We start from the raw sequence: 57,671 nt of genomic DNA on the forward strand, positions 1-57,671 counted from the left end.
AGCGCATCCTTGGTAAGGATGAGGTCCCCAGTTCGATTCTGGGTATCAGCACCATTAAAGAGAAAGCCTCCCTGAAAAGGGAGGCTTTTTTGCATCTGTCGCTTTCTAAAAAATCCCCTCATATTCCATATCGCCAATACTTTCCTCAGTTTGTGGCCAGCCCTGTTTTTCTGCTAATTTGAGTCCCAATATGTTACTCATTTGACTGCTATTGATGGTTTTATCCAGATATTTAACCATGATTGATTGACGCAAAACGTTTTACATGTAAAATCCGGCGCGTTTTGCCTATTACGTGGAGAAAGAGCATGGCGCAGGATAACGAATACTGTTTGGGGGCGGTTCCCGCCAAGGGGCGCAAAGGTGTGCTGTCGCTGATGCTGGTGATGCTCGGCCTGACCTTCTTCTCTGCCAGCATGTGGACCGGTGGTGCGCTGGGCACCGGTTTGGTGTTCGATGATTTCATCAAGGCGGTACTGCTCGGCAATTTGCTGCTGGGTATCTACACCGCATGTCTCGGCTATATTGGTGCTTCAACCGGTCTCTCTACCCATCTGCTTGCTCGTTACTCGTTTGGGGTGAAAGGTTCCTGGCTACCATCCCTGCTGCTGGGCGGTACTCAGGTCGGCTGGTTTGGCGTCGGCGTTGCCATGTTTGCGCTGCCGGTGCAGAAGGCGACCGGCATTGATGTGAACTGGCTCATCGCCATTTCGGGCATTCTGATGACAGTGACCGTCTACTTCGGGATCTCCGCCCTGATGGTGCTGAGCTTTGTGGCGGTACCGGCCATTGCATTGCTTGGCGGCTACTCGGTCTGGCTGGCGGTGACCTCGACCGGTGGCATGGCTGCGTTGCAGCAGGTACAACCAAGCAATCCCATCGAGTTCACCACGGCGCTGACCATGGTGGTCGGTTCCTTTATCAGTGCAGGAACCCTGACCGCCGACTTTGTTCGATTTGGTCGCAAACCCTGGGGCGCCGTCATGATTACCATGGTGGCGTTTTTTTTGGGCAACACTCTTATGTTCGTCTTCGGTGCAGCCGGCGCGGCGGTGACAGGGCAGGCCGATATCTCGGAAGTGATGCTGATGCAGGGGCTGCTGATCCCCGCCATTCTGGTGCTGGGCCTCAATATCTGGACCACCAACGACAACGCTCTCTATGCCTCCGGCCTCGGTTTTGCCAACATTACCGGTCTCAAGAGCAAGCCCCTCAGCGTGATCAACGGCCTCGTCGGTACCGCCTGTGCCCTCTGGCTCTACAACAACTTTGTCGGCTGGCTGGCCTTTTTGAGTACGGCAATTCCGCCGATTGGTGGCATTATCATCATGGATTTCCTGCTCAATCGTGAGCGTTACCGTCAGTTTGCCGATCAGCAGTTCGAGACGGTGCGCTGGCAGGCACTGGTAGCAACGGCAGTCGGGGTGGCTGTCGGCAAGTGGCTGCCGGGCATAGTGCCACTCAACGCGGTATTGGGCGCCGCCTTCACCTATTTCATTCTGGTTCGCCTCACCCAGCGGCCGGTTCTGGTACAGGAAGCTAGCAAATGCTGATTCAACATATTCGTTTGGCCGATCGGGAAGGGTTGTGGCAGATCCGCTGTCAGGATGGGGTCATCACCGCCATCGAACCCCATGACGAGCATGCCGTCGCCGGTCGGGTGCTGGACGGGGAGGGCGGTCTGGTCATCGCGCCCTTTATCGAGCCCCATATTCACCTCGATACCACCCAGACGGCGGGCGAGCCGAGCTGGAACCTCTCCGGCACCCTGTTCGAGGGGATCGAGCGCTGGGCCGAGCGCAAGGCGCTGCTGACCCATGAGGATGTAAAACAGCGTACCATCCAGACGCTGAAGTGGCAGATCGCCAACGGCATCCAGTTTGTGCGTACTCACGTTGATGTCTCCGATCCCAATCTGGTCGCGCTCAAGGCGATGCTGGAAGTGCGGGAGGAGATGAAGGAGTGGGTGGAACTGCAGATCGTCGCCTTCCCGCAGGAGGGGATCCTCTCCTACCCCAATGGCAAGGCATTGCTGGAGGAGGCGCTCAAACTGGGGGCCGATGTGATCGGTGCTATTCCCCATTTCGAGTTTACCCGGGAATATGGGGTCGAAAGTCTGCACTACATCTTCGATCTTGCCGAGAAGTATCAGGTTCTGGTCGATGTGCACTGTGACGAAATCGATGACGAGCAGTCCCGTTTCATCGAGACGCTGGCAACTCTGGCCTACGAGCGGGGTATCGGCCATAGAGTCACCGCCAGCCACACCACCGCCATGCACTCCTACAACGGCGCTTATGCTTCCCGCCTGTTCCGTCTGCTCAAGATGGCGGATATCAACTTCGTGGCCAATCCGCTGGTGAACATTCACCTGCAGGGGCGGTTCGATACCTATCCCAAACGCCGCGGCATTACCCGGGTGAAGGAGATGTTGGAGGCGAACATCAACGTCTGCTTCGGTCACGACGATGTATTCGATCCCTGGTATCCCATGGGCACTGCCAACATGTTGCAGGTGCTGCACATGGGGCTGCATGTCTGCCAGATCATGGGTTACGAGCAGATCAACGATGGGCTGAAGCTGATCAGCAGCCACAGCGCCCGCACCCTGAATGTGCAGGATCGATATGGTATCGAGGTGGGCAAACCGGCCAATCTGTTGATCCTGCCCGCCGAAAACGGCTTCGATGCGGTGCGTCGTCAGGTGCCGGTGCGTTACTCGATCCGCCACGGCAAGGTGATTGCCGAGACCCGGCCGGCCCAGACCGAGATCGTGTTGGGTCAGCCTGAGCCCATCGATTTTCGTCGCTGAGTTTTCAATCAGGCCGGATGGCGATTAGTTCCCTCGCTGGGCACAAGGGCCGCCATTGCGACATAATGGCGGCCTTAGCCTGAGGGAGTGATGCCATGCAAGCCTGGTTCTATGTTGCGATTGGCGGCGCTTCGGCGCCTTGACCTGCTTCTCCTCCTTTTCCCTCAAGCTCAGTGGTACTGGCCCGACACGATGCCTCTCTGATGTCGCTGCTCAATATCGGTCTCAATCTGTGCCTTTGTCTGGCCATGCTCATGCTCGGTATGCAGATGGTTGCGAGCCGGGTTTAAGGTGTCCGCACGCCATTGGCTCTGGTAAACTGGCGGCCATTCTTTGTTCTATGGGTGTTTAAGGGATGTCAGAACAAGCTACGACAACGCATTTCGGCTTTAAAACCGTGGCCGCGACCGAGAAAGAGACTCTGGTGGCAGGCGTCTTCCATTCGGTGGCAGCCAAGTATGATCTGATGAACGATCTGATGTCGTTCGGCATCCACCGCCTGTGGAAGCGCTTCACCATCGACTGCTCCGGCGTGCGCAAGGGACAGAAGGTGCTGGATCTGGCCGGTGGTACCGGCGATCTGACCGCCAAGTTCTCCCGCATCGTTGGCGAAACCGGTCAGGTGGTGCTGGCGGATATCAACGACTCCATGCTGAAAGTGGGTCGCGACAAGTTGCGCAATCTGGGGGTCGCCAACAACGTCTCCTACGTCCAGGCCAACGCCGAGGCGCTCCCGTTCCCGGATAACCACTTCGACATCATCACCATCGGCTTCGGCCTGCGCAACGTCACCGACAAGGACAAGGCACTCGCCTCCATGTTCCGGGTGCTCAAGCCGGGCGGTCGTCTGCTGGTGCTGGAGTTCTCCAAGCCGGTCAGCGAAGTGATCGCCAAGCTGTACGATCTCTACTCCTTCAAACTGCTGCCGAAAATGGGCGAAATCGTCGCGAATGACGGCGAAAGCTACCAGTATCTGGCTGAATCTATTCGCATGCACCCGGATCAGCAGACCCTGGCCGGCATGATGGAGAATGTTGGTTTCGAACAGGTTGAGTACTTCAACCTGACCCAGGGCGTGGTTGCCCTGCACCGCGGTTACAAGTTTTAAGGTTGCCTATGCCGATGGATGCCATGGTCACCGCTGTGATCGAAACCAGCCTCAACCAGTTGCTGGGGCTGGACAAAGAGAGCCCGGAGCGGCTGCGCAAGCTGGCAGGTAAGGTACTCAAGCTGGAGCTGCGCGAACTCAAGCCACTCTGGTTTGTCTTCTCCGAGCGCCGGCTGGATGTGCTGGCCAGCTATGAAGGGGAGGCGGATGCAGTGCTGAGCCTCTCCCTGACCGCTCTCGGTCTGCTCAAGGAGCCCTCCGCCCTGACCCGCTATATCCGCGAGGAGAAGCTGGATCTGAGCGGTGACCCCCAGCTGGTGCAGGCGTTCAGCGTGCTGCTGGGTGAGCTGGATATCGACTGGGAGGAGGAGCTCTCCCGCTATACCGGCGATGTCGTGGCCCACACCCTGCTGCGCGGTGCCCGTCAGGCGCGTCGTCTGGTCGGCCGCGAACTGTGCCGCAGCCAGCGTCAGCTGGCGGAATATCTGACCGAAGAGATCCGCCTTGCCCCCGGCCCGCTGGAAGTGGCGAGCTTCAACGATGATGTCGAGGTGCTGGCCCAGCAGCTCAAGGCCGTTGAACTGCGGCTGGCTCGACTCGAACAGCAGGTGGCCTGATGACCCCGAAAGAGTTCAAACGCCTCTATCGCATCATCACCATCCTGCTGGAGCGGGGTATCGACGAGTTGGTGCCCGCTCGCTATCAACCCTGGCCGGGTCGTCTGGCCCGTCGTTCCCTGTTCTGGCTCAAGAACAAGCAACCTGATCTCAGCCGTGGCGCTCGCATCCGCCTCGCCTTCGAGGCGCTCGGCCCCATTTTCATCAAGTTTGGCCAGATGCTCTCGACCCGGCGTGACTTGCTGCCGCCGGACATTGCCGAGGAGCTGGCCCTGCTGCAGGACAGGGTGCCCCCCTTCTGCGGTCAGGCGGCGCGTCAGCAGATTGAGCGCAGTCTGGGTTGTCCTATCGAGACCCTGTTCGATGACTTCGACGAGACGCCGTTGGCGTCCGCCTCCATCGCCCAGGTGCATACCGCCCGGCTGAAGGAGAGTGGCCGCGAGATCGTCATCAAGGTGATCCGTCCCGACATCGAGCCGGTCATCGACGCCGATCTGCGCCTGATGCGGGCGCTGGCCCGTCTGGTAGCGCGCTTTGTGCCCCAGAGTGCGCGACTGCGCCCCATCGAGGTGGTGGAGGAGTATCGCAAGACCATCCTCGACGAGCTCAACCTGATGCGCGAAGCGGCCAACGCCATCCAGCTGCGGCGCAACTTCACCGGCTCCGAGGCGCTCTATGTGCCTGAAATCATCACCGATCTCTGCCGCGAGCAGGTGCTGGTGATGGAGCGCATCTACGGCATACCGGTCTCCGATATCGCTGCGCTGGAGGCCAACGGTACCAACATGAAGCTGCTGGCCGAGCGTGGGGTGGAGGTCTTCTTCACCCAGGTGTTCCGCGACAGCTTCTTCCACGCCGATATGCATCCGGGCAACATCTTCGTCTCCTATGAACACCCGGAGAACCCGCTCTGGATCGGTATCGACTGCGGCATCGTCGGTACCCTCAACCGGGAAGACAAACGCTATCTGGCGGAAAACTTCCTCGCCTTCTTCAACCGCGACTATCGCCGGGTGGCGGAGCTGCACGTCGAGTCGGGCTGGGTGCCGGCAGATACCAAGGTGGACGAGTTCGAGTTCGCCATCCGCACCGTGCTGGAGCCCATCTTCGAGAAGCCGCTCTCCGAGATCTCGTTCGGTCACGTGCTGCTCAACCTGTTCAACACTGCGCGCCGCTTCCATATGGCGGTGCAGCCGCAGCTGGTGCTGCTGCAGAAGACCCTGCTCTATGTCGAGGGACTGGGCCGTCAGCTCTATCCCCAGCTGGATTTGTGGCAGACCGCCAAGCCGTTCCTCGAAAACTGGATGCACGAGCAGGTGGGGCCCAAGTCGGTATTGAATGCCATCAAGGAGAAGGCGCCATTCTGGGCGGAGAAGCTGCCGGAACTGCCCGAGCTGGTCTACGAGACCCTGCGTCAGACCCGCCATCAGCAGCACCACTTCGACCAGATGTTTGCCGAGTTTCGGCGCCACAGTCGTCGCCAGGGGCAGGCACGCTACCTCTTAGGGGTGGGAGCCAGCCTGCTATTGGCGGGTGTATTCTTGCTGACCCAAAAACAACACATCGAGTGGGGACAAATTAGCCTCACCGGTGCCGGGATCTGCTGGCTGCTTGGCTGGTTGCGAACCCGTTCCCATTAAACAAAAACCGCGCCATCAGGCGCCTGCTCTGGAGAGAAAGTCATGGGTGGTATCAGTATTTGGCAATTGTTGATCATCGCAGTCATCGTCGTACTGCTGTTCGGTACCAAGAAACTGCGCGGGATCGGTGGCGATCTGGGTGCGGCGGTCAAGGGGTTCAAAAAGGCGCTGGCTGATGAACCAAACGATACCAAGCAGCAGAACGATGCCGAGTTTCCGCCGAAGCAGCTGAACGAAACGGCTAACCAGAACGCCGAGACCGCCAAGCAGAAAGACAAAGATCAGGCCTAAGCCATGTTCGATATCGGTTTTTGGGAGCTGGTGGTTATCGCCGTTGTAGCGTTGGTGGTGCTGGGGCCGGAACGGCTGCCCAGCGCTATCCGCACGACGACGCACTGGATCCGCCTCATTCGCTCCACCGCCAACTCTGTCAAGGCCGAGCTGGAGCAGGAGCTCAAGCTGCAAGAGCTGCACAACGACCTGAAGAAGGCCGAACAGCTGCAGATGAACAACCTGAGCCCCGAGCTGCAGGAGTCCATCGAACAGCTCAAGGCGGCGGCCCAGTCGGTCAACCGCCCCTATCAGGTCGAGAACGAGATCCGCCCCCCCGTCGCAGAACCTGTGGCTCCCGTCGAGCCAGTGGCTCAGGTTGCCCAGGTGAATGACGAGGTGCCGCCGGTCAACAGCCAGCAGGAGCATGAAGTTGTGAACGAGCCGGTCAGCAAAGGGGAGGTCAAGCCATGAGCCAGGCAGAACAACCCCTGATCAGCCATCTGGTGGAGCTGAGAACCCGCCTGTTGCGGTCGGTGACGGCCATCCTGCTGGTCTTTCTGGCGCTGATCTACTTCTCCAACAACATCTACGACTTCGTGGCGCAGCCGCTGCTGAGCCAGCTGCCGGCAGGCACCAGCATGATAGCGACGGATGTGGCGACCCCCTTCCTGACGCCAATCAAGCTGACGCTGGTGGTCTCCTTCTTCGTGGCGATCCCCTATCTGCTCTATCAGGCCTGGGCCTTTATCGCCCCCGGACTGTACCAGCATGAGCGGCGCCTGATCATGCCGCTGGTGGTCTCCAGTGCCCTGCTGTTCTACGCGGGGATGGCGTTTGCCTACTACGTGGTGTTCCCGCTGGTATTCGGCTTCTTCACCAGTACCGCCCCCGCCGGGGTGACGGTGGCGACCGACATCGCCAGCTATCTGGATTTCGTACTGACCCTGTTCTTCGCGTTCGGGGTGGCGTTCGAAATTCCGGTGGCCACCATCCTGCTCTGCTGGACCGGGGTAACCAGTCCCAAGAGCCTGCGGGAGAAGCGTCCCTACGTTATCGTCGGGGTGTTTGTGGTCGGCATGTTGCTGACGCCGCCCGATGTATTCTCCCAGACGCTGCTCGCGATCCCCATGTGGGGCTTGTGGGAGCTGGGTCTCTTCTTCGCCCGTTTCTACGTGAAAGAAGAGAGCGAAGAGAAGCAGGAACAGACTGAAGAGGGGAGCTAAGGCTCCCTTCCTCTTTTCATGCTCCCGTTCGAGGCGTATGGTAAGGCCCCATTCGGTAGATGGTTTTCAAATACCTGATATGTATTCCTTTTGTCTGGAACTCCTCATCCCATGATCGATATCGGTTTAAACCTGACCAGCAGCCAGTTTGCCGGCGAGCAGGCTGAGCTGGTGGCCCGCGCCCGTGCCGCCGGAGTGGAAGCGCTGATCCTGACCGGTACCGATCTGGACGGCAGCCGCGAGAGCGCCGGGTTGGCCGCCCGCTGGCCGGGCTACTGCTTCTCCACCGCCGGGGTCCATCCCCACGATGCCAAGAGTGTCGATGAGTCGACCCTGCCCGCCCTGCGCGAGCTGGCGGCGCTGCCGCAGGTGGTGGCCATCGGCGAGTGCGGCCTCGACTACAACCGCGATTTCTCTCCCCGTCCGGTGCAGGATGCGGTATTCGACGCCCAGCTGGCGCTGGCCGCTGAGCTCGGGATGCCGGTGTTTCTCCACTGCCGCGATGCCCACGCCCGTTTCATCGAGATCTTGCGTCCCTGGTTGCCCAGACTGCCGGGAGCCGTGCTGCACTGCTTCACCGGCTCCGACGAGGAGCTGGATGAGTGTCTGGCGCTGGGGCTGCATATCGGGGTGACCGGCTGGCTCTGCGACGAGCGCCGCGGCCAGCTGCTGCGCGAGCAGGTGGCTCGCATTCCGGCCGGTCGCCTGATGATCGAGACCGACGCCCCCTATCTGGTGCCGCGGGATCTGAAACCGCGCCCGAAACGCAACGAACCTGCTTTTTTGCCGCACATCGCCCAAGTGGTGGCGGCCTGTCGTGGTGAAGCGCCCGAGGCCTTGCTGGCCCACACCCGGGCCACCTCCGCCGCGTTCTTCCAACTTCCTCTCCAGGAGTGATTCATGGCTACAACTCTTCCGGGCGCCTTTCCGGGCCGCCGCCTGCGCCGTCTGCGCAAACATGATTTCAGCCGTCGTCTGGTGCGCGAGAACGTACTGACCGTCAACGATCTCATCTATCCGGTGTTCGTGCTGGAGGGGGAGAACCGTCGGGAAGCCGTTCCCTCCATGCCGGGGGTGGAGCGTCTCTCCATCGATCTGCTGCTGATCGAGGCTGCCGAGCTGGTGGAGCTGGGTGTGCCTGCCATTGCCCTGTTCCCGGTGACCCCGCTGGAGAGCAAGAGCCTGATGGCGGAAGAGGCCTACAACCCGGACGGACTGGCCCAGCGCACCGTGCGTGCCCTCAAGGCCCGCTTCCCTGAGCTGGGGGTCATCACCGATGTGGCGCTCGATCCGTTCACCACCCACGGTCAGGACGGCATCATCGATGACGAAGGCTATGTGCTGAACGACATCACCACCGAGATCCTGATCAAGCAGGCGCTCTCCCACGCCGAAGCCGGGGTCGATATAGTCGCGCCGTCCGACATGATGGATGGCCGCATCGGTGCCATCCGTGCCGCACTGGAAGAGAACGGCTTCATCAACACCCAGATCATGGCCTACTCCGCCAAGTACGCCTCCTGCTACTACGGCCCGTTCCGCGACGCGGTCGGTTCTGCCGGCAACCTCGGCAAGAGCAACAAGGCCACCTATCAGATGGATCCGGCCAACAGCAACGAAGCCCTGCACGAAGTGGCGCTGGATATTCAGGAAGGGGCCGACAGCGTGATGGTCAAGCCGGGCATGCCCTATCTGGACGTGGTTCGTCAGGTGAAGGATCAGTTCGGCGTGCCGACTTTCGCCTATCAGGTCAGCGGCGAGTACGCCATGCACATGGCGGCGATCCAGAACGGCTGGCTGAAAGAGAAGGAGACCATCATGGAGTCCCTGCTCTGCTTCAAGCGGGCCGGGGCCGATGGCATTCTCACCTATTTCGCCAAGCGCGTAGCGCAGTGGCTGATGGAAGATGCCCGTTAAGCTGGGTTGAAGAGAAAAACGAGAGGGGGAGCCGATGGCTCCCCCTCTTTGTTATGGCTAGCTGATTACAGCTTGATCCAGGCATCGCTCCAGTGGCTGCCGGTACCCGGCGCATAGTGACTGGTCGAGCCGCCACACCAGCCGCTGTAGGGCCAGGGTTTGCACTCGTAGTCGCCACCGGCATTGCTGACCCGTTCGCCACTCTGATAAGCGGTGCCCGCAACATAGGCCGGGTAGTTGCCGTTACCACCGTCACTGTCACCACCCGGAGCCTGTTCCACCAATGCCAGGGTGAAGCGGCGCTCGAAACCCTGCTTGCTCCCCTCTGCCATGCCCGCCAGCAACAGCTCGTAACTGCCTGCCGTAAGACCCGACTGCGTCAGCTGCAGGGAACCCTGACCATCGATCAGGGCGCTGCCGGTGGCGACCGGATTGCCATCTTGCAACAAGGTCGCGGTGACGGTCACCGGGTTGGCGGAGGTCAGCGTCAGGCTAAAGTCGAGCGCGCCGTTGACGATGAGATATTCGGCCGCCAGATCGGTGACGGTGAAGTCACTGCTGCTACCGGTCGTGGGCAGGATGAAGTCCCCGCTCAGGTAGGTGAGACCGGTCCAGCCAGAGCTGGTCAGCCAGTGCTTGCCATTGGTCTGATAGACGTTGGGCAGCTGGGTGCACTGGTTGTTGTCATTGACGAAGCCGATACCGTAAAAGCCCGCCACATTCTTGTAGCAGAGCTGGCGACCATTCTGGTGCAGCACCGGCTGAGCCAGCTTGCCCTTGTGGTGGAGTGACAGCCAGTCAAACTGGTTGATGGCCGAGACCAGCGGCACAAACTGGCCATCGGGCTGACGATAGCGGATCAGGGAGCCGGCATCGCAGAGCAGACCCTCAGCCCGCTGTTCGACGTACCCGTAGTACTGTTCGCCATCCTGGAAGGTGAACCGGCAGAGATTGCCTTTCTCCGACTCTTTGGGGATCCATCCCATCAGCAGTCGCTCCTGATTGTTCAGGGCCGCCAGCTGCCCAACACTGAAGTCGCTGCCGTTGGCTACCCAGCCTTGTGGCATGGTGGAGAATTGCATGAAGTAGTGGTCGGTATAGTACATGTGGCTGTCAGCGCGGTGCTTGCGAGCCCCCTGGCTGACCGAGTTGTAGCGATAGATGTCGTTTTCCGGCTTGTGGAAACCGTTGAGATCATCGTCCAGATAGGGCAGGTCGCCCTTGCGGATATGGTAGTTGGCCATACCCGTCATCAGCGGATGCCAGCCGTGGCTGCCACGGGCAAACGCGCTCTCATGGCTGTAGGACTTCCCATCGAAGCCGTGGCCAAATTCGTGGGCAATGATGCCCCAGCTGCCGTAGTAGTGGCTGACAAAGTTAAAGGTATCGACCCCGGTGATGCCACCACTCCCCAGCCCGCCCCCCATGGCGGTGATCCCCAGGTTGAGGTAGGGGCGCTTCATCAGGCTGTGGTAGTAGTAGTCATAATCGGCTGCCGTAAAGATCCCGTTCGGCACATAGCTGTTGCCGCCATTGCCGAACATCTCGTAGCCGTTCACCGCCTTGAAGTTGTACCAGACGTGTTTGAACTCCTCGGTCGAGACCATGTAGGCCAGGTTGGTGGCGATGATCAGCCACTCGCGGGCGTAGAGGGCATTGATGGGGCGCCAGGAGCCGCTGGTGTTGGTGGCGAAGCGCACGTTCCAGCTTGGCTTTAGGCGTGCCAGCTTCTGGGCAAACGGATCCGAGTTGGAGCTGAACCTGTGCTCGAACTGGGCAGGCAGATTGATGCTGTTGTCGAGCAGGTTGTTGAGATCAAACACGCCATCGCGGCTGGCGCTGTTGAAGCGTCCCTGCTCGCCAAAGGCGCTCAGTGGCAGGGTGATTTGGGCATAGGCGGGCAAGCGATCGAGCTGGCCCAGGATCAGCCACTTGTTGATACCGTTCAGGCGTGACTCGATATTGATGTCATGCAGCTCTCTGGCGGCATAGTTGGTGATGCGCACCGTGTCGTTATCAAGCAGCTCGGTCTTGACCAGCGAATTGATGTTGACCGAACGCTGGGCGCGATCGATCAGCACCTCGTAGGGTTCGTCATTGCGCAGTATGTAGCTGACTGCGGCCGGCATCAGCTGATCGAAGATCAGCGGGCGAGCCGGCAACTGCTCGTCGGCCGTGAAGCTGATCTCCTTGCTCAGCAGCTGGTTGAAACCCAGGCCGCGCTCGTTGGCGGTGACAAGCGCCGAGCCCGCCAGCTGGAGATCTTTCAGTGCCGCCACGGGCTGCTGGTTGATCTCCCGGACAGTAAAGGTCGGGTTCTTGAACTGAAAGTCGTTGGCGATCAGGGTATCGACATCATGCCATTCGATGCGGTCCTTGAAGTTCACCACCAGTCGATCGCCATCCATGTCGATTTTTTGCAGATTGCTGTCGGCGATCACCTGCTCAGGCGCCAGCGGGGTGTTGCTGGCGATGGCATCAGCCAGTTTGCGCAGGTCATAGATGTAGTAGTTTTTGCCGGCGGTGTGGGCCAGCAGATAGTCACCCACCTGATGGAGTTGCACCAGACGGTGGCTGTATTTTCCTTCAAAGGCGAGCCGACCGGCGATGGGGGTCTTGAGGCTGTTCTCCGGCGTCACATCCTGCTGGCGGTAGACCTTGATCTCGCTCAGCGCATCGGCCACCAGCACGTAATCCTGATTGGCAAAGACGGCCTGGGCGCGGTGCAGGCTGTTGCTGCCGGAATCCCGACCGGTTCCCAGGGTGGTGACATGGCGATGTTCATCGGCCAGATCGAAGATATCGACCCGGTGCGAGTAGCGCGAGACCACGTAGAGCAGGTTGTTGCGGACAAACAGTTCGCTGACCTGGTTGTAGGTCGTGGCACTGCCGGTTTCGGTGCCGCGGATCTCGCCAATCTGCTGGCGGCTCGGGATATCGATAATGGCCACATGGCCCGGATTACCGTTCTGGCTGACATAGAGTCGATCCTGATAGCGCTCGACCGCCGTGATCAGGCTGGCGTCCAGCCCCAGCTGGCCGGCCGTCAGCTCCTCGCCTTTGTCCAGATATTGCAGCGAGGTGGCAAACGAGTTGACGCTGCAGGAGCTGGTCTCCATCACCACCCGGGTGCGTTCGCCATTCTGGATCTGGCCGTGGGGGAAGTACTCCAGCAGACAGCCGTTGCCGTAGTCATAATTGCCAAAGTGCTTGTTGACCGCTACGACCCCACCGTCGTACCAGGTTAGCTCCCACTCCTCATCGAAGAAATCAAAGACGTTACGAATGGCTGTTTCGTCGAAAAAGTGGGGTTTGGGCAGATCGAACAGGATGTGGTTATCCGCTGTCAGCGGGTAGAGCAGGCCGTTGATGGCAAGGTGGCGTTTGCCATCCTTGATGATCACGTTCTGTTCGTCAGCCGCATTTTGATGCAGTGCGGCGAGGCGCGCCGTCATCTGCTCGTAGTGCTCCTGATAGGTTTTTTTGAAATAGGCTTGTTCGCGCTCATCGGCCACGACATGGGTCGACAGCAGCAGACCGAGCAGGGTGGCAAGCTTGGTGGTTCTTGGCATGGTGATTTCCTTATCCTGGTTGTTGTTGGATGTTTTTTTGTGGTTGGCAAGCATGTAAAAAGAGAGGGGGGCGATAACCCATCCGGGTCAGCGAATCCTGCCCATCGGCAGCGTGGCCGACGGGCAGGATTTGGGGGCGGGGGCCTCTCGGCCCCCGGTAGTGGTTGGGGCAAGGTCAGAGCTTGATCCAGGCATCGCTCCAGGCAGTGCCGGTACCCGGCGCATAGTGGCTGGTCGAGCCGCCACACCAGCCGCTGTAGGGCCAGGGTTTGCACTCGTAGTTGCCACCGGCATTGCTGACCCGATCACCGGCCTGATAGCTGGTGTTGGGGGCGTAGGCCGGGTAGTCACCCTCGCCACCGCCGCTGCTCTGCTCGGTCAGCGCAACCGGGAAGCGCTGTACCACCGGCTGTTGGCCATCTGCCAGACCGTTGATCACCACTTCATAGCTACCATCGGTCACATTGCTGCCCTGCAAAACCAGCGCGCTGGTGCCGTTCACCAGACTGGTGGTGTTACCATAGCTGCGGCCGTTCTGCTCCAGCGTGGCAGAGATCTGCACCGGGTTGGCGGTGGTGATGTTGAAGCGGATGGAGACCTGACCGTTAACTATGGTGTAGTCGGAACCCATGGCGCTGACAGTGAAGTCGCTGCTGCCGATCACCGGCGGCTTCTCGCCACCATCGCAGTCACTGTCCCCCTGCAGACGCCAGACTCCCCACTCGCCGGTTGTGCCCGGCTCATCGTTCTGGGTCCACCACTCGGCGCGCCAGCTCTTGCCGTTGTGGCTGACGATGTCGCCGCTGACGTAGGTCTTTTTGGCATCCCAGCTGTTCTGACAGATGGCGCCCTGCTCCCTGACGGTCACGTTGCGCAGCTGGGTTACCTGCTGGTTGGCACTGTCGCTCACCTGATAGGTGAGGGTGTAGCGGCCGACCTTGCTGCTGTCGACGTTGCCGTTGACCTGAATGTTGGCGGTCAGATCGCCATCTTCCTCGTCGTGGGCGCTGACGCCAGCCATGGCGTTGAACGGCGTGCCGAGCTCGATAGTGGTGTCCGCAATACCGGTAAAGACCGGCTTCATGCTGTAGACCTCGACGGTACGCACCTGTTCGGTGACGTTATTGTCGCGATCGCTCACCTTGTAGGTGAGGGCATAGAGACCGATGCGCAGGGTATCGACGCTCCCTTCCACCTGGATCTGACCGGTCAGATCGCCATCTTCCTTGTCACTGGCGCTGACGCCGGCCAGCGGGTCAAAGCGGATGCCGTGCTTGACGCGGGCATCGCTCAGGCCGCTGAACACCGGCTTGCCGTTCTCGTCCGGCGGGGTGATGTTCTGATCGTGGATGAAGGGGCCGTAGCTCTTGATGAAGGCTTCGTTGTAGGCCTGACCGGCCGCGTTGCGACCCATGTCCCAGTTGATGGACCAGGTCATCACGCCGCGCAGGGGCTGACCCTGGCTCTTCAGTTTGTTGAAAGCATCGAACAGATCCTGCGGATTTTTGACGTAACCGGTGGCGGCAGCATCGATATTGGTCGGGATACCGAATACCAGCTTGTCGTGGGGGATCTTGTAATAGCCGCGGCTGCCGTTGATCAGCGAGTCCGCCATGTAATAGATGAACTCCTCTTTCAGGGCATCGTTGTTCTGGGCGATCCAGCCTACCCCGTCGATCCAGATGCCGTCGCCACCCTGGTTGTAGAACTGGGGATTGATCCAGTCGTAGTAGCCTTCCAGCGCCCGCAGATAGGGGGTATAGAGACCGCTGGCGGTCAGGTAGGGGAACTCGGGCGCCATGGTGATGAGGAAGTTTTTCCCCTGGGTGCGGTAGTGATCCTTGACCAGCCGCAGGGCAGCCGGGATCACGGTCTGGTTGTTGGCGGCAGTGATGGCGGACTGCTCCAGATCGATGTCCAGACCGTCGAAGCCATAGGTCTCCACCAGACGGATGATCTCGTCGGCGAAGGCCTGCTCCTGACCGGTACGCAGCTCGATGTGGGCATCGGCGCCGCCCAGCGCCAGCAGCACGGAGCGGCCCTGGCTGTTCAGCAGGGCAATTTGCTCGATAAACTGGCTCTCGCTCATGCCGGTTGCCGGGTCGAGCTTGAAGGTGGGGATGGGATCGCTGCCGTACACCTTCATGAAGGAGACATCGACCACGTTGTATTGCGGATTGACCTGGTCGAGCTTGACGCAGGGGGCGGTACCGCCCTGATAGCCAGCGCCACCGCACCAGTTGTGCCAGTAACCCACTACGACACCGGATTGGGGATTGACCATGGCCTGACCGGCCTGCGCCATGGGGGCGCCCATGCCGAGCAGACAGCCCAGCAGGGATAACTTCAATTTGTTCATCTTGATATCTCCATACAGTACAAACGGAGCGTCCAGCTATGGCCGAACGCTCCCGGGGGCAGCCCCGCTGTCATAGGAAATTTCCCTTAGACCGGTGGCTTTGCGTCGTGCCCTTTCGGGTCACTTTGCCTTTTTCACCCGTTCTCCGTGCGGCACGGAGAATCAAGTGACCTGAGTAACAGGCTGCTTATGATATGCACTTAAAAACAAATTAATCAACGTATGTGCATGATTTGTTTTGGTTATTAACTTGTTGATTAGTTATTTTTCAAGCATGGAAAGGGCCGGTGATACGCTGCTGTAACCTACTCTTTTGTCGATTGGATTTGGTCTGCTCCCTTGTGGTTCGAGAGTTGAAAAAGCCGCAAAAAGAGCAAAAAAGTACCGATTATTCATGCTGTTGCCGTCCAGTATCTGGCAGAGAGGTGTTTGAGCTCACAAAGAGGGGAAAACAGTGCTGACAGGTGGATTGAAGCTTGATTATTGCGTGACTTGGCCACATGTTAGAGAACCATGAAGAGCTGCTAAAGCGGTCTGTTCAAGACCAAACAAGAGGTAACCGGGATGAATAACCCTTTGCTGTCAATGGATTCGCTGCCCCCTTTCAGCCAGATCCAGCCTGATCATGTACAGCCCGCCGTGACGCAGGCCATCGCCGATTGCAAACAGAAGATCAAGGATGTGCTGGCGCACGCCGAGCCCCACACCTGGGACAGCCTGATCGCCCCGCTGGAAGAGGTCAACGACCGTCTGGCGCGGATCTGGTCACCGGTCAGCCACCTCAACTCCGTGCTCAACAGCGAACCACTGCGCGCGGCCCACGATGCCTGTCTGCCGCTGCTCTCCGAATTCCAGACCTATGTCGGTCAACACGAGGGGCTCTATCAAGCCTATCTGGCGCTCTCCGAGAGCGATGATTTCCCGCGGCTTGGCGGCGCCCAGCGCAAGGAGATCCAGAACACCCTGCGCGATTTCCGTCTCTCCGGTATCGGTCTGCCCGCCGAGGCGCAGCAGCGCTACGGCGAAATTCAGGCCCGCCTCTCCGAGCTGGCTTCCCGCTTCAGCAATAACGTGCTGGATGCGACCCAAGGCTGGCACAAGCTGGTGGCCGATGAAGCCGAGCTGGCCGGTCTGCCGGAGAGCGTGCTGGCGGCGGCTCGCCAGATGGCCGAACTCAAGGGCAAGGAGGGGTGGCTGTTCACGCTGGATATTCCCTCCTACCTGCCAGTGATGATGTATGCCGACAACCGCGAACTGCGCGCCGAGATGTATGAGGCCTTCACCACTCGCGCTTCCGATCAGGGGCCCAATGGCGGCAAGTGGGACAACTCCGCCATCATGACCGAGCTGCTCACCCTGCGCAGCGAGCTCGCCAGGTTGCTGGGCTTTGCCAACTATGCCGAGCTGTCGCTGGCGACCAAGATGGCCGACAAGACCAGTCAGGTGGTGGATTTCCTCACCGACCTGGCGGCCAAATCCCTGCCGCAAGGCAAAGCAGAGCTGGAAGAGATCCGCACCTTCGCCGCCGAACAACATGGCCAGAGCGAGCTGGCGGCCTGGGATATTGCCTACTACGCCGAGAAGCTCAAGCAGCACAAATTCTCCATCTCCGACGAGCAGCTGCGCCCCTACTTCCCTGCCAACAAGGTGGTGAAAGGGTTGTTCGAAGTGGTCAAGCGGGTGTTCGGCATGAAGGTGCGCGAGCGCCTCGGCATCGACACCTGGCATCCGGATGTGCGCTTCTACGACATCTTCGATAGCGAGGATGAGCTGCGCGGCAGCTTCTATCTCGACCTCTACGCTCGCGAGCACAAGCGGGGCGGAGCCTGGATGGATGTGTGTCTGGGTCGTCGCTACCGTCAGGATGGGTCGCTGCAAAAGCCGGTCGCCTACCTGACCTGCAACTTCAACGGCCCGGTAGATGGCAAGCCTGCGCTCTTCACCCATGACGAAGTGGTCACCCTGTTCCACGAATTTGGTCACGGCATTCACCATATGCTGACCCGGATCGATGTGGCTGGCGTGGCCGGTATCAACGGCGTGGCCTGGGATGCGGTGGAGCTGCCGAGCCAGTTCCTCGAGAACTGGTGCTGGGAGTCGGAGGCGCTGGCCTTTATCTCCGGCCATTACGAGACTGGCGAGCCGCTGCCTGCCGATCTGCTGGAGAAGATGCTGACCGCCCGTAACTTCCAGGCGGCGATGCAGATGCTGCGCCAGCTGGAGTTCGCTCTGTTCGACTTCCGTCTGCATCAGGAGTTTGACCCGGCCAAACCGGATCAGATCCCGGCACTGCTGGATGAGGTGCGCAGCCAGGTAGCCGTGATGACGCCGCCAGCATTCAACCGCTTCCAGCACAGCTTCTCCCACATCTTTGCCGGCGGTTATGCGGCGGGCTACTATAGCTACAAGTGGGCGGAAGTGCTCTCTGCCGATGCCTTCTCCCGCTTTGAGGAGGAGGGGATCTTCAACCCGGCGACCGGCCAATCCTTCCTGCAGAACATTCTGGAGAAAGGGGGCTCGAAGGAGCCGATGGAGCTGTTCCGTGCCTTCCGCGGCCGGGAGCCAAAGGTCGATGCGCTGCTGCGCCATAGCGGGATTGCTGCATAACCTTTATCCCCGCCGTAGCGGTGAGCTTCAAGCAGATACGCTTTTGCGGCATAGTGGGATCAAGGCGTGATTTTTGCCATAAAAAGGGACCTTTTGGTCCCTTTTCTCATGCCTTTTTAATATCTTGCTGAATGCATGTTTGCACTGCCCGCGCCTCTTAAGTAGAGTCGTGTTCTACATCTTCAAGGAGAGAAAGCCCCTTGCCATGAGGCGAGCACTCGATTCCGTCTATCAAATCATCTCCAGTCTGGCTCATTCGAGTGGTCAGGGATATTTCGATACCTTTGTGAGTGAAATCGCCGCGGTTGTGATGGCTGATGTCGTCCTGATCACAACATGGGAACCAAACGCTGCCCAGTTCAGGGCGCAGGCCGCTTATCCCTCCTGTCTTGAACCCGAATCCCTGCAACTGCCGCTAACCGGCTCGCCCGATGCCATCACCTGGCATGAGGGAGAAGCCTGGTTCAGCGACCGTCTGCTCCAGCTCTTCCCCCATGTGCCCCTTGCGCAGGAGTGGCAGCCGCAGGCCTATGCCGGCATTGTGCTCAAGAATGCCGATGGCGAGCCCATCGGTATCTGCAGCCTGCTCTATCGCCAGCCGCAGGCCAACATGGGCAAGGTGATGGGGTTGCTCAAGCTGCTGGGGCCGCTGGCTGGCCGCGAGCTGGCCCTCCTGCTGCAGCGCGCGCAGCAGCCGCTGCCCGATTCGCCCCATATGCTGCAGAGCATGCTCTCCCATGCGCCGGTCGGGATCGGCAAGCTGGATCTTGCCGGCCGCATCCTCTGGGCCAACCCGGCCATCGAGAAGATGCTGGGATACCCGCTCGACGAGCTGCTCCATCGCACCATCTCCGACATCAACCATCCCGAAGACTGGATGCGTAGCGCCGAATACTACGAGCAGCTCTATCGTGGCGAGCGCAGCAGCTTCACTCAGGAGAAGCGCTACTTCTGCAAGGGCGGGGAAGTGCTGTGGGGGCGGGTAACGGTGACCCTTATTCGCGATGCTATGCAGCAGCCGGATTATCTGATGGTGCTGCTGGAGAATATCGATCCCCTCAAGCGCCACGCCGAGCAGCTCAAGCTCTCCCACCGGGTCTATGACAACCTCTCCGAGGCGATCCTGGTGTGTGATGACGACAGCCGCATCATCTCGGTCAACCCGGCGTTCGAGCAGATCACCGGCTACAGCAGCGAGGAGGTGTGCGGCCAACGCCCCAGCATCCTCAAGTCCGGCCTGCACGATCAGACCTTCTATGCCGACATGTACCACGCGCTGGAGCGGGTGGGGGTGTGGCGCGGCGAGGTGTGGAACAAGCGCAAGAACGGCAAGCTCTATCCGCAGCAGCTGATGATCAGCACCCTGCGAGAAGGTGGCAAGATCCAGCAATATATCGCCATTTTCAGCGATCTTTCCCAGACCAAGCTCGCCGAACAGAAGATCGCGGCACAGGCCAACTATGACAACCTCACCAGCCTGCCCAACCGCTGGCTGTTTGGCCGCTGTCTTGGTCGTTTCTGCGAGCGGGGCGAACGCTTCGCCCTGATGGTGCTCGACCTCAACAACTTCAAGGCGGTCAACAACAGCATGGATCACCATGCCGGTGACGCCCTGCTGCGGGAGGTGTCGGATCGATTGGTGAGCCGGGTGCGCACCGAGGATCTGGTGGCCCGCATCGGTGGTGACGAGTTCGCCTTTCTGGTGCCGGGCATAGTGACCCGCCGTCAGGCAGAGGTGTTTGCCAAGCAGGTGATCGGCAGCTTTGCCCGCCCCTTCATGCTGGCGAACCAGCACCTCTACGTGACGGCGACTGTGGGGATGACCCTCTGCCCCATCGATGGCAGCGAGAGCGACGAGCTGCTGCGCAACGCCGAGCAGGCGCTGTTTGCGGCCAAACGGCAGGGACGGCTGATCGGCACCTACTGCTCCTCCATGCGCGAAGAGGTGCGCCAGCGCCATCAGATGCAGCAGGATCTGGCGGAGGCGATCAAGCAGGAGCAGCTGACCATGGCCTACCAGCCCATCTGGGATAACCGCAGCGGGCGGGTGGCCAAGCTGGAGGCGCTGGTGCGCTGGTATCACCCCCAGTGGGGGCAGGTTTCACCGGCCGAGTTCATTCCACTGGCGGAGGAGGCGGGGCTGATCCAGGGGCTGGGTTCATTGGTGCTGTGGCAGTCGTGCCGGGATCTGGCGCGTTTGCAGCGCTCCGGTTTTCCGGATCTGCAGATGTCGATCAATCGCTCCACCATGGAGTTCCAGACCATAGATCCGGAAGCGAGCGAGTGGCTCAAGGTTATCCACCATTTTGAGCTCGATCCTGCCGACATCGTCATCGAAATTACCGAATCTCTGCTGATGGAGAGCAGCGATCAGCACAGGGTGCGGATCGATGCCCTGCGCGAGGCGGGATGCAAGCTGGCCATCGATGACTTCGGTACAGGCTACTCGGCGCTCAACTATCTGCGCACATTCCCGGTAGATCTGGTCAAGATCGACCGATCTTTCGTGCGCCATATCCCCTTCAACGAACAGGATCGGATGCTGCTGGACGGCATCATCAACATAGTGCACAACCTCGGGATGCAGGTGGTGATAGAAGGGGTGGAGACTCGCGAGCAGCTCAACTTCCTCTGCCAGAAGGGGTGTGCCTTTACTCAGGGTTATCTGCTCAGTCGTCCGCTCGCCTACGACGATCTCACCGAATATCTGCAGCTCAACGACAAGAACATGTTTTTGCAGGCTCGTTCCAGCTGACCGTCACTGCGCCGGTTTCAATTTCTCCTGCTTGCCCCGCAGCGTCCGGTAATCCTCCCCGAGATAGCGCATATAGATGCGATCCAGCACGCCCTCATCCAGCATTTGCTGCAGCGCCTTGTTGTAGGCGGGCAGCAGCTCTGCTCTCTGTTTGCCAAAGCAGAGATAGAGCGGGGTTGAATCGATAAAGGGGGTGAGGGCGCGGATCTTGACGTCCTGCTCCTTGGAGAGGATGGGGGCCGAGAAGTAATCCAGCACTATCATGTCGACCCGGCTCTTCTCCAGCATCAGCAGCAACTGTTTGTCGGAGTGGGCCTTGATGGGTTCCCAGCCGGTGAAGTTCTTGATCTTGTCCGTGTAGTCATAGCCCCTGACCATCCCCACTTTCAGTCCCTTGGCCATCTCCCACGAGAAAGTCTGCAGCGGGCTGTCGGTGCGTACATAGGCGGCCAGCGGGTAGAAGGCGGTGGCAAGGTCAGAGTGGTAGCAGCCGGGCAGGGGCGCGTTGTCGAGAATGCCGTCCGCCAGCTCGGTGTTGACATACTGTTCGCAGCGTCCCCATGGCAGTTCGAGCAGGGTGAGGCTCATGCCGAGGCGGTGTGCCACCTCCTGATGGATCTCGACCGATATCCCCTCTTTCAGGTTGCCCTGTTCGGCATAGGAGAAGGGGGGCCAGTCCACGCCACAGACCTTGAGATGGGGGCTGCTCTGGGCGGCGAGCAGCAAGGCGATGAGCAGGTTCATGGGGTTTCCTCCCTACAGCGACGCGAAGGGGCTGTGGTACACTCGGTTCACTGAACTTAGAACGCATCCAGAGACCATGCAAATCCTCCTCGAAGACCCCGCCAAGGCCGCGCTGGCAGACGCGCTGGCCAGCCAGCTTGCCCAGATAGACCTCCCCCAGTTTGCCCTGGTATTTACCCCGGAGCGGCTGGAGCTGCGCAAGCTGGATGAGCCCAAGCTGGGGGCTGTCTACGTGGATTTCGTCGAAGGAGCCGTCGCCCATCGCCGCAAGTTTGGCGGCGGTCGCGGTCAGTCCATTGCCAAGGCGGTGGGGCTCAAGTCGGGGGCGACTCCGACCGTGGTCGATGCCACGGCCGGGCTGGGACGCGATGCCTTCGTACTGGCCTCTCTCGGTTGCCGGGTGACCATGATTGAGCGCAGCCCTGTGGTGGCCGCCCTGCTGCAGGATGGTCTGGCACGCGCCGCAGAAGATCCCGAGATCGGCCCATGGGTACGCGAGCGGATGCAGCTGCTGCACGGCCCTGCGGTGGATACCCTGCTGGGGCTGACCGAACGGCCCGAGGTGATCTACCTCGACCCCATGTTCCCGCACAAGCAGAAGTCGGCGCTGGTGAAAAAAGAGATGCGGGTATTCCAGTCGCTGGTGGGGCCGGATCTCGATGCCGATGCTCTGCTGCCAGCTGCGCTCCAGATGGCAGAGAAGCGGGTGGTGGTGAAGCGCCCCGACTACGCCGGCTGGCTCAATGAACAGAAGCCGAGCATGGCCATCGAGACCAAGAGCAACCGCTTCGATGTCTACGTAATGGCGGCGCTGGCGAGTTAAGCGACGACTGGCATATTGTCCGGGCGACCAAAAAAGAGGGCCAACCCGATGGGGTTGGCCCTCTTGATACTTATTGGCTGTCTGACTGGGCTGGTGGAGCGAAGCGGATCAGCTTCTCCTCTCCCTGCCAGCTGAATGTCATGGTCGCCAGATCTGCCAGACTGAGCTGCTCGCCGCTGTGCAGCTGGAGATACTCCACCCCATCGCGGGCCTCTATGGTGCGGATCCGATCCGCCCACTCACGTCCGTCCCGACTGGTCAGCGCGACCGGCAACTGCCAGCTGGCGGCAATCTCCAGCCAGTCGTAGAGGTCACAGCTGATGGGTTGGTAATCCGGCATGGTCTGCTCCTTGAGAAGGCAGAGGGATCAGGCTTCCTGCAAACGGGTCGGCCAGCCCATCTTCTGCTGGCGCTCCACTTCAAAGCGCAGTTCGCTGGCGCGCAGGTAGTGCTCTTCGAGCCACCCTTTGGGCAGGGTCAGGGTGAGCGCATCCTCGTCCGCTTCCAGCGTGAAGCCGGGCACGGTTCCCTGGGTGCGGCGCATGCAGAGGATAAGGGCGATGCGCAGGATGCGAGCCAGCCGGATCGCCTGACGAGCGGTTACCGCCCCTTGCTTCTCCAGTGGCTCCAGCTTGAATTCATCCCGCTGGTTGAACAGCAGGGCCGACAACAGCTTCTTCTGCGCAGGGGTAAAGCCCGGCATATCGATGTTGTCGATGATGTAGGCGGCGTGTTGCGGCGCCTTCTTGTACTCGATACAGAGACCGATCTCGTGCAGTAGTGCTGCGTAGCGCAGGATCGGGCGACCATAGCGTTTGGAGAGGCGCCAGGCCGGCTGCAGCTGGGTGAACGCCTCGATGGCGGTGTCACGCACCCGCTCGGCATGCTCCTTGTCCAGCTGGTAGCGGTTGATCAGGCTGTCGGCGGTGCGGTCACGGGCATCGCAGTCGTGATTGTTGCCGAGCAGGCCGTAGATCAAGCCCTCGCGCAGGGCGCCACCCGCCAGCGTCATGCTCTCGATGTTCAGGGTTTCGAAGATGGCGATCAGGATGGCGAGGCCGGAGGGGAACACGGTCAGCCGTTCGGCTGCCAGCCCTTCCAGTTGCAACTGGTCGAGCTTGCCGCAGGCGATGGCCTGACCCATCAGCTCCTGCAGTTTCGGCAGGGTGACCCGCTCGCTCTTCCCCTGCGCCAGCATGATCTCCTGCAGCGCCTGCACCGTGCCGGAGGCACCGACGCAAGTGCGCCAGCCAAGGGCACGGTAATCATCCGTCACCTTCTCCAGCACCGCCTTGGCGGCGGCAATCGCCTGCTCGAAACGGGCTTCGGAGAGCTCGCCATCACCGAAGTGATTGTTGAGCCAGGTGACGCATCCCATGTGCAGGCTATTGAGCAGTTTCGCTTCGCTATGCTCGCCGATCACCAGTTCGGTACTGGCACCGCCGATGTCGATAACCAGTCGGTTGCCTTCACCGGCAGAGGTCCAGGAGACCCCTTCATAGATGGTCTTGGCCTCTTCCTCGCCCGAGATGATCTCGATGCTGTGGTTGAGCACCCGTTCCGCTTCGCTGATGAACTCGTCGACGTTGGTAGCCAGCCGCAGGGTGGCGGTACCCACTACCCGGATGTTGTCGGCCGGAATGTCCTGCAGCTGTTCGGCGAACAGGCGCAGACAGTCCCAGCCCCGCTCCATGGAGGTACGGCTGAGACGGAAGTCGGCATCAAGCCCGGCGGCGAGGCGAACCTTGCGTTTGACCTTGGCAACGGTGCGCAGGGCACCGGCGACCTCGCGCACCACCAGCATGTGAAAGCTGTTGGAGCCGAGGTCGATGGCGGCATAGAGAGGCGAGTTGTGCAACGGGCCTATCCTTTAGCTTTTGCGCGGCGGACGACGGCGGTTGTTGCTGTTGCCACCCTGGCGATCGCGCATGTTGCGGTTCACCGGCTGGCGGTTGCGGAACACCCGTTTCGGCGCGGTGACATCATCCAGCAGTGCTTCGCGATCATACTTGCTGACCGGGATCGGGTGGTGGATGTACTCCTCGATGGCCGGCAGGTTGAAGGCATAGTCTTCGCAGGCCAGGCTGATGGAGTGACCGCTCTTGCCGGCACGGCCGGTACGACCGATACGGTGAACATAGTCCTCGGCATCGTCGGGCAGGTCGTAGTTGAAGACGTGGGTCACGTCGGGGATGTGCAGACCACGGGCGGCCACGTCGGTGGCGACCAGAATGTCCAGCGAACCCTTGGTGAACTCTTCCAGGATCTTCATCCGCTTCTTCTGCGGCACGTCGCCGGTCAGCAGACCAACGCGGTGGCCGTCGTTCTCCAGCCAGGCATGAACGTCTTCACAGACATGCTTGGTGTTGGCGAAGACGATGGCTTTCTCCGGCCACTCCTCTTCCATCAGGGAGAGCAGCAGCAACATCTTGTCTTCGTTGGAGGGGTAGAACAGCTCCTCCTTGATCCGCACGCCGGTCATCTGCTCAGGCTCGACCTGCACATGTTCCGGGTGGTTCATGTGTTCGTAGGCCAGCTCCTGCACGCGCAGGGAGAGGGTGGCGGAGAACAGCATGCTCAGACGCTCGGTGGCGGGCGGCATGCGGCGGAACAGGAAGCGGATGTCCTTGATGAAGCCCAGATCGAACATGCGATCCGCTTCGTCCAGAACCACGACCTGGATGTTGCTCAGGTCGATCACCTTGGACTTGAAGTAGTCGATGATGCGGCCAGTGGTGCCGATCAGGATGTCGACGCCCTGCTCCAGTACGGCCAGCTGCTTGTCGTAACCTTCGCCACCGTAGGCGAGGCCGAGTTTCAGGCCGGTAGAGGCGGCGATGCTGTCGGCATCGTTATAGATCTGTACTGCCAGCTCCCGGGTGGGTGCCATGATGATGGCTCTGGGTTGATTTACCAGACGGGGCTTGGTCAGCGGGTGGGTAAGAAGATAGTTGAAGGTGGCGGCCAGAAAGGCGATGGTTTTGCCGGTGCCTGTCTGTGCTTGCCCGGCGAGGTCATGGCCCTCTACCAGCAGTGGCAGGGACAGTGCCTGGATGGGCGTACAATAGTGAAATCCCTTTGCTTCCAGACCAGCCAGAACTTCGGGTTCGAGGCCCATTTGGGCGAATTTGTCGGTCGTTAAGTGTGTTTTGCTCATGGCGGTAGGTTATCAGGTTAGGCTTGCAATAATAAACAGGATCATTTCAAATAGGGCAACTATTGCCTTTATTGACGTGTCAATAAAGCCTTATTTACTGACTGGAGTTGGAGATGAGTGACAAGATTGTTCAGCTGAGCGATGCCAGCTTCGAGGCAGATGTAATCAAAGCCGATGGCGCCGTTCTGGTCGACTTCTGGGCCGAGTGGTGTGGTCCGTGCAAGATGATTGCCCCGATCCTGGAAGAAGTTGCCCAAGAGTACGAAGGTCGCGTGACCGTAGCCAAACTGAACATCGACCATAACTCTGATACTCCGCCCAAGTACGGCATTCGTGGTATCCCGACCCTCTTGCTGTTCAAGAATGGCGAAGTGGCAGCGACCAAGGTCGGTGCACTGTCTAAGACTCAGCTGAAAGAGTTCCTGGACGGCAACCTGTAATAATCGAAGAGGAGCGCATTGCAATAATGCGCTCCTTCTGTTTTATCACCTAGACGCTCATCCCGATTGGTGCTAGTTTATCGCTCGTTTGCTAACCTTTTTGCCTGACTCCATTGCTAGCCTGGCAAGTCAAATCCGATCAGCATCAATCCAGCAGACTGTCTCCTCATTTCAATCCTTGCTTACAGACTTTCACCACTATGAATCTGACTGAATTAAAGAACACTCCTGTGTCTGAGCTGGTCAAGCTCGGCGAATCCATGGGGTTGGAAAATCTGGCTCGGGCGCACAAGAAAGACATTATTTTCGCGATCCTCAAGGCGCACGCCAAGGGTGGCGAGGATATCTTTGGCGACGGTGTGCTGGAAATCCTGACCGACGGTTTCGGGTTCCTGCGCAGTGCTGACGGTTCCTACCTGGCGGGCCCTGACGATATCTACGTCTCCCCGAGCCAGATCCGCCGCTTCAACCTGCGTACCGGCGATACCATCTCCGGCAAGATCCGGCCGCCGAAAGAGGGCGAACGCTACTTCGCGCTGCTCAAGGTCAACGAGGTCAACTACGACCGTCCGGAAAACTCCCGCAACAAGATCCTGTTTGAAAACCTCACTCCGCTGCACGCCAACGAGCGTCTGCGCATGGAGCGTGGCAACGGTTCTACCGAAGACATCACTGCTCGCGTACTGGATCTGGCCTCCCCGATCGGTAAAGGTCAGCGTGGCCTGATCGTGGCGCCGCCCAAGGCCGGTAAGACCATGCTGCTGCAGAACATCGCCCAGAGCATCGCCTACAACCATCCTGACTGTGAACTGATCGTTCTGCTGATCGACGAGCGTCCGGAAGAGGTGACCGAGATGCAGCGCATGGTTAAAGGTGAAGTGATCGCTTCCACCTTCGACGAGCCGGCATCCCGTCACGTTCAGGTTGCCGAAATGGTGATCGAGAAGGCCAAGCGTCTGGTCGAGCACAAGAAAGACGTAGTGATCCTGCTGGACTCCATCACCCGTCTGGCTCGTGCCTACAACACCGTTATTCCGTCATCCGGCAAGGTACTGACCGGTGGTGTGGACGCCAACGCCCTGCACCGTCCCAAGCGCTTCTTCGGCGCCGCGCGTAATGTTGAAGAGGGCGGCAGCCTGACCATCATCGCCACCGCGCTGATCGATACCGGTTCCAAGATGGACGAGGTTATCTACGAAGAGTTCAAGGGTACCGGCAACATGGAGCTGCACCTCTCGCGCAAGATTGCCGAGAAGCGCGTCTATCCGGCTATCGACATCACCCGTTCAGGTACTCGTAAAGAAGAGCTGCTCACTTCCGGTGACGAGCTGCAGAAGATGTGGATCCTGCGCAAGATTGTCCACCCGATGGGCGAGATTGACGGTATCGAATTCCTCATCGACAAACTGGCGATGACCAAGACCAACGACGAGTTCTTCGACGCCATGCGGCGCCAGCAGAAATAAGTCAGGTCAGAAAATGACAAAACCGCGGCCAAGGTCGCGGTTTTTGTTTATCTAAATTTCGGCCGACTGGGTAGTATGAAGCTTCGATGTCACAAGGATAGAGACGTCATGAAACCCGTTTACTGGTTACTGCCGGGATTGCTGTTCGGTATCCCGACTTTTGCGCAGAACGTGCCAGAGCCTCCTTCGGTGGCGGCCGCCGAGCTGGGCACCGATTTGCGCTATCTGTCGAATTGCCTGCAACAGGGGCAGTTTGCCGCTGTCGATTCTCTGCTGGCGACCCAGAGCCGCGAGCAGCGCGAGTATCTGCTGCTGCAACTGTTGCGCAATATCAACGTGACCCGGCCGGCGTCACCCGAACTGCACGCCTGGGTGGCAGCCCAGGCAGACAAGGCACCCCGGTGGCTGGTCGAGCAGCGGGTGGATGGCTTTCTGGTTCAGCAACCCGCCTACGATTTTTCCGCTCAGGCCCGGCTGCTGCTGGGTCAGTGGCAGCAACTGGCGTGGCAGGCTGATTATCGCCAGCAACTGGAGCAGGGCACTTTCGGTTTCAAGTCGATCTACTACCGCGGCAACCCCGAGCTGGCTCGTCAGCAACAGGCGCTGCTGCAGGCCCTCGATCAGCAGCCGGTTTCCCTGCTGCAGCGCGAGAGCCGGACGCTGGCTGCCCAGAACATCTATCTGCCTGACAACCGTCTACTGAGTTACCTGCTGCAGCGTACCGGCGAGCCGGCACTCTACAGCCGCCTCTGGCGCCAACCGGTGGATCAGGATGCTCTGGCTGCGCTGGCCACCATCAACCGCTTTCATCAGGGTAATGAGGCCAGCGAGTTGCTGATCGCTGCGAGCACCAATCCCCATCTGAAAGAGCCGGCCCTGCGCCAGCTGAGCGCGCTTTCCCCCCTGCCGCAACAGGCAAGAAGCTACCTGCTTGGTGAGCTGGCCAACCGGCAGTATGGATCTCTGGTGGCCGATCTGTTGATGGAGGTGGATGAGCCATTGCTGTTGTCGGCGCTGGCCAAACGCCTTGGGCAGCATGATCAGAATCCCATGACTCCGACTCTCTTCCCCGATTCGGGTACACCGGAGAGGCGGCCAGGGTTATAATGCCTCACCTCCTGAATCTGGTTGGGAACCTGCATGAAATACAAGGACTTGCGTGATTTCGTCGCGCAGCTGGAACAGAACGGACAACTCAAGCGGATTACCCGCGAGATAGACCCCTATCTGGAGATGACCGAAATCAGCGACCGCACCCTGCGTGCGGGCGGCCCGGCTCTGCTGTTTGAAAATCCCAAAGGCTACACCATGCCGGTGTTGACCAACCTGTTTGGTACCCCGGATCGGGTCGCCATGGGGATGGGCCAGCCCGATGTGAGCGCCCTGCGTCAGGTCGGGGTATGGCTCTCCTATCTGAAGGAGCCGGAACCGCCTCGTGGCTTCAAGGAGCTGATGGAGAAGCTGCCGATCTTCAAGCAGGTACTCAATATGCCGACCAAGCGCCTCTCTTCCGCCCCTTGCCAGCAGGTGGTGCAGGAGGGGGATGCGGTCGATCTCGACCAGATCCCGATCCAGCACTGCTGGCCGGGTGATGTGGCGCCGCTGGTCACCTGGGGTCTCACCATCACCCGCGGCCCCTACAAGAAGCGGCAGAACCTCGGCATCTACCGTCAGCAGAAGATCGCCAAGAACAAGCTGATCATGCGCTGGCTGGATCATCGCGGCGGAGCCATCGATTTTCGCGAGTGGCAGGAGGCCCATCCGGGCGAGCGCTTCCCGGTGGTGGTGGCGCTCGGTGCCGATCCGGCGACCATTCTCGGTGCCGTGACGCCAGTGCCGGATACCCTCTCCGAATACGCCTTTGCCGGTCTGCTGCGCGGCAGCCGTACCGAGGTGGTAAAAGCCATCAGCTGTGACTTGGAGGTGCCCGCCAGCGCCGAGATCGTGCTGGAAGGCTATCTGGAACCCGGCGAGATGGCGCCGGAAGGCCCTTATGGCGACCACACCGGTTACTACAACGAGGTGGACGAGTTCCCGGTCTTTACCATCACCCACATGACGATGCGCAAGGATGCCATCTATCACAGCACCTACACCGGCCGTCCGCCCGATGAGCCGGCGGTGCTGGGTCTGGCGCTGAACGAGGTGTTCGTGCCGCTGCTGCAGAAGCAGTTCCCCGAGATCGTCGACTTCTATCTGCCGCCAGAGGGGTGCTCCTACCGGATGGCGGTGGTCACCATCAAGAAGCGTTACCCGGGCCACGCCAAGCGGGTGATGCTGGGGGTCTGGTCTTTCCTGCGCCAGTTCATGTATACCAAGTTCGTGGTGGTGTGTGATGACGACGTCAACGCCCGCGACTGGAAGGATGTGATCTGGGCCATTACCACCCGGATGGACCCGGCTCGTGATACCACCCTGATCGAGCACACCCCGATCGACTATCTGGACTTCGCCTCGCCCATCTCCGGCCTGGGCTCCAAGATGGGGCTGGATGCCACCAACAAGTGGCCGGGGGAGACCAACCGCGAGTGGGGTCAGCCCATCGTGCAGGATGAGACGGTGAAGCAGAAGATCGATGCCATCTGGGATGAGTTGAATATCCTCGGTTGAGGCGAAAATGGCCCGTTTGCTGCGAAAATGGATGAGATCCGCAGCGATTTGGGTATCCTCGACCAATGGGGCCAGCAGTGCTGGTTATCACCTGACAGTGAAACAATGAGCGAAGCGGGTCGAGCGAACCCGCCACAAGGACAAGAATGCAACGTATCAAATGCCGCGTAGAGGAACTGCGCGAATATGTCGACACCATCTGGCATGTGGCCCTGACGCCGCAGCAAGAGGTCAGCTTCAAGCCGGGCCAGTATCTGCTGGTGGTGATGAGCGATTCGGACAAGCGTCCCTTCTCCATCGCCAACTCGCCGACCCGCCCGGGCGTGCTGGAGCTGCAAATCGGCGCTACTCCCGAAAACGCCTATGCCGGTCAGGTGCTGGCCCGTATGCGCGAACAGGGGGAGATCGAGGTCGAGCTGCCCGCCGGCAAGGCGTTCCTGCGCAACGAGTCGCCCCGCCCGCTGATCATGATGGCCGGCGGCACCGGTTTCTCCTATGCCAAATCGATTCTGGAGTACCTGATCGACAGCGGCAGCAAGCGTCCGGTCTTCTTCTACTGGGGGGTGCGTCAGGCGCACTGGCTCTACGAGCTGGAGCAGATGCAGCAGTGGGAGCGTGACTACGCGCCGCTCACCTTCATCCCGGTGGTGCAGGAGCCTGAGAGCGACTGGAGTGGCCGTACCGGTCTGGTACACAAGGCGATCATGGATGATTTCGTCAGCCTCCATGAGTACGACATCTATGTCGCCGGTCGCTTCGAGATGGCGGGGGCGGCCCGTGAGGAGTTCAAGATCCTCGGTGCCGAGCCGGAACGCATCTTCGGCGACGCTTACGAGTTCATCTGACAAGCCGTTTGTGCTGCCAAAACCCCCGGTCAAGCCGGGGGTTTTGCTATGGTGGCGCGACCAGTTCGGGATATTGTGGAGTTCGTCATTCAAGTCCAGTTTTTTTCGCAATTTCAGGTATGAATGGCTACTAATTACCTGCAGCTGGTGGCATCTTTGTGCGTGATTGTCGGCGGCAGGATAAGGATATTCCGGGATGGGGCGAGGAGGCGCTGTGTTGAGCGAAGAGGGAAGATCATCGACAGAAGATGCAAGGGGAGAGCTGGGTTCTGCGGAGCCAGCGGCGACCCTGATCTCCTCCTCCCGTATTGGTGAACTGACCCGGCTGCAGGCAGAAATTGCCGCTCTGAAGCATGAAAACAGCTTGCTGCAGGAGAAGCTCAACGCCGCCCTCGATGGCACCGGCATCTGTCTCTGGCAGGGGATGATCCCGACCGGTGAATTGCGGGTGTTCAATCTGCAGAACTTTCAGGTTGGCGACATGGCTCCCCACTTCGACCAATGGAGCGCCAAGCTCCACCCCGACGATCGCGCTCACGCCATGGGCAGCTATTTCGAGCATCTCGAGGGGAAAACCCCCTTCTACGAAGTTGAATACCGCACCATCAACCCGCAAGGCGAGGTCACCTGGCTCTGGGATCGGGGGCGGGTGGTCGATCGCGACGCCGATGGCAAGCCACTGCGGATCATGGGTTCCCATATCGATATCACCCAGCGCAAAGCCTATGAGCAGAGGCTGGCGGAGCGTGCCAACAGCGATGCCCTGACCGGCCTGCTCAACCGGCAGGGGTTTGGCAAGGCCTTTGCTCAGCAGCAACATGACGGAGCAGGAGCGCTGCTCTTTATCGATCTGGACGATTTCAAGGGGATCAATGACCAGCTAGGTCATGCCTGTGGCGATCAGGTTTTGCAGCAGATGGCGGAGTGGCTGCGTCTTATCATGCCGGGCTCGGCCCTGTGTGGTCGCTACGGTGGCGACGAATTTGTGGTGCACCTCAGCCGGGGGGTTTCGAGCCATACCCTGGCCGAGCTGGCCGATGCCCTGATTGGCCGGATGCAAAGCTATGTGCCCAGACCCGGTTGTTCGCAACGGGTCGGGCTCAGTATCGGCATCGCTTTGTGGGAGGGGGCATCTCTGTCGTTTCGGCAGGCGCTGGAGGTGGCCGATCAGGCGATGTATGAGGCGAAGGCGCGCGGCAAACGGGCCTGGCACTTGCTGCGGGTGTGACGACAACCCGAGCCCCGTAAAGCAGAAACCCCAGCCATGCTGGGGTTTCCGTTATTCGCCTTTGGCGCCGAGCTGCTCTTCGAGTTGAGCCAGCTTGCTTTCGAGGGCGGCCAGTTTTTCCCGGGTACGCAGCAGAACCTTGGTCTGCACGTCGAACTCTTCACGGCTTACCAGATCCAGCTTGTTGAGCTGTGCCTGCAACACCTGACGGATCTTCTTTTCGGCCTCTTCGCCCATGCTGCGGATGCCGGGCGGCAGGGAGTTGTGTACCTGTTTGGCGATCTCTTCCAGTTTCTTCGGGTCGATCATGATGTCCTCCTTAAGCGTTGGTGGACATTCTACCGACAATTCCCTCATTTTGCCGAGATCGCGGCAGCTTTTTACACCGCACAGCCCGTTATTGCTGGTCGGGTCTGGTGATGTGCCAACTGCTGCTACCCTTGCGCCCCCTTGTTGACCTGAAACCATGATGCAGAGCACAAACCTGATTGGAATATGACCAGTGTGAGTCTGAGTGTTGTTGTTTTCATGTTAAGTTTGTGCGGTCGAAGTGATCAGCGCTTCGTTGGTTTGTGATGGATAACAACCTGATAAAGAGAACAAAAAATGAAGAAGAAGCTAATTTATGCAGCCGTCATCAGTGCCTTGCTGGCCGGATGTGGTGGTGAGAATGACAAGATGGGGGATACCACCAGTACCCTCGACTACGCCCTTAGTGGGATGAGTGGTGCGCGCCCCAGCGTACTGGCGCCCCGTGCCAGCGATGGCACCCTGAAATTTTCGACCGAGACTCAGGATCTCTCCAACCCGGTATCCGCTCTCTCCACGCTGGATGGCTGGTCTACTACCCAACCCATTCAGCTGAACCCGGCCACCGTAAGTGGCGTGTCGGTTCCTGCTCCTGCTGACGCAGACTTTGCCGCCTCTGTCGCCCCCATCTATCTGCTGGAGCTGACACTGGATCCGACGACTCTGCAGCCAAATGGCGTGAAGAATAACCAGCCGCTGGTCTATGGTACGGATTTTGTTGTTCGTGCTGCCGGTGGCACTCTCAATCTGGTACCGCTCAAGCCGCTGAATCCCTCCTCCTATTACATGATTGTCGCCACCGATTCGCTCAAAGACAGTCGCGGAACACCGCTCAAGGCTGGCAGTGACTACAGCACCTACAAGACAAACAGTGGCACCACGACTCAGGAGCAGAGCATCAGCAATCTGGTTGCGCTGCAAGAGGGGCTGTTCAAATCTGCCACCGGCATTACCAGTGATCGGGTGATCTTCTCCGACTGGTTTGCCACCCAGTCCGGCGCAGATGTGCTGCTGGCGGTGAAAGGGGCTGCAGCCAAGGTGGCACAGAACGGTCTGGACGCCGCCAAGGTATGGAAACAGGATGCCAAGGGCAATACCAGCCTGCCTAGCACCTATACCATGGCAGTGACAGGTAGCGGTGCTTTCCTGACCCAGATGGCTAATGAGCAGTTCCTGCCGTCGGATCAGAAAAATCTACTGGCTACCACTATTGCCAACAGCACACAGCTCACAAATATTGCCAATCTGACAACGGTATATACCGGAACCGTCAAGCTTCCTTATTTCCTCTCTACACCGTCAGTAGCCGGGTCATGGGACAAGGCCAAGACCCAGTCTTGGCATGGTGCCATCCCCAGCCTCTATGCCATCGCCAATGCTCTGAAGGCGGGTGATAGTGAAGTGATTGGCGGACTGGTTAGTGCCGGAGTGGATCCGACTCTGTTGGCAACACTGATCGCTGACCCGACCCGCCAGAGCGATCTGCTGACCGAGGCGAGCAAACTGATCGGGGTGACCCTCACCTCCGGTGGCAAGCCGCTGGATAGCGAGCACAATATCGGCCGCTTCAATCCCCTGCCGGCATTGACCGAAGTACAATCCGTGCCGATGCGAATTTTTGCCAAAGATGCTCTTAATACCATCACCGATGTGATCATCTATCAGCACGGGGTCACCTCCATCAAGGAGAATGCCTATGCGCTGGCGCTGGGCCAAATTGGCGCAGGTATGGGGGCTGGTAAAAAGGTAGCTGTAGTGGTGATCGATCATCCACTGCATGGTGAACGTGGCTTCGCTCTTAGCGGCAGTATGGCGACGGTGACCACCTCGGCAAACCCGACTCCCTACCTGAATCTGGGTTATCTGACGGTAGCGCGGGACAACCTGAAACAGAGCGTGGCCGACCTGCTGGGTCTGCGTCTGGCGGTGGGCCTGGCCAACAGCGGCAACGTGATCGGCAGTGCTGGAAATATCAAGGTGCACTTCCTCGGTCACTCACTCGGTGCCATTACCGGGGCCAATCTGCTGGCGGTCGCCAACCAGACAACTGGCAGTACCCTGGCTGATGCCCTGTTCAAGTTCGATACCGGTGGTCTGGCGATGCCGGGCGGCGGTATCGCCCCGCTGCTGCTCGACTCCCCCAGCTTCGGGCCGACCATCAAGATGAGCGTGCTGACAGCAGGCAGCCCCGAGTTGAAAGCGGGCTTTGCGGCCTATGAACCCAACTGCAAGACAGTCAAGGCAACCTGCTTCGTCAACGAGTTCCTGCCCAGTCTGAATGCGACCACTCAGGCGGCCGCAGCCACGACGCTGCAGAGCTACAGCTTTGCTGCCCAGACAGTGCTCGACTCTGCCGACCCGATCAACCTGGGTCGCGGCATCAAGAGCAACTTCCCGCTGTTTGCTACCGAAATCGTGGGCGATGGTGCACTCAATCTGCCGGATCAGGTGATCCCGAACCGCATTGCCTCTGCACCGCTTGGTGGCACCGAGCCGCTGTTCAAGGTGTTGGGTTTGCAGGCGTTGCAAGGCGGGCCGGGTGTGATCCCTGCCAGCCACCATGCAGCCCGCTTTGTGGCCGGTGGTCACAGCTCGCTGTTGGCGCCTGATGGCAATGACAGCAATGCGCTGGTGACCAGCGAGATGCAGACCGAGTTTGCCAGCTTCTTTATGAGCGGTGGCGCGGCAGTGCAGGTGACTGACAATACCCTGCTCAAGCAGTAATGGCGCAGACCATAAAAAACGCCGCCCTTTGGGGCGGCGTTCTCGTTTCTACAGCAGCTGAAAAATCAACCCGGCTGGTGGTTGCGATCCAGCCAGCCTTGCAGCAGGCCGACCAGCAGACCGGTCAGGTGGGCGATATTGGCGGTGCTGGTGCCGAGCATGTCGAAGAAGCCGAGCACCATCCAGAACAGCATAAAGCCCATCAGCGCCGGTGGCAGAGTCAGGCCACAGGCCGGTTGCAGCTTGCTGCGCAGCCAGCAGTAGCCGAGCAGGGCATAGATCACGCCGGAGAGGCCGCCAAACAGCGGGCCGCTGGCGAAGAACTCGGCGATATTGGGCAGGGCGGCGCCCACAAGCAGCAGGATCAGCAGCTTGCCGCTGCCAAGACGCTGCTCGATCTGGCCGCCGAGATACCACCACCAGAGCAAGTTGAACACCAGATGGAGCACCGAGAAGTGGATGAAGGCCGGGGTAAAGTAGCGCCATGCCTGCCAGTCGGTGAACTGGGCCAGCGTCGGGTGGAAGGCCAGTTCGTCGTAGATAGGCAGGCCGATGGCATCGATGCCGTAGATGGCGAGACAGGCGATGATGACCACCAGTGTCAGTGGCCCCGCCTGATGGAGGAAATCGGTGACGGGATCCGTCATCCCCTTGCTGTAGTCGATGCGGGCATCGGCCCGGCCGGACTGCCAGGAGGCTTCCATATAGCGAGGGTGGTTCGGCTCGGCGAGGAAGCGTTTCACCTCCAGCTGGGCCTGAGCAAGGCGCTGCTCGTCAGCCAGCCAGATGGTGACCCCCAGCTCGGACTGGGTCAGCTCGCAGGAGATCCCCAGCGTCGCCAGATAGTCCACCAGCGCCTGCGCCATGCGGGCGTTGTCGAGCACCAGCAGCTGGATCATGCTTCGCCTGCCTCGATGGGAAACTCCCGGCGCCACGCCTCGAAGCCGCCATCCAGACTGTAAACCTCGTCGTACCCCTGTTGCAGCAGGTACTGGGCTGCGCCCTGGCTGCTGTTGCCGTGGTAGCACATCACTATGACCGGGGTGTCGAACTCCACCTCGTTCATGAAGCGCACCAGAGTGCCGTTGGTGAGGTGGAAGGCGCCAACCGCATGGGCTGCCGCGAAGGATTGCGGGTCGCGAATGTCCACCAGGCGGGCTTCGCCTGCACTCAGTTTCTGGTGGGCATCATGGGCATTGATATGGGCAAACTGGTCCATCTGGATGTCCTGCGAATAGGTTGATTGCCGGTCAGTGTACCGCAAGCTTGGGCGCAAACTAACCCCACAAAAGATAAGGGAGCCTGTGGCTCCCTTGTCGATATGGCATGCGGCTCAGTGGGTTAACCGCCGAGATAAGCCTGCCGCACCGCCGGGTTGGCGAGCAGTGCCGCTCCCGTGTCCTGCAGCACCACGCGGCCGTTCTCCAGCACATAGCCGCGGTCGGCCAGCTTGAGCGCCTGATTGGCGTTCTGCTCCACCAGAAAGATGGTCATCCCCTTCTGGCGCAGCTGCTCTATGGTGTCGAAGATCTGCTGGATGACGATGGGGGCCAACCCCAGCGAGGGCTCGTCCAGCAGCAGCAGGCGCGGCTTGCTCATCAGGGCGCGGCCGATGGCCAGCATCTGCTGCTCGCCGCCGGACATGGTGCCAGCGCGCTGCTCCAGCCGCTCATGCAGGCGCGGGAACAGGGTAAACACCTGATCAAGCAGACCATGCTGCTCTGCCTTGTCTACGAAGAAGGCGCCCATCAGCAGGTTCTCCTCCACCGTCAGACGGGCAAAGATGCGGCGTCCCTCCGGCACCACGGCAATATCCTTGCGCATGATGCGGGCGGTGGAGAGGTCACTGATCTGCTCCCCCTCGAACCAGATGGAGCCGCTGCTGGGCTTGGGCTCGCCGCAGAGGGTCATCAGCAGGGTGGTCTTGCCGGCGCCGTTGGCACCGATCAGGGTGACGATTTCTCCCTCTTTCACCTCGACGCTGACGTCGTGCAGTGCCTGAATTTTGCCGTAGTGGGTCGATACGTTGCGAAGTTCTAACATCTTGTGTTCCTTACGACTCGCCCAGATAGGCCTTGATCACTGCCGGATTGTTGCGGATTTCGTCCGGCTTGCCGTGGGCCAGCGGGGTGCCCTGACTGACCACGAAGATGCGGTTGGAGATACCCATCACCAGCTTCATATCGTGTTCGATCAGCAGCACCGAGACCCCGAATTCATCCCGCAGGCTCATGATGAGCTCATCCAGCTCGTCGGTCTCCTTCGGGTTGAGGCCGGCAGCTGGTTCATCCAGCATCAGCAGCTCGGGGCGGGTCGCCATGCAGCGGGCGATCTCGAGCCGGCGCTGCTGACCGTAGGCCAGGTTGCCGGCGGCGCGGTTGGAGAGATCCTTGAGCCCCACCTTATCCAGCCAGAAGGCGGCCTGCTCCAGCCCCTCCTCTTCGGCACGGCGGAACGAGGGGGTCTTGAACAGCCCGGCCAGAAAGCCGGTGTTGAGGTGCCTGTGCTGGGCAACCAGCAGGTTCTCCACCGCCGTCATCTCCTTGAACAGCCGGACGTGCTGGAAGGTACGCACGATTCCCTTGCGGGCGATGAGGTGACCGGGTAACCCCTGGATCTCCTCACCCTTGTAGCGGATGGTGCCGCCGCTCGGGCGATAGAAGCCAGTCAGGCAGTTGAAAATGGTGGTCTTGCCTGCGCCGTTGGGGCCGATGATGGAGATCACCTCGCCCTTGTCGATATCCAGCTTGACCCCGTTGACTGCCAGCAACCCTCCGAAGCGCATCGACAGATCAGAGACTTCCATTAACTTCTGATGAGTACTCATTTCTTCAACTCCAGATGCGGACGGGTCATCGGCAGCAATCCCTGTGGCCGCCAGATCATCATGAACACCATCAAGAGGCCGAACATCAGCATGCGGTACTCGTTGAACTCGCGAGCCAGCTCGGGCAGCACGGTCATCACGATGGCAGCCAGCACCACCCCGATTTGCGAGCCCATGCCGCCCAGCACCACGATGGCGAGCACGATGGCCGACTCGATAAAGACGAAGGATTCCGGGCTGATAAAGCCCTGCCGGGAGGCAAAGAAACTTCCCGCAAAACCGGCAAAGGTGGCGCCTATGGTGAAGGCGGTCAGCTTGATGATGGTGGGGTTGAGCCCCAGCGATTTGCAGGCGATCTCGTCTTCCCGCAGCGCTTCCCAGGCGCGACCCAGCGGCATGCGCAGCAGGCGGTTGATGACGAACAGGGTGGCGATCACCAGCACCAGCGCCATCAGGTAGAGGAAGATCACCTTGTGGTTGGCGTTGTAGGCGATGCCGAAGAACTCATGGAAGGTCTCGAAGCCGCCATCCTTGACGGTGCGGTTGAACTCCAGACCGCCCAGGGTCGGTTTGGGAATGCCGGAGATACCGTTGGGGCCGCCGGTCAGGCTGGTCATGTTGTTGAGCAAAATCCGGATGATCTCGCCAAAGCCGAGGGTGACGATGGCCAGATAGTCCCCCCGCAGCCGCAGCACCGGGAAGCCGAGCAGGAAGCCGAACAGGGCCGCCAGACCACCGGCAATGGGCAGACACTCCCAGAAGCTCAGCCCGAAGTAGTTGTTGAGCAGGGCGTAGCTGTAGGCGCCGACCGCATAGAAGCCGACATAGCCGAGATCGAGCAGACCGGCGAGGCCGACCACCACGTTCAGACCCAGCCCCAGCATGATGTAAATCAGGGTGAGAGTGGCCAGATCGATGGCACCGCGAGAGGCCATAAAGGGCCAGCTCACCGCAAACAGCAGTACCAGAATGGCGGTGGTGTTGTAGAGGCGTGGTGCTTCTTCCTGACTCGGCAGCACCAGCTTGCCGAAGCCGACCGAGAAGCCGCTGATGGATGCCTGGAACAGCTTGGCAATCTGGCCGCGCAGCAGCTGGAACCAGAACACCAGAGTTGCGCCGCCCAGCAGCCAGGCCAGCGACACATCGAGGCGACTAACCACCAGCAGACGGGAGCCATCGGTCTCCAGCTTGAAGCCGAGCAGCCAGAAGGAGAGCACCAGCAGCACCAGGCTGGCGATGCAGGCATGGATGAATTGGCGTTTCATCATACTTTCTCCACTTCCGGGCGGCCCAGAATGCCGGTCGGCATAAACAGCAGCACAAAGATGAGCAGGGCGAACGCCATCACATCCTTGTATTCGGTGCTGAGGTAGCCGGCAGTGAGCGCTTCCACCACGCCGAGCAGCAGACCGCCCAGCACGGCGCCGGGAATGCTGCCGATGCCGCCCAATACCGCGGCAGTGAAGGCTTTCAGCCCGGCCATAAAGCCGAGGTAGGGGTTGATGACGCCGTAGTACATGCCGAGCAGCACCCCGGCAACGGCGGCCAGCGCGGCCCCCAGCACGAAGGTGATGGAGATGACCACGTGGGTGTCTATCCCTAACAGGTTGGCCATCTTGATATCTTCCGAGCAGGCGCGGCAGGCGCGCCCCATGCGGGAGCGGCCGATGAACTGGGTCAGCGCCAGCATGGTGACGAAGGTGATCACGAAGATGATGAGCTGCATATAGGAGAGGCTGGCCTGAAAGCCGTCAGCCTCGCCCAGGGTCCAGCCACCGGAGATGAGGCTGGGCATGGCGATATCCCGCGAGCCCTGCGCCATTCGCATCATGTTCTGCAGGAAGATCGACATGCCGATGGCGGAGATGAGGGGGATCAGCCGGTTGCCACCGCGTAGCGGCCGGTAGGCGACCCGCTCTATGGTCCAGCCATAGGTGCCGGTGATGACGATGCTGACCAGAAAGGCGCCGCCCAGCAGCAAAACGGTGCTGTCGATGCCCATCATCATGAGCCCCGCCATCACCATGAAAGCGACATAGGAGCCGATCATGTAAACCTCGCCGTGGGCGAAGTTGATCATGCCGATGATGCCATAGACCATGGTGTAGCCGATGGCGATCAACGCATAGGTGCTGCCTATGGTTAACCCGTTCAGCAGCTGCTGAACGAGATAAAGGAGGTGTTCGGACATACTGCGTTCCCTGTACTTGCCCGCAAAGAGAGGAGGGGGCGAGTCGGCTCGCCCCCGATCGGCAGATTATTTGAGTTGGGTAGAGGTACCGTCAGCGTGCCACTGGAACACACCGAATTCGAAGCCTTTCAGGTCGCCGTTCGGTGCCCAATTGAGCTGGCCCATCACGGTATCGACCGGCGCAGCCTTGATTGCGGCAGCAACGGCAGCCGGATCCTCGTCACCCGCCTTGGCAATACCGGCCGCCAGGGTTTGCACCGCGGCATAGGTAGTCCAGACGAACGGACCGGAGGAGTCCTGACCCTTGGCCTTGAACGCCGCAACCAGCGGGGCGTTGGCCGGTACCAGATCATACTTGTTCGGCAGGGTTACCAGCAGACCTTCGGAAGCCGGGCCACCGATGGCGGAGATGTCCTTGTTGCCTACCCCTTCCGGGCCCATGAACTTGGCCTTCAGACCCTTCTCGCCAGCCTGACGCAGGATCAGACCCAGCTCCGGGTGATAGCCGCCGTAGTAGACGAAATCGACGTTCTCTTTCTGCAGCTTGGCGATCAGGGCGGAGAAGTCCTTGTCACCGGCAGTGATGCCTTCAAACGCCACCACCTTGACGCCAGCCTTGTCCAGCGCCGCTTTCACGCTGGAGGCGATGCCTTCGCCATACTGCTTCTTGTCGTGGATAACGGCGACGCGCTTGGGTTTGACCTGCTCGATGATGTATTTGGCGGCAGTCGGGCCCTGATCGCTATCCAGACCTATGGTGCGCAGGGTCAGCTGGTAGCCGCGCTCGGTGATCTTGGGGTTGGTGGAGGCGGGGGTGATCATCAGGATCCCCTCGTCTTCATAGATGTCGGAGGCGGGCAGGGTGTTGTCGGAGCAGAGGTGGCCGACCACGAATTTGACGCCGTCGTTCACTACCTTGTTGGCTACTGCCACTGCTTGTTTGGGATCGCAGGCATCGTCATAGACGATCGCTTCGATCTGCTTGCCCTTGATGCCGCCAGCCTTGTTGATCTGCTCGACCGCCATCTTGCCGCCGGTGAACTGCATGTCACCGTATTGGGCGACCGGGCCGGTGACCGGACCGGCGATGCCGATCTTGATGGTATCGGCGGCATGGGCCATGGAAACTGATCCAAACAGAGCCAAAGAAACCGCTGCCTTTACTGCCATTCTTCCAAAATTATTCATTGATTCATCCTTTAATCAGTGGATTGTTTCATTCCCGTGTGCCTTTCCGGATCCAGAACCTGCATGTCCGGCAGTAGATAAGGTTCTATCATTCCTCACGGGGCAATAACAAGATGTTAAAGATACTAACCAGAGGGGGTCGTGAGCGGGTATTTCGAAACAAATGACCTGTTTTAAAACGCCATTTAGAGTTTAATTTCGAAAGTTGATGTTAACATCTCGATAACCAGAGGCGGTCTGGATAAACGCCAGAGGATTAATCTGACGATATTTTACCCTGATGCTGCTCCCATTTTGACCACAATCCGTTTGCGCAAACAAAAATGAGCGCCTAAATTAGCCAGCATTGACAATTCCGTGGCAGAGCTCGTTAAAACCAAGCCTTTATTCGGGAAATCTGCTAATGTTCCGCCTTTGAAAGTCAGGAGACAGAGATGGCAACAATCAAGGATGTCGCCTCCCGTGCAGGCGTATCCATCTCCACCGTCTCACATGTGCTCAACCACACTCGCCGGGTCAGCGAAGACGCGACCCAGAAAGTGATTGAGGCGGTGGCAGAACTCAACTACGCGCCCAACTCGGTAGCGCGCAGTCTTAAAATAAATTCGACCAAAACCATCGGCATGCTGGTCACCACCAGCGTGAACCCCTTCTTTGCGGAAGTGGTGCAAGGGGTGGAAGCCTACTGCTTCGAGCAGGGCTACAGCCTGATCCTCTGCAACACCGAAAACCAGCCGCCCCGTCAGCAGCACTATCTGCGCATGCTGATGGAGAAGCGGGTGGACGGCCTGCTGGTGCTTGGTACCGATATCGACGCTCAGCTGCGCGACATGCTGCGCATCCACAAGAATGTGCCGCAGGTGGTGCTGGATTGGGGAACCGAGTGCGATTTCGCCAACGTTATCAATGACAACGCCCGCACCGGTGCCCGCATGGCCATGCGCTATCTGATGGAGCAGGGCCACCGCGACATCGTCTGCATCACGGGTCAGCTCTCCAAGCCGACCACCCAGCAGCGACTGGACGGGGTGCGCGATGCGCTGGGCGAACACGGTCTGACCCTGAAAGAGGAGCAGATCTTTGAAGGGGATTACGAGAGCCAGAGCGGTTTCGATGCCATGCAGCGCATCCTGACCCTGCAGCCTCGCCCGACAGCGGTCTTTGCCTTCGACGATCCCATGGCGATCGGCGCCATCTGCGCTGCCTGGGAAGCCGGGATCAAGGTGCCGGACGATATCTCCATCATCGGTTACGACGATGTGGAGATGGCGCGCTTCTCCAGCCCGCCGCTAACTACCATCCGCCATCCGAAGGCCGAACTGGGCCAGCTGGCGGTGAAGCATCTGGTCAGCCGGATCCGCAACAAGGAGCTGGAAGTGGAGTCGATGACGGTACAGCCGGAGCTGATCGTTCGTCGCTCGGTCAAGCCGCTGCGCTGATCCTGCCCTGTTTGCAACGAGAAACCCCCTCTGTTACGAGGGGGTTTTTGTTTATAGTCAGTTTACTTCAGTTCCGGCCAGTAGGCTTTGTTGGCCTCAATCAAGTCATCGAGAATGGACTTGGCCACCGAGGCGCTAGGTACTGTTTTGGAGAGCGTGATGGCTTGCCACAGCTTCTGGTAAGAGTGCTCGACCCAGGCTTCGACCACCAGTTTCTCGACCGCGACCTGCTGGCCCATCATGCCCTGCTGGAACAGCGGAATGCTGCCCACCTGCAACGGCTCTGGCCCGCTGCTGCCGACCAGGCAGGGGATCTCGACCATCGCCTCCGGGTCAAAGTTGGGGATGGCGCCGCGATTGGGAACGATCAACAGCATCCGCTCCTGAGTGTTGAAGGCGATGGCGGTTGCTAGGTCAACGATATAGGAGGCGTGTTCATCGATCTCCAGCTCGCCAGCTGCTGAGTTGCCTGCCTTGACGATCTCGGTGCAAGCGGTAAAGACCTGCTTCTCGCGGTGCTCCATTACTTCGTTGGCGCGAGTGTGTTCCGGGTTGGAGTGGGCAACCACATAGTCCGGGTAGAGGTAGTACTTCAGATAGGTGTTGGGCAGGGTATCCGGGTCGAGCGCCCACACATCCCTGGCCTTGGCGAAGGTATCGTTCCAGCTGGCTTCGGCATGGCTGGCGCTGTTGGGTACATAGCCGTGGCGGGCAACGTGCTCCTTGATCTTCGGCATCAGGTCGTTGCCTTCCAGATCCTCGATGCGGGTCCACCAGCCGAAGTGGTTGAGGCCGTAGTAGCGTACTCGCATATCTTTGCGGGATTTGAGACCGGCAATCTGGGCCATGCGCCCCTCGATCCCGATTGGCATATCACAGATGTTGAGGATTTTGGCATTGGGGCGCAGGCGACGGGTCGCTTCGGCGACGATGGCGGCCGGGTTGGAATAGTTGAGCATCCAGGCATTGGGTGAGTACTGCACCATATAGTCGACCAGCTCCAGCACACCGCCGATGGAACGCATGCCGTAGGCGATACCGCCCGGGCCGCAGGTCTCCTGACCGACCACGCCATGACGCAGCGGGATCTTCTCGTCCAGCTCGCGCATCGGATATTTGCCAACCCGGATATGGGCCATGACGAAATCTACATCGCTAAACGCTGCTTTGGGGTCGGTGCCATAGCTGAAGGCGATCTCGGGAGCCTTCTCTTTCAGCAGGATTTTGCAGGCTTCGGCGATGATCTCCTGGCGGGCACCATCGTTGTCGTAGAATTTGATCTCCTTGAGTGGGAAGCGATGCTGATTTTCCAGCAACATCAGAACGATACCAGGAGTAAAAGTGCTGCCACCACCGGCAATGACTACAGAGAATTTTTTCATGATCATGACTCCATTACTAAAGACGATTGTTGATGACTGTTGTTCATAATCGATTCCATATTTTCACGTACCTGAGGTACATGCAGACCGATAATTACCTGGATACTATCGCCATGGCGGACGACCCCATGGGCACCCAATTTAATAAACTCCTCATCTGCTGCGGACAGCTTGCTGTTAGCCAACGATATTCTTAAGCGGGTAGCGCAATTATTCAGGCTGCGTATATTTTTGACTCCACCAAGCGCTTCGATAATTTGCGCTGCGCTATCACTACCACGCTGTTTTTTGGCTGCCTGATAATCTGATTTTGAATAAAGCTTTATTTCACTGTCTTCCCGCCCCGGTGTTTTTAGATTGAGGCGGATAATCAGTGCGCGAAATACCAGGAACCAGATTCCGGTAAAGACCAACCCGATTGCGATCTGAGTGAACATCATTCCCGCATGGTTGTGGAACATGGGTATCCAGTTCTGCGGCAGGAACTGGTCGAGCAGCCCCCCGCCCATGTTGCCGACCACACCAAACAGATACATTACCGTCGACATGGTTGCTGCCAGCAGGGCGTGGATGGCAAACAGCAGCGGTGAGATGAAGAGGAAGGTGAACTCCAGCGGCTCGGTGATACCGACCAGAATGGCGGTCAGGGTGGCCGGGATCAGCAGGCCTGCTACCTTGGCCTTGTTCTCTTTGGCTGCTGTGGCGTAGATGGCCAGAGCAATCCCCATGGCACCGAAAATCTTCGAGTTGCCATGCAGGGCAAAACCACCCTGAGGGAACTGCTCAATCAACGGGCGAGTGCTCTGGCTGAACTCCAGCATGTGCTGTGCCCAGTAGAGTTGAATGCCACCCTCCACTGCTGCAGGGCCGAAGATGAAGGGGCCGTAGATAAAGTGATGCAGGCCGGTCGGGATCAAAATTCGCTCGAGGAAGGTGTACACCCACACCCCGACCGGACCCGAAACCAGCATGAAGTTCTGCAGGGAGGCGATGCCCATCTGTACTTTTGGCCAACCGAGCAGTGTCAGCCAGGCACAGGGGATCATCACGAAGAAGGCGACAATGGTGACAAAGGAGCTGCCCTGAAAGATGCCGAGAAAGACCGGCAGTTGGCGATCAAACAGACGGTTGTGCAGTGCCGTCACGATGCCGGAGATGGCGATGGCCCCTATGATGCTGGTATCCAGGGTCTTGATTCCCGCGACCATGGCGAGGCCACTTTCGCCCCCTACATCTTGACTGAAGTCGACCCCAAAATAATTTCCCCAGGTCATCCCCATGGCGTTGATAAAATAGTTCCAAGTCATGAAACTGACCAATACAGCCAGACAGGCTCTGGCTTGTGCCTTATTTGCCAGGCCGATTGGCAAGCCAATTGCAAATATTAGCGGCATATTTCTGAATACTGTCCAGCCACCCTCTTCAATAATATGGATTATCTGGAAAAACAGTCCTTGTGGATTTGCCAGTGATTCACCGACAAACATCGGGTTTTTCAGCATAATTGCAATGCCTACTACCATACCTGCAAAAGGAAAAAGCAGTACAGGAGTGAACATTGCTCCGCCAAAGCGTTGAATTTGACTGAGCATATATTATCCCTTGGTTGAAATAGCTAATCGAATCCTTGCCGGTGTTGCCAGATGCAAATTAGCAACGATAAAAAGATACCTCATGAAATATCTTGGAATTATGTGATCTGACGCATGCAGTTATTTAGACAAAGATGTCTAACTTTTGAGATATTGTTGTACCTCTTTATTTGGTAGTGTTTTTACAGCTTTTTTTGAACGATAAGTGGTTGTTTTAACTTGCTTATATAAATTCATAAAAGGGAAGGTGGTGGGTGTCGGTGCAACAGGGGATGTCTAGCAGTGATCTATAAATCGGTGGCTGATCGACTCAGGATCAGGATAAACGGTGCCGAGTGCCGGGTGGGAGATGTGTTGCCAGGCGAAAAAGCGCTGGCAGAACAGTATGGAGTCTCCCGCATGACCATCCGCAAAGCGGTAGACATGTTGATCGAGTGGGGATTGGTCGAGCGGCGCCACGGCAGCGGCACCTATGTGACGAAAAAGGATGTCCAGCATGAGACCAAAGGGCTGAGCGGATTTACCGAACTGATGCGCGAGCAGGGGCGCACTTTGACCAGCCAGGTGTTGGAATTTCGCACCATGCCTGCGCCACCAGCCATCGCCAGTCAGCTGCGGGTGAAGGTGAATGAACCCGTCTATTACTCCAGCCGGATCCGCTCGGTGGATGGCCGGGCTCTGCTGCTGGAAGAGAGCTACATGCCGGTCAGGCTGTTTCGCAATCTGTCGGTCGCCCATCTGGAAGGGTCAAAATTCGACTATATCGAACGGGAGTGCGGCATCGCGATTGCGGGTAACTATGAGTGCTTCAGTGCCGTGCTGGCGGATCGGGTTACTGCCGAGCTGCTCCATATTGAGCAGGGAGCCCCTATCCTGCGGCTCACCTCACTCTCATACAGCGAGAGCGGAGAGTTCCTCAACTACTCCATCATGTTCCGCAATGGTAACGACTACCATGTCGACTACCACCTGCATCGTTTTCGTTAATCTGCTCGCCAGCCTGCGGGCTGGGTATTGCAGGGATGCCTGGTACCTTATGAAGCAGGAGATGACTGGGCTAGAACGCTAGTCACGGCGCTGATAATCAAAGGGCTGACAGCGATGTCAGCCCTTTTCCATTGCGTGGTTACTCGGTCATGGCTGAGCCGGAAAGAATTACTGGATGGAGACCGACAGGGTATGGGGCACCTGCTCGCCACGGCGGGCGGAGGCGCGCATCTGATAGACCTGGATCAGATATTTGCCGGAGGCAGGCAGCTTGCCCTGCCACTGCTCGCCGACAGCACCCGAGCTGAGCGCTTCGGCCTGACCGGGTACCGCGCCGGGGGCAAAGACGTTGAAGTTGGCATTGCTGCTGCCGGAGATGCCGACTGTCATGGTCTGGCCCGCTTTGGCGACCAGCGTGTAGTTGATGGTGTCATAGCCTGTGAAGGTGCCCTTGATCTGGGCACTGTGGGCTCCCTTGGCGAACTGCACCGGCACCGTTGTCACCTTGTCGGCCGCCTGAGCACCGGTTGCCATGGCCAGAGTCAGCAAGGCAGCCATTATGGATCTCTTCATCTCTCAATCCCCTGTTTATTAACTTTTTAATCAACAAAGCCTGCGGTTTTACGCCAGCAGCTTACCAGATGCTGCGTCATGACCCGGTAACATCACCAAGTGTGGTCGTTTATGGTCAACGGGTCGCGATCTTTATGTGGCCAGTTATCCCATGGAGGCAAACGGAGATGTGATCAGGGCCGTGCTCCTGATACAGGCCGATCCGCAAAGAGGTCGTTTGGCCGCGAAGATGAGATGAAGAGGAAAAATGGGAAATTAACCCTCTAAACTCAACACTGACACCGAACATGGACATGGACTCAACCTGACGAGGACGTTGTATGCTGTATCGCTGGCTTGCCCTCTACTCCCTGCGAACCTTCACCCTGTGGTGCGTTGCCCTGATAGTGCTCACCCTGTTTGCGACCAGCGCGCTGGATCAGAGCTTGAGCCGACAGCTGGCCGCCATGGATGAAGAGACCGCCCACCTCAATAGCACCCAGAACCTGTTGCAGGAGCTGCGCTACCACACCACCCAGATCCAGCAGTTTCTGACCGATGCCTCCCTGACCGGTGATGCCGGCTCGATGTCCGAGGCGCGCAGCCACTCTGACGCTGCGCAGGCTATCTTGCCCGGTCTGGCGGAAGAGAAGCTCGACCTGCAGCAACTGCTACAACAGCAGATGGCGGTGGGGCAGCAGATGGTCACCGCCTATCAGCAGCAGGGGACCGAGGCGGGCAACCGGGTGATGAAAGCCGATGGTAGTGGCTTTGATGCAGTTTCCGCCTCCATCGCCGACCAGGTCGGCGGGGCGCTGCAGCGCCACGGGCAGGAGCTGGCCGACAATCGCGAATCCAACCTCGCGCTGCAGGAGAGTTTCGAAACCCAGATGGTGGCACTGCGGCTGCTCACCTGCCTGCTGGTGCTCGCCATTCTGGGCGTCCTGCTGCTCAAGGTACTGGTGCCGCTCAAGCAGCTGGATCGCAACCTCGAGAACCTGGCTCACGGCAGCAAGAACCTCACCTTTCGCCTGCCGGTGATCGGACGGGATGAATTTGCCAAGCTGGCGGTAACGTTCAACCACTTTATTGGCGATGTGGACCACATCATTGCTACCGTGCAGGGTGTAGCGGAGCAGAACAACCGCAAGATTGGTGGCCTGAAAGAGCAGACCGATCGTACCCGACAGGGGATGGTTCAGGTGCAGACCAATACCGACATGCTGGCCACTGCCATCAACGAGATGGCCAGCACGGTGCAGGAGATCGCCCGCAACACCGAAGAGGCGCGGTTGGAGACCGAGCAGACCCAGCGCGAGGCGCTGACCGGGCAGGGTCGGGTCGAAGAGGCGATGAACATGATCCGCAAGGTGGCCAGCGGCATGGAACAGGCGGCTGGCACCATCAACCGGCTGGAGCAGGAGAGCAACCAGATCGGCGAGATCGTCAACGCCATCCGCGCCATCTCCGAGCAGACCAACCTGCTGGCCCTCAACGCCGCCATCGAAGCGGCCCGCGCGGGCGAACAGGGGCGCGGCTTTGCGGTGGTGGCCGACGAGGTGCGCACCCTGGCGAGCCGTACCCAGAACGCCACCGTCGAGATCCAGCAGAAGATTGAGCAGCTGCAGCGGCGCACCAGCGAAGCGGTCAGCACCATGCACGAGACCACCCGTCAGAGCGAACAGGCGGTGGTGCAGGCGGGCGAAGCGGGGCAGACCCTGCAGGCCATCGTCTCGGCGGTCGAGCGCATTACCGGGCTCAACACCCAGATTGCCACCGCCGCCGAACAGCAGTCACAGGTGGCGGAAGATACCAACCGCAGCGTGGTGGAGGTGGCCGATATCGCCCACCAGACGCTGGGGCTTACCCTGCAAAGTGCCCGCAGCGCTAAGGAGGTGGGTTTTGGCAGTGAAGAGATCCGCCTGCTCGGTAGCCAGTTCAAGGTCAGCCACCGCGTCGAGCAAGCGAATAACGAGGATATCGTTCACTGGAGCGAAGCCTTCAGCGTGCATGTGACCGAGGTTGACCGGCAGCATATCGGCCTGTTCGATGCCATGAACCAGCTCTACCACGCCATTCAGGATGGCAGCGGCAGCGATCAGGTCAAACAGCGGCTCGATCGGCTGGTGGGGCTGGCCAAACAGCACCTGCTGGATGAAGAGAAGCTGATGGAGCGGGCCGGATACAGCCAGCTCAGCGCCCACAAGGGGGTGCACGTCAAGCTGCTGCAGGATCTGGATCGCCATCTGGCCAGTTTTGCCCGTGGCGAGCCCGATGCTGACTTGCACGTCGTCATGTTCCTCAAGAGCTGGCTGATCGACCATATCTTCCGGGTCGACAAACAGTACGTCCCCGAGCTGCATGCCGCCGGGATCCACTGATCCCGCCGCTGGCCCAACGCAACCAAACGAATCGAGGCGCCCATGGCGCCTCGATTCGTTGATAGCAAAAGCAGGAATAGCGGTAGCCGCTTACAGAGTGGCGAAATCCACCTCGGGCAGGGTTTCGAAGCCGGGGCGGGCAAACAGATAGCCCTGCATCAGGCTGACGCCCATCCCCCGCAAGCAGGTCATCTCTTCGCGTGTCTCGACCCCCTCCGCCAGCGGGGTGATCTGCAATTCGGCAAGCAGGGCCAGAGAGTGGCGCACTATGGCTTGCCGGGTCGGGTCATGGTCGATGCCGCGCAGTAGGTGCATGTCGAGCTTGACGATGTCGGGGCGAAAATCGGCCAGCAGGCTGAGGCCCGAGTAACCGGCACCAAAGTCATCGATCGCCGTCTTGAAGCCGAGCGCCTGATAGTGATCGACGATGCCGCGAATGTGGCGGTTATCCAGCACCTGCTCCACCTCGGTGAACTCGAACATGATCTGCTCAATGGGAAAGAGATGCTCGCGGGCCGCCTGCAGGGTGGTGCGGATGCAGCGCTCCGGGCGGTAGACCGCATTGGGCAGAAAGTTGATGCTCAGCATGCCCCGCATATCGAGCCGGGCGGCCAGCGCGATAGCCTTGATCCGGCACAACTGGTCGAAGCGGTAGCGATTGCCGTCGTTGACCCGGGCAATCACGCTCTGCGCCGGCTCGTTGTTGAGCCCCCGCACCAGCGCCTCGTAGCCGAAGATGGTGCGCTTGCTGCAATCGACGATGGGCTGAAAGGCCATGGTGAAGTCGAAGTCGAGATCTGCTTTCTCCTGACACAGCTGGCAGATGGCGGGGGACGGGGCGGCAGGTATATCCATGACTCTCCTCTCGGGGCGTGGCGGCGCTGGGGACTGACTCAAATGATAACAGCTCGGCTCTGCCAGCAGGGTAATTTCCCGGTAATACGCAGCCACTCCCCTTGAGGTACCAAACGTTACCCCGTTTTCTGCAAGATATGCGGCAAGGGCGGGTGAAGATGGCCTCGCTCGTTTACCAGAGATCGGGCGATGCTCCGCAGGCACCCGTAATCGCCGCTGGTGGCCGCCAACTCAGCCAAGGCAGTCGGTATAAACAAAATTTATGGGTTTTCGGATAATGACCAAATTTTTACTTATGCATGCTTGTTGTGTGCCCTGATGCCGCAGTTTGGCCCATCCACAGCTCGCAAAGGGCAATGGCCGATCCTGATCACCCGGCATAGAGCGCCAGCCACCGCCCTGTAGGTTCGATTAGCCCTTTAGGTTCGATTAGCGCAGCGTAATCGGACGAACGAGTGGCCTTGGTTGCGGTTGTTGCCGTGCAGCGGGGCGGCCAGCCGGAGGGTAAATTTGGCTGGCTGTTATGGTGGGGGAATCCATTTACGCGAACGTCCGATTACGCCTGACGGCTAATCGAACCTACGGGCTGGCCCGTTATGGTGGGAGAATTGATTTACGCGAACGTCCGATTACGCCTGACGGCTAATCGAACCTACGGGTTGTGATATGTGGATAGGCGATTGAAATGCGCAGCGTTAAAATGTTTAATCTCATTTGGTGATCTCATTAGATATGGTGTCTTGTGTATAAAAAAATAGTAGGCGCAAGAAAAGATGTATTTCAAACAACAGCACTATGGCTTGCCATTTTAGTCCCGATTGTGTTGTCAGCTTTACTGTGGTTTGGGATATCGCATTTTGTCGCATTCGGTGTGTTTTTATCGGACATGTGGGCAACAATGAAATTGCCAATAGCTATAGCTTCTTTATCTATTCCATTGGCAACGTGGGTTATCGCAAATCATAGTTCAGCAAGAGTAACAGAAACGTTAGCCAATCAAGACCGAAAGCAATTATCAGATATTTATTTTGAGCAAGAGAAGTTATTTGAGCGTATTTTAATTAGGAAAATTAAGCATTTGAACTTCAGGTACATAACGGCTGAGGATTTGCCTGTTATTCATGCAACAATTTTTGACTATAAAAATCTTCATAAAAATGGTTTTTTAAAAATAAAGTCAGACCTAAGTGATAAAATCAGAGAGGTTACAGAGATAAATAGAGGGAATAGTCTTTTTTTCTATGAAGCTTTTATGGAAGAAAAGAATGGAGGAAATGACTCTATTAAAATGCAGAATTTGACTTGTAGCTATATAGAAATGTTAGCGAATAACTTAATGGTGCTCGCAGGTCATGTTGGTTGCAGAATGATCAGGGAAAATGACACGAGTCTCGAAACGTTATGTTCTGCATTTGTTGAGATTGAACATCTGGTTTCTGAAATAAAGAATTTTATAACAGATGACATTGAAGATTCATTTCTCACTGAGGATGACTATGAGTTATTTAATGCAATAATGGTTGTGACTGCTGAATATCATGGTGGTACGCCAGCAGAGTTGACTATTAGTAAGGTTGTTGAGTCTACACATCTGAAAGTATTAATAAAGCATTTTGCAGGTTCTGACTTGCGTCGATTCATATCCTCAGTTATGGATAAGGTTATAGATTTTGTTAGAGAGGCTTCTAGCCATTTAAATATTGTTCAGAGTGATGAAGAATATCTTGCATTGAAGATCTATCACAATGACCCTTCAGATTCTATAAAGGTGTTTTTTACTAAGCTCGATGATGAATCTGTTATTGGGGTCATTTCAGCTGAGTGGAGAAATGAAAAATACGATATCAACGTAGTTTGTGAAGATGGAAAATATAATATAGGGCCTGATTTAAAAGAACAGGGAAGGTTTATTTCCGCGCTTCAATATCTCTCCAAGACTTTATATTTAACAAGCTCAGTTGAAGATTCATTGCATTCTTAGTTGGCAATAAAAACGGCGCCATAAAGGCGCCGTTTTTAATATCACTCAACTCAACCAAGATCACTGCAGCAGCGAGATATCCGCGACTTGCAGGAACAGGTTGCGCAGGTTGTTCAGCAGTGCCAGACGGTTGGCCTTGAGGGCCTCGTCATCGGCCATCACCATGACTTCGTTGAAGAAGGTGTCGACCGGCTCGCGCAGGGCGGCCAGACGGGTGAGGGCAGCCTGATAGTCACCGGCGGCGAACAGCGGGGCCAGTTCGGCTTGCAGTTCGGCAACCTGGGTGGCCAGTGCCTTCTCGGCGGCATCGACCAGCAGTTCCGGTTTGACGGCAGTCGGCAATTCGCCTTCGACCTTGGCCAGAATGTTGCTCACGCGCTTGTTGGCGGCAGCCAGTGCCAGTGCGGCATCCAGGGTGCGGAAGTGGCTGACGGCCTTGACGCGACGATCGAAGTCGAGCGGACGGGTCGGGCGGCGGGCCAGTACGGCCAGCACCACGTCGGCACCGATGCCTTCGTCCTGATAGGCGGCGCGGAAGCGGCCCAGCATAAAGTCGACCACGTCGGTAACGACTGTTTTGTTGGTCAGCTTGTCGCCGTAGACGCGTACCGCTTCTTCCACCAGTTCAACCAGATCCAGATCCAGCTGCTTCTCGGTCATGATGCGCAGGGCACCGATGGCGGCGCGACGCAGGGCGAACGGGTCCTTGTCACCCTTCGGCAGCATGCCGATGCCGAAGATACCGGCCAGGGTGTCGAACTTGTCGGCCAGCGCGACGGCGCAGGCAACCAGACCGGACGGCAGGGCATCACCGGCAAAGCGCGGCATGTACTGCTCGTTGAGGGCCACGGCGACCGCTTCGTCTTCGCCATCGTGACGGGCGTAGTGCATCCCCATGACACCCTGGGTGTCGGTGAACTCGCCGACCATGTTGGTCATCAGGTCACACTTGGAGAGCAGACCGGCACGCTTGGCCTGAGCCACGTCGGCGCCGATACGCTCGGCGATAAAGCCGGCGACGGTCTCGATGCGCTCGACCTTGGCCTTGACGGTGCCCAGCTGTTGCTGGAACAGCACGGTTTCAAGGCGCGGCAGGCGGGAGGCCAGGGTCTGCTTGAGGTCGGTCTTGAAGAAGAACTCGGCGTCGGAGAGACGGGGGCGAACCACCTTCTCGTTGCCGCTGATGATCTGGCTCGGGTCTTTGGACTCGATGTTGGTGACGAAGATGAACTTCGGCAGCAGCTTGCCGTTCTTGTCGTAAACCGGGAAGTACTTCTGGTCACCCTTCATGGTGTGAACCAGCGCCTCAGCCGGAACGGCCAGGAACTTCTCTTCGAAGTTGGCGGTCAGCACCACAGGCCATTCGACCAGTGCGGTCACTTCTTCCAGCAGGGCGTCGTCCAGATCGGCCACGCCACCGAAGGCGGCAGCGGCCGCTTCGACGTCAGCCTTGATCTTGGCCTTGCGCGCCATGAAGTCGGCAATCACCATGCCGCGCTCCTGCAGGATCTGCGGGTACTGGCTGGCGTTGTCGATGGTGAATTCGCTCTCGCCCATAAAGCGGTGGCCGCGGATGGTGCGGGCAGAGTCGATACCCAGAATGTGGGCGGGAACCAGATCGCCATCCAGCAGCAGGGTCACGGTGAAGACCGGACGCACGAACTGGATGGTCTTGTCGCCCCAGCGCATCATTTTCGGGATCGGCAGTTTGGCCAGTGCGGAGGCGACCAGTTCGCCCAGCAATTCTTTGGCCGGACGGCCTTCAACCTTGGCGGTGTGAACCAGCCACTCGCCCTTGTCGGTGACCAGACGCTCGGCCTGCTCAACGGTGATGCCGTTGCCACGGGCCCAGCCTTCGGCAGCCTTGGTCGGCTTGCCTTCGGCATCGAACGCCTGCGCTACGGCCGGGCCGCGCTTCTCGACGCTCTTGCTCGGCTGTTCGCCGGCCAGCTCGCTTACCTTCAGCGCCAGACGGCGCGGTGAGGCAAACCACTCGACGTCGCCAAAGGCCAGATCGGCCTTGGTCAGTTCGGCTTTGAAGTTGTCGGCAAAGGCTTCGGCCAGGGAGCGCAGGGCTTTGGGCGGCAGCTCAGCAGTACCGATCTCTACCAGAAATGTATGTTGTGCCATGTCCGTTCCTTAACCTTGCTTGTTCTCACTGCGCTGACACATAGGGAAGCCCAGCGCTTCGCGGGAGGCGTAGTATGCCTCTGCCACGGCCTTGGTCAGGGTGCGAATGCGCAGGATGTAGCGCTGACGCTCGGTGACCGAGATGGCCTTGCGGGCATCCAGCAGGTTGAAGGAGTGAGCGGCTTTGAGGATGCGCTCGTAGGCAGGCAGCGGCAGCGGTTTTTCCAGTGCCAGCAGATTCTGGGCTTCCTTCTCGTACTGCTCGAAGCAGTGGAACAGGAACTCCACATCGGCGTGTTCGAAGTTGTAGGTGGATTGCTCCACTTCGTTCTGGTGGAACACGTCGCCGTAGGTGGTCTTGCCCAGCGGGCCGTCAGACCAGACCAGATCGTAGACACTGTCCACGCCCTGAATGTACATGGCCAGACGCTCGAGACCATAGGTGATCTCGCCGGTTACCGGCTTGCACTCGAGGCCGCCAACTTGCTGGAAGTAGGTGAACTGGGTCACTTCCATGCCGTTCAGCCACACTTCCCAACCCAGACCCCAGGCACCCAGAGTCGGGTTTTCCCAGTTGTCTTCCACGAAGCGGATGTCGTGGATTTCAGGATCCATACCCAGCTCTTTCAGGGAGCCCAGATAGAGTTCCTGAATGTTGTCGGGGGAAGGCTTGATGATCACCTGGAACTGGTAGTAGTGCTGCAGGCGGTTCGGGTTTTCACCGTAGCGGCCGTCAGTCGGACGGCGGGACGGTTGCACGTAAGCGCAGGCGATGGGCTCCGGGCCCAGGGCACGCAGACAGGTCATGGGGTGGGAAGTACCGGCACCCACTTCCATATCCAGCGGCTGAATGATGGTACAGCCCTGGCGGGACCAATAGTCCTGCAGCTGCAGGATCAGGCCCTGAAAGGTTTTGACATCGAATTTTTGCATAATTTTTTTCGCGCGAAATGAAAATCAGAGCAAGATTTGCTGAATGTGAACCGAGGGAGTATACCGTCTGGCATGGTCGGATAATAGGCGAAATTGCAGCGGATTCGCGGGATGGTGCTGTGCTCTGGCTGGTCGGGCGGGCTGTCCGGTATATGATGTGAGCAGTGCCGCCTGTAGAGTGGGCAGGGTCGGGGAAACCGCTGAAATAACGAGGGAGAGGAAATGGAACTGCGCTGCGCCTGGGTGACCAAAGACCCGGAATACATTGAATACCATGACAAACAGTGGGGCAGGCCGGTCTATGACGCCCGCGAGCTGTTTGCCAAGCTCTGCCTCGACGGCCAGCAGGCGGGGCTGTCGTGGATCACCATCCTCAAGCGCACCGAGAGCTACTACCGCGCCTATGCCGACTTTGATCCGCAGCGTATCGTGCAGTTCGATGAGCAGGATGTGGAGCGGCTGATGCAGGACACCGGCATTATCCGCAACCGGCTCAAGGTGCAGTCGATCATCAAAAACGCCCGCGCCCTGCTGGCGCTGGAGGCCGAGGGCATCGACTTCGTCGATTATCTGTGGGGCTTTGTGGGCGGCGCCCCCATCGTCCACCAGCGCCAGGGCAATAGCGATATTCCGGCGACCTCGCCGGAGTCGGATGCCATGTCGAAAGCGCTCAAGAAACGCGGCTTTACCTTCGTCGGCAGCACCATTTGCTACGCCTTTATGCAGGCGGTGGGGATGGTGAACGATCATCTGGTCAGCTGCCCCTGCCACGCCGAATGCCAGCAGGTCGCTCGCCAGCCCCGCACATAGTTCTGCCAAACCAGCCCCGAAAACAACAATGCCAGTCATCACTGACTGGCATTGTTGTTTTTGGCAAGGTGAGGGCGGTGGCTACTTCACCCCCGCCTTGATCATGCAGTCGCTGTACTGCTTGTCCACCCGGAAGATGTGGTTGAGCAGCCAGTTCTTGAGGAAGATGATCATCTCCATATTGCGCTCCTGCTCGTCGCCCCCTTCGCGGCGGATCAGGGCGCCCAGCTCGGCCAGCAGCTTGGCATGCTCCTGCTTGTGGCGTTGCAGGTCGGGGTAGCAGGCTTGCTCCATGCTCTTCTCTTCATCGGCAAAGTGCTGGGTCGCCAGCTTGAGCAGCTCGTCCAGCCGCTGTTTGCGTTGCTGGGGCGAGCCGTTGTCACGGACTGCGTGGTAGAAGCGGTTCATCGCCTCGAACAACCCCTGATGCTGGCGGTCCACGCTCGGTACGTTGACCATAAAGGATTCGTTCCAGTGCAGCAGATCTTGCTCGTTACCATAGTGGGGGTTTGAGTTGACCTCGAACTGATCGCTGACCAGACGGATCTCCTCATTGGCCTGATTGAGATCCCGGGTGTGGGTGCGGCTCTCGCGCGAAAGGTCCAGACATTCGCGGGCGATGTTGGCGACCAGCATGACGTTGCGGTTGGTCTCTTCGGTCACCTTGGCCTGCTGCTCCGCCGCGGTGGCGATCTGACCGTTCATGTCGGCAACCCGGGTGATCGCCTCGACGATGGCGTTCAGGGTCTCGCCGGTACCGGCTGCCTGATTGACCGCCTGCTCGCTGACATTGCGGGTAGTGTGCATGGTGTTGACCGCATGGCGGGTGTTGTTCTGCAGCGCCTCGATCCGCTGCTGGATATCGACGGTGGCCGCCTGGGTACGGATGGCCAGCTGGCGCACCTCGTCGGCCACCACCGCAAAGCCACGCCCCTGTTCGCCGGCCCGGGCCGCCTCGATGGCGGCATTGAGGGCCAGCAGGTTGGTCTGTTCCGAGATGGTGCGGATCACCTGCAAGATGTTGCCGATCTGGGTGCTCTCCTGATCCAGCTGAGTCACTTCACCGGCGGATTGCTCGATGTGGTCAGCGACCTGACGTATCAGGGCGATGGTCTGGCTCACCTGCTGCTGGCCATCGTGGGCCTGCTGCTGGGTGAGCAGGGTATCCTGACTGGCCTGCTCGGTATTGTGCTC

The 57,671-nt window shown here is 59.0% G+C and carries 47 protein-coding genes and 1 riboswitch (1 of these 48 running past the window's edge); of the genes, 26 read left to right on the forward strand and 21 right to left on the reverse strand.

The features are described from left to right. The 11 genes from AAHA39_RS17855 to hemB form a co-directional block, all read left to right on the forward strand. The coding region (locus tag AAHA39_RS17855) for a hypothetical protein (RefSeq protein WP_342690029.1) at nucleotides 1–182 on the forward strand (182 nt) is incomplete at its 5' end. 126 nt (nucleotides 183–308) lie between these two features. Beyond that, nucleotides 309–1,553, forward strand: a complete 1,245-nt coding sequence (gene codB, locus AAHA39_RS17860; RefSeq protein WP_201910647.1) for a cytosine permease — start codon at nucleotides 309–311, stop codon at nucleotides 1,551–1,553. Continuing rightward, the gene (locus AAHA39_RS17865; protein ID WP_320656969.1) at nucleotides 1,547–2,812 is read left to right on the forward strand and encodes a cytosine deaminase; all 1,266 of its coding nucleotides are present in this window, start codon (nucleotides 1,547–1,549) and stop codon (nucleotides 2,810–2,812) included. The genes codB and AAHA39_RS17865 overlap by 7 nt, the downstream gene beginning before the upstream one ends. Before the next feature lie 355 nt (nucleotides 2,813–3,167). Further along, entirely contained in the window at nucleotides 3,168–3,920 is a 753-nt protein-coding gene (gene ubiE, locus AAHA39_RS17870) for a bifunctional demethylmenaquinone methyltransferase/2-methoxy-6-polyprenyl-1,4-benzoquinol methylase UbiE (RefSeq protein ID WP_043850499.1), read from the forward strand. 8 nt (nucleotides 3,921–3,928) lie between these two features. After that, on the forward strand, nucleotides 3,929–4,537 hold the full coding sequence (locus tag AAHA39_RS17875) for a ubiquinone biosynthesis accessory factor UbiJ (protein WP_203974065.1): 609 nt from the start codon (nucleotides 3,929–3,931) through the stop codon (nucleotides 4,535–4,537). Beyond that, the gene (gene ubiB, locus AAHA39_RS17880; RefSeq protein ID WP_041210571.1) at nucleotides 4,537–6,177 is read left to right on the forward strand and encodes a ubiquinone biosynthesis regulatory protein kinase UbiB; all 1,641 of its coding nucleotides are present in this window, start codon (nucleotides 4,537–4,539) and stop codon (nucleotides 6,175–6,177) included. The genes AAHA39_RS17875 and ubiB overlap by 1 nt, the downstream gene beginning before the upstream one ends. 42 nt (nucleotides 6,178–6,219) lie before the next feature. Beyond that, a complete protein-coding gene (gene tatA, locus AAHA39_RS17885) occupies nucleotides 6,220–6,468 on the forward strand; it encodes a Sec-independent protein translocase subunit TatA (protein ID WP_041210572.1) in 249 nt (82 codons plus the stop codon). A 3-nt stretch (nucleotides 6,469–6,471) separates the two neighbouring features. Then, nucleotides 6,472–6,921, forward strand: coding sequence for a Sec-independent protein translocase protein TatB (tatB, locus tag AAHA39_RS17890; protein WP_033112885.1), 450 nt, complete (start codon nucleotides 6,472–6,474; stop codon nucleotides 6,919–6,921). Continuing rightward, nucleotides 6,918–7,673, forward strand: coding sequence for a twin-arginine translocase subunit TatC (gene tatC / locus AAHA39_RS17895; RefSeq protein WP_033112884.1), 756 nt, complete (start codon nucleotides 6,918–6,920; stop codon nucleotides 7,671–7,673). Before tatB ends, tatC begins: the two co-directional genes overlap by 4 nt. Before the next feature lie 111 nt (nucleotides 7,674–7,784). After that, nucleotides 7,785–8,570, forward strand: a complete 786-nt coding sequence (locus tag AAHA39_RS17900; RefSeq protein WP_320656968.1) for a TatD family hydrolase — start codon at nucleotides 7,785–7,787, stop codon at nucleotides 8,568–8,570. A gap of 3 nt (nucleotides 8,571–8,573) precedes the next feature. Next, the gene (gene hemB / locus AAHA39_RS17905; RefSeq protein WP_320656967.1) at nucleotides 8,574–9,590 is read left to right on the forward strand and encodes a porphobilinogen synthase; all 1,017 of its coding nucleotides are present in this window, start codon (nucleotides 8,574–8,576) and stop codon (nucleotides 9,588–9,590) included. Between the two features lie 65 nt (nucleotides 9,591–9,655). Here hemB and AAHA39_RS17910 read toward each other — a convergent pair whose 3' ends face one another. Further along, nucleotides 9,656–13,162, reverse strand: a complete 3,507-nt coding sequence (locus AAHA39_RS17910) for a hypothetical protein (RefSeq protein ID WP_320656966.1) — start codon at nucleotides 13,160–13,162, stop codon at nucleotides 9,656–9,658. 175 nt (nucleotides 13,163–13,337) lie between these two features. Then, complete coding sequence (locus AAHA39_RS17915) at nucleotides 13,338–15,521, reverse strand: immunoglobulin-like domain-containing protein (RefSeq protein WP_320656965.1); 2,184 nt, start codon at nucleotides 15,519–15,521, stop codon at nucleotides 13,338–13,340. Nucleotides 15,522–15,575: 54 nt separating this feature from the next. Next, nucleotides 15,576–15,661, reverse strand: a riboswitch (cyclic di-GMP riboswitch). A gap of 424 nt (nucleotides 15,662–16,085) precedes the next feature. Between AAHA39_RS17915 and prlC the strand changes: the two genes are divergently transcribed. Both prlC and AAHA39_RS17925 read left to right on the forward strand, forming a co-directional pair. Further along, complete coding sequence (gene prlC, locus AAHA39_RS17920; protein ID WP_320656964.1) at nucleotides 16,086–18,128, forward strand: oligopeptidase A; 2,043 nt, start codon at nucleotides 16,086–16,088, stop codon at nucleotides 18,126–18,128. Between the two features lie 205 nt (nucleotides 18,129–18,333). Then, the gene (locus AAHA39_RS17925) at nucleotides 18,334–20,883 is read left to right on the forward strand and encodes a putative bifunctional diguanylate cyclase/phosphodiesterase (protein ID WP_320656963.1); all 2,550 of its coding nucleotides are present in this window, start codon (nucleotides 18,334–18,336) and stop codon (nucleotides 20,881–20,883) included. Nucleotides 20,884–20,886: 3 nt separating this feature from the next. Here AAHA39_RS17925 and AAHA39_RS17930 read toward each other — a convergent pair whose 3' ends face one another. Then, nucleotides 20,887–21,627, reverse strand: coding sequence for a substrate-binding periplasmic protein (locus AAHA39_RS17930; RefSeq protein WP_042032740.1), 741 nt, complete (start codon nucleotides 21,625–21,627; stop codon nucleotides 20,887–20,889). Nucleotides 21,628–21,703: 76 nt separating this feature from the next. On the opposite strand from AAHA39_RS17930, the gene AAHA39_RS17935 reads away from it, so the two are divergent. Next, nucleotides 21,704–22,450, forward strand: coding sequence for a class I SAM-dependent methyltransferase (locus tag AAHA39_RS17935; protein ID WP_041210580.1), 747 nt, complete (start codon nucleotides 21,704–21,706; stop codon nucleotides 22,448–22,450). A gap of 70 nt (nucleotides 22,451–22,520) precedes the next feature. Here AAHA39_RS17935 and AAHA39_RS17940 read toward each other — a convergent pair whose 3' ends face one another. The 3 genes from AAHA39_RS17940 to rhlB are packed head-to-tail and all read right to left on the reverse strand — an operon-like array spanning nucleotide 22,521 to nucleotide 25,607. Next, nucleotides 22,521–22,790, reverse strand: a complete 270-nt coding sequence (locus AAHA39_RS17940; protein ID WP_320656962.1) for a Rho-binding antiterminator — start codon at nucleotides 22,788–22,790, stop codon at nucleotides 22,521–22,523. Between the two features lie 27 nt (nucleotides 22,791–22,817). Further along, nucleotides 22,818–24,308: a guanosine-5'-triphosphate,3'-diphosphate diphosphatase gene (gppA, locus tag AAHA39_RS17945; RefSeq protein WP_320656961.1), complete on the reverse strand. Its 1,491-nt coding sequence runs from the start codon at nucleotides 24,306–24,308 to the stop codon at nucleotides 22,818–22,820. 12 nt (nucleotides 24,309–24,320) lie between these two features. After that, entirely contained in the window at nucleotides 24,321–25,607 is a 1,287-nt protein-coding gene (rhlB, locus tag AAHA39_RS17950; RefSeq protein WP_120415937.1) for an ATP-dependent RNA helicase RhlB, read from the reverse strand. A gap of 113 nt (nucleotides 25,608–25,720) precedes the next feature. Here rhlB and trxA point away from each other — a divergent pair, with 113 nt between their 5' ends. From trxA to AAHA39_RS17980, 6 genes are all read left to right on the forward strand, one after another. Continuing rightward, complete coding sequence (trxA, locus tag AAHA39_RS17955) at nucleotides 25,721–26,047, forward strand: thioredoxin TrxA (protein ID WP_005339416.1); 327 nt, start codon at nucleotides 25,721–25,723, stop codon at nucleotides 26,045–26,047. 200 nt (nucleotides 26,048–26,247) lie between these two features. Then, nucleotides 26,248–27,513 (forward strand): transcription termination factor Rho, encoded by a 1,266-nt coding sequence (rho, locus tag AAHA39_RS17960; RefSeq protein ID WP_005339417.1) that lies wholly within the window; start codon nucleotides 26,248–26,250, stop codon nucleotides 27,511–27,513. A 108-nt stretch (nucleotides 27,514–27,621) separates the two neighbouring features. Beyond that, nucleotides 27,622–28,620, forward strand: a complete 999-nt coding sequence (locus AAHA39_RS17965; protein WP_320656960.1) for a hypothetical protein — start codon at nucleotides 27,622–27,624, stop codon at nucleotides 28,618–28,620. Nucleotides 28,621–28,653: 33 nt separating this feature from the next. Continuing rightward, complete coding sequence (gene ubiD, locus AAHA39_RS17970) at nucleotides 28,654–30,123, forward strand: 4-hydroxy-3-polyprenylbenzoate decarboxylase (protein ID WP_042032750.1); 1,470 nt, start codon at nucleotides 28,654–28,656, stop codon at nucleotides 30,121–30,123. Between the two features lie 146 nt (nucleotides 30,124–30,269). Continuing rightward, a complete protein-coding gene (gene fre / locus AAHA39_RS17975) occupies nucleotides 30,270–30,968 on the forward strand; it encodes an NAD(P)H-flavin reductase (protein WP_320656959.1) in 699 nt (232 codons plus the stop codon). A gap of 214 nt (nucleotides 30,969–31,182) precedes the next feature. Beyond that, on the forward strand, nucleotides 31,183–32,196 hold the full coding sequence (locus AAHA39_RS17980) for a GGDEF domain-containing protein (protein WP_320656958.1): 1,014 nt from the start codon (nucleotides 31,183–31,185) through the stop codon (nucleotides 32,194–32,196). Between the two features lie 51 nt (nucleotides 32,197–32,247). On the opposite strand, the gene ubiK is transcribed toward AAHA39_RS17980, so the two are convergent. Beyond that, nucleotides 32,248–32,505, reverse strand: a complete 258-nt coding sequence (gene ubiK, locus AAHA39_RS17985; protein WP_033112871.1) for a ubiquinone biosynthesis accessory factor UbiK — start codon at nucleotides 32,503–32,505, stop codon at nucleotides 32,248–32,250. A 297-nt stretch (nucleotides 32,506–32,802) separates the two neighbouring features. On the opposite strand from ubiK, the gene AAHA39_RS17990 reads away from it, so the two are divergent. After that, nucleotides 32,803–35,229 (forward strand): VolA/Pla-1 family phospholipase, encoded by a 2,427-nt coding sequence (locus AAHA39_RS17990; protein WP_320656957.1) that lies wholly within the window; start codon nucleotides 32,803–32,805, stop codon nucleotides 35,227–35,229. Between the two features lie 65 nt (nucleotides 35,230–35,294). Here the strand turns inward: AAHA39_RS17990 and glpG are convergent, their stop codons facing one another. From glpG to AAHA39_RS18025, 7 genes are all read right to left on the reverse strand, one after another. Continuing rightward, nucleotides 35,295–36,128 carry a rhomboid family intramembrane serine protease GlpG gene (gene glpG / locus AAHA39_RS17995; RefSeq protein WP_320656956.1) on the reverse strand — a complete coding sequence of 278 codons (834 nt, stop codon included), beginning with the start codon at nucleotides 36,126–36,128 and terminating at the stop codon, nucleotides 35,295–35,297. Further along, nucleotides 36,125–36,448 (reverse strand): thiosulfate sulfurtransferase GlpE, encoded by a 324-nt coding sequence (gene glpE / locus AAHA39_RS18000; protein ID WP_043850512.1) that lies wholly within the window; start codon nucleotides 36,446–36,448, stop codon nucleotides 36,125–36,127. The genes glpG and glpE overlap by 4 nt, the downstream gene beginning before the upstream one ends. Before the next feature lie 122 nt (nucleotides 36,449–36,570). Then, the gene (locus AAHA39_RS18005) at nucleotides 36,571–37,272 is read right to left on the reverse strand and encodes an ABC transporter ATP-binding protein (protein WP_041210590.1); all 702 of its coding nucleotides are present in this window, start codon (nucleotides 37,270–37,272) and stop codon (nucleotides 36,571–36,573) included. A 10-nt stretch (nucleotides 37,273–37,282) separates the two neighbouring features. Then, nucleotides 37,283–38,056, reverse strand: a complete 774-nt coding sequence (gene livG, locus AAHA39_RS18010; RefSeq protein ID WP_041210591.1) for a high-affinity branched-chain amino acid ABC transporter ATP-binding protein LivG — start codon at nucleotides 38,054–38,056, stop codon at nucleotides 37,283–37,285. Then, nucleotides 38,053–39,321 carry a high-affinity branched-chain amino acid ABC transporter permease LivM gene (locus AAHA39_RS18015; RefSeq protein WP_033112866.1) on the reverse strand — a complete coding sequence of 423 codons (1,269 nt, stop codon included), beginning with the start codon at nucleotides 39,319–39,321 and terminating at the stop codon, nucleotides 38,053–38,055. Before AAHA39_RS18015 ends, livG begins: the two co-directional genes overlap by 4 nt. Continuing rightward, nucleotides 39,321–40,247, reverse strand: coding sequence for a high-affinity branched-chain amino acid ABC transporter permease LivH (gene livH, locus AAHA39_RS18020; protein ID WP_033112865.1), 927 nt, complete (start codon nucleotides 40,245–40,247; stop codon nucleotides 39,321–39,323). The genes AAHA39_RS18015 and livH overlap by 1 nt, the downstream gene beginning before the upstream one ends. Before the next feature lie 66 nt (nucleotides 40,248–40,313). Next, complete coding sequence (locus AAHA39_RS18025; protein ID WP_033112864.1) at nucleotides 40,314–41,435, reverse strand: branched-chain amino acid ABC transporter substrate-binding protein; 1,122 nt, start codon at nucleotides 41,433–41,435, stop codon at nucleotides 40,314–40,316. Between the two features lie 434 nt (nucleotides 41,436–41,869). On the opposite strand from AAHA39_RS18025, the gene AAHA39_RS18030 reads away from it, so the two are divergent. Then, nucleotides 41,870–42,874, forward strand: coding sequence for a substrate-binding domain-containing protein (locus tag AAHA39_RS18030; protein WP_033112863.1), 1,005 nt, complete (start codon nucleotides 41,870–41,872; stop codon nucleotides 42,872–42,874). Between the two features lie 62 nt (nucleotides 42,875–42,936). Here the strand turns inward: AAHA39_RS18030 and AAHA39_RS18035 are convergent, their stop codons facing one another. After that, a complete protein-coding gene (locus tag AAHA39_RS18035; RefSeq protein WP_320656955.1) occupies nucleotides 42,937–44,262 on the reverse strand; it encodes a 6-phospho-alpha-glucosidase in 1,326 nt (441 codons plus the stop codon). Further along, on the reverse strand, nucleotides 44,259–45,848 hold the full coding sequence (locus tag AAHA39_RS18040; RefSeq protein ID WP_071914725.1) for an alpha-glucoside-specific PTS transporter subunit IIBC: 1,590 nt from the start codon (nucleotides 45,846–45,848) through the stop codon (nucleotides 44,259–44,261). Before AAHA39_RS18040 ends, AAHA39_RS18035 begins: the two co-directional genes overlap by 4 nt. Before the next feature lie 282 nt (nucleotides 45,849–46,130). On the opposite strand from AAHA39_RS18040, the gene AAHA39_RS18045 reads away from it, so the two are divergent. Beyond that, on the forward strand, nucleotides 46,131–46,835 hold the full coding sequence (locus tag AAHA39_RS18045) for a GntR family transcriptional regulator (protein WP_320656954.1): 705 nt from the start codon (nucleotides 46,131–46,133) through the stop codon (nucleotides 46,833–46,835). A 168-nt stretch (nucleotides 46,836–47,003) separates the two neighbouring features. Here the strand turns inward: AAHA39_RS18045 and AAHA39_RS18050 are convergent, their stop codons facing one another. Further along, entirely contained in the window at nucleotides 47,004–47,408 is a 405-nt protein-coding gene (locus AAHA39_RS18050; RefSeq protein WP_320656953.1) for a g-type lysozyme inhibitor, read from the reverse strand. Nucleotides 47,409–47,728: 320 nt separating this feature from the next. Between AAHA39_RS18050 and AAHA39_RS18055 the strand changes: the two genes are divergently transcribed. Next, complete coding sequence (locus AAHA39_RS18055) at nucleotides 47,729–49,768, forward strand: bacteriohemerythrin (protein ID WP_320656952.1); 2,040 nt, start codon at nucleotides 47,729–47,731, stop codon at nucleotides 49,766–49,768. Between the two features lie 90 nt (nucleotides 49,769–49,858). Here the strand turns inward: AAHA39_RS18055 and AAHA39_RS18060 are convergent, their stop codons facing one another. Next, nucleotides 49,859–50,623: an EAL domain-containing protein gene (locus AAHA39_RS18060; RefSeq protein ID WP_320656951.1), complete on the reverse strand. Its 765-nt coding sequence runs from the start codon at nucleotides 50,621–50,623 to the stop codon at nucleotides 49,859–49,861. A 742-nt stretch (nucleotides 50,624–51,365) separates the two neighbouring features. On the opposite strand from AAHA39_RS18060, the gene AAHA39_RS18065 reads away from it, so the two are divergent. Then, nucleotides 51,366–52,604: a hypothetical protein gene (locus AAHA39_RS18065; protein ID WP_201910613.1), complete on the forward strand. Its 1,239-nt coding sequence runs from the start codon at nucleotides 51,366–51,368 to the stop codon at nucleotides 52,602–52,604. A 60-nt stretch (nucleotides 52,605–52,664) separates the two neighbouring features. On the opposite strand, the gene glyS is transcribed toward AAHA39_RS18065, so the two are convergent. Next, nucleotides 52,665–54,734, reverse strand: coding sequence for a glycine--tRNA ligase subunit beta (gene glyS / locus AAHA39_RS18070; protein ID WP_320656949.1), 2,070 nt, complete (start codon nucleotides 54,732–54,734; stop codon nucleotides 52,665–52,667). Nucleotides 54,735–54,743: 9 nt separating this feature from the next. Beyond that, nucleotides 54,744–55,667 (reverse strand): glycine--tRNA ligase subunit alpha, encoded by a 924-nt coding sequence (gene glyQ / locus AAHA39_RS18075; RefSeq protein WP_005339464.1) that lies wholly within the window; start codon nucleotides 55,665–55,667, stop codon nucleotides 54,744–54,746. 222 nt (nucleotides 55,668–55,889) lie between these two features. Here glyQ and AAHA39_RS18080 point away from each other — a divergent pair, with 222 nt between their 5' ends. After that, nucleotides 55,890–56,477, forward strand: coding sequence for a DNA-3-methyladenine glycosylase I (locus AAHA39_RS18080; RefSeq protein ID WP_320656948.1), 588 nt, complete (start codon nucleotides 55,890–55,892; stop codon nucleotides 56,475–56,477). 81 nt (nucleotides 56,478–56,558) lie between these two features. On the opposite strand, the gene AAHA39_RS18085 is transcribed toward AAHA39_RS18080, so the two are convergent. Continuing rightward, nucleotides 56,559–57,671, reverse strand: the 3' portion of a protein-coding gene (locus tag AAHA39_RS18085) for a bacteriohemerythrin (RefSeq protein ID WP_320656947.1). 924 nt of this gene lie beyond the right edge of the window; the window shows 1,113 of its 2,037 coding nt (coding positions 925–2,037); its start codon lies off the right edge, out of view; it ends in the stop codon at nucleotides 56,559–56,561.

Source organism: Aeromonas sp. SE22, from assembly GCF_038739755.1.
Classification (GTDB): domain Bacteria; phylum Pseudomonadota; class Gammaproteobacteria; order Enterobacterales; family Aeromonadaceae; genus Aeromonas; species Aeromonas jandaei.

Excerpts from the sequence above, each read along its gene's own strand:
- AAHA39_RS17965 (WP_320656960.1), top strand. The coding sequence starts at position 27,622 with ATGAAACCCGTTTACTGGTTACTGCCGGGATTGCTGTTCGGTATCCCG.
- AAHA39_RS18030 (WP_033112863.1), top strand. The coding sequence starts at position 41,870 with ATGGCAACAATCAAGGATGTCGCCTCCCGTGCAGGCGTATCCATCTCC.
- hemB (WP_320656967.1), top strand. The coding sequence starts at position 8,574 with ATGGCTACAACTCTTCCGGGCGCCTTTCCGGGCCGCCGCCTGCGCCGT.
- AAHA39_RS17935 (WP_041210580.1), top strand. The coding sequence starts at position 21,704 with ATGCAAATCCTCCTCGAAGACCCCGCCAAGGCCGCGCTGGCAGACGCG.
- livG (WP_041210591.1), bottom strand. The coding sequence starts at position 38,056 with ATGAGTACTCATCAGAAGTTAATGGAAGTCTCTGATCTGTCGATGCGC.
- AAHA39_RS17900 (WP_320656968.1), top strand. The coding sequence starts at position 7,785 with ATGATCGATATCGGTTTAAACCTGACCAGCAGCCAGTTTGCCGGCGAG.
- AAHA39_RS17930 (WP_042032740.1), bottom strand. The coding sequence starts at position 21,627 with ATGAACCTGCTCATCGCCTTGCTGCTCGCCGCCCAGAGCAGCCCCCAT.
- AAHA39_RS18005 (WP_041210590.1), bottom strand. The coding sequence starts at position 37,272 with ATGTTAGAACTTCGCAACGTATCGACCCACTACGGCAAAATTCAGGCA.
- AAHA39_RS17925 (WP_320656963.1), top strand. The coding sequence starts at position 18,334 with ATGAGGCGAGCACTCGATTCCGTCTATCAAATCATCTCCAGTCTGGCT.
- AAHA39_RS17910 (WP_320656966.1), bottom strand. The coding sequence starts at position 13,162 with ATGCCAAGAACCACCAAGCTTGCCACCCTGCTCGGTCTGCTGCTGTCG.
- ubiK (WP_033112871.1), bottom strand. The coding sequence starts at position 32,505 with ATGATCGACCCGAAGAAACTGGAAGAGATCGCCAAACAGGTACACAAC.
- trxA (WP_005339416.1), top strand. The coding sequence starts at position 25,721 with ATGAGTGACAAGATTGTTCAGCTGAGCGATGCCAGCTTCGAGGCAGAT.
- AAHA39_RS17875 (WP_203974065.1), top strand. The coding sequence starts at position 3,929 with ATGCCGATGGATGCCATGGTCACCGCTGTGATCGAAACCAGCCTCAAC.
- glyS (WP_320656949.1), bottom strand. The coding sequence starts at position 54,734 with ATGGCACAACATACATTTCTGGTAGAGATCGGTACTGCTGAGCTGCCG.
- ubiD (WP_042032750.1), top strand. The coding sequence starts at position 28,654 with ATGAAATACAAGGACTTGCGTGATTTCGTCGCGCAGCTGGAACAGAAC.
- AAHA39_RS18050 (WP_320656953.1), bottom strand. The coding sequence starts at position 47,408 with ATGAAGAGATCCATAATGGCTGCCTTGCTGACTCTGGCCATGGCAACC.
- AAHA39_RS17865 (WP_320656969.1), top strand. The coding sequence starts at position 1,547 with ATGCTGATTCAACATATTCGTTTGGCCGATCGGGAAGGGTTGTGGCAG.
- AAHA39_RS17915 (WP_320656965.1), bottom strand. The coding sequence starts at position 15,521 with ATGAACAAATTGAAGTTATCCCTGCTGGGCTGTCTGCTCGGCATGGGC.
- glpG (WP_320656956.1), bottom strand. The coding sequence starts at position 36,128 with ATGATCCAGCTGCTGGTGCTCGACAACGCCCGCATGGCGCAGGCGCTG.
- AAHA39_RS18040 (WP_071914725.1), bottom strand. The coding sequence starts at position 45,848 with ATGCTCAGTCAAATTCAACGCTTTGGCGGAGCAATGTTCACTCCTGTA.
- codB (WP_201910647.1), top strand. The coding sequence starts at position 309 with ATGGCGCAGGATAACGAATACTGTTTGGGGGCGGTTCCCGCCAAGGGG.
- tatC (WP_033112884.1), top strand. The coding sequence starts at position 6,918 with ATGAGCCAGGCAGAACAACCCCTGATCAGCCATCTGGTGGAGCTGAGA.
- AAHA39_RS18025 (WP_033112864.1), bottom strand. The coding sequence starts at position 41,435 with ATGAATAATTTTGGAAGAATGGCAGTAAAGGCAGCGGTTTCTTTGGCT.
- fre (WP_320656959.1), top strand. The coding sequence starts at position 30,270 with ATGCAACGTATCAAATGCCGCGTAGAGGAACTGCGCGAATATGTCGAC.
- livH (WP_033112865.1), bottom strand. The coding sequence starts at position 40,247 with ATGTCCGAACACCTCCTTTATCTCGTTCAGCAGCTGCTGAACGGGTTA.
- AAHA39_RS18035 (WP_320656955.1), bottom strand. The coding sequence starts at position 44,262 with ATGATCATGAAAAAATTCTCTGTAGTCATTGCCGGTGGTGGCAGCACT.
- tatB (WP_033112885.1), top strand. The coding sequence starts at position 6,472 with ATGTTCGATATCGGTTTTTGGGAGCTGGTGGTTATCGCCGTTGTAGCG.
- AAHA39_RS18015 (WP_033112866.1), bottom strand. The coding sequence starts at position 39,321 with ATGAAACGCCAATTCATCCATGCCTGCATCGCCAGCCTGGTGCTGCTG.
- glpE (WP_043850512.1), bottom strand. The coding sequence starts at position 36,448 with ATGGACCAGTTTGCCCATATCAATGCCCATGATGCCCACCAGAAACTG.
- AAHA39_RS17940 (WP_320656962.1), bottom strand. The coding sequence starts at position 22,790 with ATGCCGGATTACCAACCCATCAGCTGTGACCTCTACGACTGGCTGGAG.
- prlC (WP_320656964.1), top strand. The coding sequence starts at position 16,086 with ATGAATAACCCTTTGCTGTCAATGGATTCGCTGCCCCCTTTCAGCCAG.
- glyQ (WP_005339464.1), bottom strand. The coding sequence starts at position 55,667 with ATGCAAAAATTCGATGTCAAAACCTTTCAGGGCCTGATCCTGCAGCTG.
- tatA (WP_041210572.1), top strand. The coding sequence starts at position 6,220 with ATGGGTGGTATCAGTATTTGGCAATTGTTGATCATCGCAGTCATCGTC.
- ubiB (WP_041210571.1), top strand. The coding sequence starts at position 4,537 with ATGACCCCGAAAGAGTTCAAACGCCTCTATCGCATCATCACCATCCTG.
- AAHA39_RS17990 (WP_320656957.1), top strand. The coding sequence starts at position 32,803 with ATGAAGAAGAAGCTAATTTATGCAGCCGTCATCAGTGCCTTGCTGGCC.
- AAHA39_RS18055 (WP_320656952.1), top strand. The coding sequence starts at position 47,729 with ATGCTGTATCGCTGGCTTGCCCTCTACTCCCTGCGAACCTTCACCCTG.
- ubiE (WP_043850499.1), top strand. The coding sequence starts at position 3,168 with ATGTCAGAACAAGCTACGACAACGCATTTCGGCTTTAAAACCGTGGCC.
- rhlB (WP_120415937.1), bottom strand. The coding sequence starts at position 25,607 with ATGAGCAAAACACACTTAACGACCGACAAATTCGCCCAAATGGGCCTC.
- AAHA39_RS18060 (WP_320656951.1), bottom strand. The coding sequence starts at position 50,623 with ATGGATATACCTGCCGCCCCGTCCCCCGCCATCTGCCAGCTGTGTCAG.
- rho (WP_005339417.1), top strand. The coding sequence starts at position 26,248 with ATGAATCTGACTGAATTAAAGAACACTCCTGTGTCTGAGCTGGTCAAG.
- AAHA39_RS18080 (WP_320656948.1), top strand. The coding sequence starts at position 55,890 with ATGGAACTGCGCTGCGCCTGGGTGACCAAAGACCCGGAATACATTGAA.